The following is a 57,671-nucleotide window of genomic DNA, read 5'->3' as shown; positions in this document are numbered from 1 at the left end:
TCTTAAAGCTGGCATCAATTTCAGGAATTAAGTCATTAATAGTGTACTTTAATGGCTTATTTATGATAAATCCTATTGATCCTTCTTTGTTATGGTCTGCTAATAAAATTACCGATCTGTTAAAAGATAAATCTCCAATTATTGAAGGCTCGGCAATAAGCAGGTGTCCTTTTTTTAATTTTTCTGAAATCATACGGCTACAATTTTTATTAAATTTAATCATAAAATTTTTAAAAACCCAAATAAAATCGTTAAACCGCACAAAAAAACCCTCGATAGGGAGGGTTTTAATTATATTATAAGTTTAGAGAACTTTCTTACTTAGTTCACTGCACCTTCTAATTCAGCACCAGCTTTAAATTTCACTACATTTTTAGCAGCGATTTTTATAGTTTTTCCAGTTTGTGGATTTCTACCGTCTCTAGCAGCTCTAGCAGATACTGACCATGATCCGAAACCTACTAATGAAATTCTTCCTCCTTTTTTCAAAGTTGTCCCTACATTACCTAAAAAAGACTCTAAAGCTAATTTAGCCGCAGCTTTTGTAATTCCTGCATCAGCAGCGATAGCATCGATTAATTCTGATTTGTTCATAATTATTAGTTATTAATTGTTGGTTAAAAAAAAAATTGTTAATACACAAATTTAGTAGGAAATCCGTTCCTTGCAAGTGTTTTCTTTAAATTTAGCAAAAATTGTTAATAACTTGTTTTTTTTGTTCATAAAGCGTGTTATTTATAAGTAAAAACAGGTAAAAACCCCCGTTTTATTGACCTTAATAGACCTTCGCTGTTTCCGAAAAAGTAATCCCGTTTAGCAATTCTGCAACCTGCATTCTTTTTTTTCCGGGTAATTGTAAACTCAAAAGCTGAACAAAGCCATTTGCTACAGCAATTTTGATTTCTTTTTTACTGCTGATCAGGCTTCCTGTTTCATAAGAATGGGCTTCCTCAATCAGTTTTGCCTCGTATATTTTAATGCTTAATTCTTCGTTTTTGTCCTTTAGAAAACACCACGAAGCCGGATATGGACTTAAGCCGCGGATCAGATTGTTTATTTCTTTTCCGGATTTCGTCCAGTCGATTTTGCAGTTTTCTTTGTTGAGTTTGTAAGCAGTTTTAATTTCGGCATTGTCTTGCTGAATTGTTGTCGTCACATTTCCTTTTTCAATAACCTGCAAAGTATCAATCACAGTTTGGCTGCCTAAATGCATTAACCGGTCATGTAATTGTCCGGCGTTTTCTTCCGGTTCAATGGCAATCTCCGAATTTAAGATCATCGCCCCGGTGTCTATTTTGTCATCTATGAAAAAAGTAGTCACGCCGGTTTTGGTTTCGCCATTAATAATAGCCCAGTTAATGGGTGCCGCACCACGATAATTGGGTAACAGAGAAGCATGAAGGTTGAAAGTTCCTAAAGCTGGCATTTCCCATACTACTTTTGGCAGCATTCTGAAGGCAACCACAATTTGTAAATTGGCATTTAAGGATTTCAGTTCTTCCAGGAAACTTTCGTCTTTAAGACTTGTGGGCTGCAATAAAGTCAAATTGTTGGCTAATGCATATTCTTTTACAGCCGAATATTTTATTTTTTGCCCGCGTCCTGCAGGTTTGTCTGCTGCCGTGATAACGCCCACAACATCATAATTGTTTTTGATAATGGTATCCAGTATGCCCACAGCAAATTCAGGGGTTCCCATAAATATAATTCGTAATTTTTCCATTATGATTTTAAAGTGTATGTATTATTGGATTGTATGGTGATGTAATTGTTTTCGAGTAATTCCTGAAGTGCCGGAATAACATCGCTGGTATCGAGTTTAATCTGATTCTGAATTTCTCTTGAGGTCAAAGAAGCTGATTTTAATAAAGAAAGAATCTTATCGGCTATCGAATCGGCTTCGGTTATTTTACCTTTTTTAGTAATACAATAAGAGCAAACCCCGCAATTGGATTCTGTCTTTTCTCCGAAATAATCCAGAATAAGCCGGTTTTTACAGGTTTGATCTTCTTTTATGTAATGCAGAACAGATAGAAGCTGGTCTTTTTTGAGTTGGTTTTGCTTTTCCAGGTATTTAGAAACTCTGTTTATTGTGAGATCGTCTTCGCGAACTTCATTAAATAAAATAGTGGCGTCATTGCTTTTGGATTTATAATCGATAATCTCTTTTTCCTGTAATTTTTTCAAAACAGCAGTAACCTGTTCTTCAGTACGGTTTGATTTTTTTGCAATTAAAGAAAGATTAAACGCAACTTTCATTTCGTAAATTCCGGGATAAGTTCTCAATATCGCCAGTACAATTTCTTCATCGTTCGGATTCAGGCTCATGTATCGAATCACTTCTTTGGATTCGATTAAGAATTGCATGGTAATCTTTTCGGAGAATTCCTGAGACATGGTAATAATTCCCTGTTGATTCAAAAATTGTAAAGCATTATAGGTTTTTAAGGTGGGGAAATCGTATTTCTGGCAAAAATGATTCAGTTTAAACGAAAATGAATCGTCAAGACCTTCTCCGTAAGCGATCTGAAAATAATTGCAGAGTTTTACATAAATGGCATTCAGGAATTTTTTATCGGGCAAAACACTTAAGAACTGCTGCTCCGTCTGATTGATGTCTGAGGAACTGGTTAGTAAAACGGCAAATGATTTTCCGCCATTTCTTCCTGCTCTTCCCGATTCCTGATAGTAGTTTTCGATGTTTTCAGGAAGCTGGGTGTGAATAACTGTTTTTACATTATCCTTGTCAATTCCCATTCCGAAGGCATTAGTGGCTACAATTACCTGCGCCTGTTCGGACATCCACAATTGCATGTTCTTGTCTTTTTCCTTGGAAGAAAGTCCGCCATGATAATAAGTGGCCTTAAAACCAAGTGATTGTAACTGAGTCGAGATATTCAGGCAGGATTTTCTGTTTCTGACATATATGATAGAAGGCTGTGGGTTTTTTTTCAGAATTTGCTCCACACGGTAGAGTTTGTCTTCTACATTAAAAACCATGTAGGCTATATTTTCTCTCGCAAAAGACTGTTGGAAAAATTTAGTGTCTTTTAGTGCGAGTTCTTTCTTGATGTCTTCAATAACTCTTGGTGTGGCCGTAGCGGTCAGGGCCAGAAAAGGAATTTTAGGAAAGAATTTTTTAAGTTCCGAAATTTTCAGATAAGCGGGACGAAAATCATGTCCCCATTGCGAAACACAATGGGCTTCGTCAATGGCAATTAAGTTGATGGGTAAATTTTTAATGCGTTCCAGAATCCAGTCCGATTGTAATCTTTCCGGCGACAGATATAAAAATTTATAATTTCCGTACAGGCAATTGTCCAGAAGATCAATAATTTCTTCGGTGTGAATTCCTCCTGTAAGTGCAATGGCTTTAATTTCCCTTTTCTGCAAATTGGCCACCTGATCTTTCATCAGTGCGATCAAAGGGGAGACTACGAGGCAAATTCCTTCCTGCATCATGGCCGGAACCTGAAAACAAATCGATTTCCCGCCACCGGTTGGCAGCAATGCAAAAGTATCCTGACCCTCCAGAACCGAATCAATAATTTCTTTTTGAAGTGGTCTGAAACTGTCGTGTTTCCAGTATTTTAAAAGAATTTCCTGTGCTTCGGGCATGGGTCTTGTTTTAAAGTTAAAAAATTTAGAAAGCAGTTTTCTAGTTTTACAACTTTAAAACAAGCCTAAATTTTATCTAAGATATAAAGAATTCTATTGTCTACGGTATCTTTTGGTACTTCTATTAAGTCGTAGCCGTATTTTTTATAGGTTTCAACAAGGTGATTCTGAATCGTGACTGCCTGTTCAAAATTCTCGTAACGCTCCGTGTCGCTTTCGTAAATTTCTTCCCAGGGCGGTAAAATAAAAATTTTAGAATATTTGATGTCTTCGCAGGCTTTTGTAAAATGTGCCGGATATTCATCGCCAATATAATCCATATAAGCTACAACATCAGGAATGCCGCGATCTATAAAAACTACATTGTCCGGTTCTTCAAGAGCATCTTTGTATTGTTTGATGCGGCCCTGAAGCAGCATTTCGCTAAACAATAAAGGCTGTTCCAGAAACAACTGATCAATACCTCGCTGCTGTGCTTCGAGTGTAACTTGTCTTGAAATTTCAGGATAACAGCAATAGCCACGAGCCACCAATTCGTTAATAAGAGTAGATTTTCCCGTTCCCGGGCCACCAATGAGAACTATGATTTGTTTTTGCACTTTCTTAAAATAAAGCGCAAATTTACCTAAACTTATTCGTAATTAAAAAGAATATTTATCAGAAACGAATGATTTCGTAATTTTATAGTTGAACAGCATGAATTTATTCATGTATAAAAGTGCTTGTAAGGATTACTTTCTATTCTTGATTTTGATTTTTCTTACTCGCAAAACAAATATTTCCCGGAGCCTGCAATTTTTTTCTCCGAAGGAACAATGATGTGTGATTCGAATTTTTTGTCTTTCAGAATATCATTCACAAAATTCAAAACAGATTGTTGTCCCTGATGAAAAAGATAACCCGAAAATTCATGTCCGCCGCCGCAAAAAGTAATCAGTTCAATGTCTTTATGCAGGTCTTTCATATGATTGTAAACGGCATAAGAACCAAAAAGAATCAGCCAGCCCGAAGCATTTGTCGGGCAGGAACGATGTGAACCAGCAGCATACGGAACAGTGGTATCATTGCTTCCGTGAGCGAGTAACATTGGTATCGCTTTTTCTTTTGTAATCAGATTAATATCCATAATAGCGCCCGAACCTCCGATAAAACCTTTGTAGCTGAAGTTTTCCGGCAGATTGCTTTTGTACAAATTCATCAGTTTGTAATCCCAGTAGACCGCGTGAAAACCGATTTCGGCACCGGCGCTGATTCCGGAAATAAAGAATTTAGAAGTATCGAGATTGTATTTAGTAGCGTTTTCAAGTAAAAAAGAAGTTGCCTGCCACATGTCGCTAACGCCAATCTGAATCGCTTTTATCTTTTCGGTCAAAGTGCCTTTACAGCCAAAATCTTTTCCTTTCATATATAAACTGTACGAAATGCTCGCCACGGCATAACCGTTTTTGGCCATAAACAGCCCGAATTCTTTTTCGCTTGTGCGCTCCCCGCCGGAGAATCCGCCTCCAAAAGCAAAAAGAATTAAGGGAATTTTTTCGCTGGTCTTTTTCTGAGGTAAATACAAATCTAAATCGAGTTTCAGGGTATCATTCTGAAAATAGGTTATTGTTTTGATTTCCTGTGCCTGAATGTTATTGAAATTGAGAAGGGTAAAAAGTAAGATGGCGTATTTCTTCATGGGAATATATTTTAATTGCAAAGTTGTCAGGTTACATTAGAAAGGCTAAAAAAAACGTTGTGACTTCGCGCCTTTGTGTCCAAATTTTTAAAGAATGTTTTTCTCAAATATAAGATGAAATTTTACAAAGAAATAAAGTTAGAAAGTTTTTTTCTTTGCACCTTTGCGCCTTTGTAACTCTGAACCTTTTTCGAAAGAAAAAAATCTAAAAATCTAAAGTCAAAACCGTATATTTGCCTTTATTTTTAATTACGAATGGAGAACGATAAAGAAAAAAGTACCGCCGAATTTTACGAAAGATTAAAGGTTGAGTTAGATAATTCAAATACCTGGCCAGCAGAATATTTGTATAAATTTATAATGCCTTCAGTAGGCGATAATGTTGAGCGCGTTGAAAAAGCTTTTGACAGTATGGGGGCGGTTATTAAAACAACAAAATCTAAAACCGGTAAATTTACCAGCGTTTCTGTAGATGTTACGATGAACAGTGCCGATGAGGTGATTGCTAAATACAAAGAAGTGTCTACAATAGAAGGGATAGTTTCATTATAACTTATGGTCGAAAAATATAAAAAAGAAGTCGCGAATGACGTTGTTTTTAATTTAGAATACAATTCTGAAAGACAGCGCTTACTTATTCCGGAATATGGTCGTCATTTACAAAAACTGATTGATCAGGCAACCGTTATCGAAGATGCTGAAACACGCAATAAAGCTGCGAAATACATCATCCAGGTTATGGGAAGCCTGAATCCGCATTTACGTGACGTACCCGATTTTCAGCATAAATTATGGGATCAGCTTTTTATTATGTCTGATTTTAAATTAAATGTAGAATCTCCGTATCCAATTCCGTCCCGTGATGTATTACAGCTAAAACCCGATGTTTTGCAATATCCGCAGAACTTTCCAAAATACAGGTTTTATGGTAATAATATCAAGTATATGATTGATGTTGCCAATAAATGGGACGATGGAGAAATGAAAAATGCATTGATACTGGTGATTGCCAACCATATGAAAAAATCATATCTGAGCTGGAACAAAGACACGGTAAAAGATGATGTGATTTTTGAGCATTTATTCGAATTGTCAGGTGGAACGATCAACTTGTTGCAAAGTACGGAAGAACTTCTGAATACAACGGATTTATTGCGCACGAATAAACGCATGTCGAATAAAATTACGCCAGCCGGACCGCCAAAAATTCAAAGCAACAAAAACAATAATAAAGGCGGAAAACCAAAACCTTTTCAGAAAAACAATAATCAGAAATAAAAAAGGTGCTAAGGTACTAAGGTTCTGAGGTTCTAAGTTTTTTTGACTCAGAATCTTAGAATTTCAGAAACCTTAGCGACTTAAAAAGAAGAACCTTAAAATAAAAAAGTTACTAAGCAGCTAAGTTGATAAGGTACTGAGCTTTTAATCTCAGAAAGCCTTTGAACCTAAGAGCCTTAGTAGCTTAGAACCTTAAAATAAAAAAAAGTTGCTAAGCAGCTAAGATACTAAGTTACAATAGAAACTTAGAACCTCAGAACCTTAGTAACTCAGAACCTTAAAAAAAGAATATGGGAATTTTTAAAATCGAAGGAGGAATACCTTTAAAAGGAGAAATCACTCCGCAAGGAGCAAAAAATGAGGCATTACAAATTTTATGTGCCGTGCTTTTAACGGGAGATAAAGTGAAAATTAATAATATTCCCGATATTATTGACATCAATAAATTAATCACTTTGCTGGGTAATTTAGGGGTGAAAATTCAAAGAAATGAACCAGGTTCCATTACATTTCAGGCTGATGAGGTTAATGTTGGTTATTTAGAAACAGAAGCTTTCAAAAAAGAAGGTGGAGCACTTAGGGGGTCCATTATGATTGTCGGACCACTTTTGGCCCGTTTCGGAAAAGGATATATTCCGAAACCGGGAGGAGATAAAATTGGCCGTCGCAGATTAGATACTCACTTTGAAGGTTTTATTAACCTTGGGGCAAAATTCAGATATAACAGAGAAGATCACTTTTACGGAGTAGAATCACCGGAAGAAGGGCTTAAAGGAACAGACATGCTGCTTGACGAAGCTTCTGTTACCGGAACTGCAAATATTGTAATGGCTGCTGTTTTGGCAAAAGGTCAAACAACCGTTTACAATGCTGCCTGTGAGCCTTACTTACAACAGTTATGTAAAATGCTGAACTCCATGGGAGCTAAAATCACGGGAGTCGGTTCGAACTTACTAACTATCGAAGGTGTTGAAAGCCTTGGAGGCTGCGAGCACAGAATTCTTCCTGATATGATTGAAATCGGTTCCTGGATTGGTCTTGCGGCTATGACAAAAAGCGAAATCACAATTAAAAATGTAAGCTGGGATAATTTAGGTTTGATTCCGAATACATTCAGGAAACTGGGTATTACGATAGAAAGACGCGGAGATGATATTTACATTCCTGCTCACACAGACGGATATGAAGTAAAAACTGATATTGACGGTTCTATTCTGACTATTGCAGATGCACCATGGCCAGGATTTACCCCTGATTTATTGAGTATTGTCCTGGTAGTGGCAACACAGGCAAAAGGCGATGTTTTAATTCACCAGAAAATGTTCGAAAGCCGTTTGTTTTTCGTAGATAAATTAATCGATATGGGAGCAAAAATCATGTTATGCGATCCGCACAGAGCGGTGGTGATGGGACATAATTTTGAATCTCAGTTAAAAGCAACAACAATGTCTTCTCCGGATATTCGTGCGGGGATTTCATTATTAATTGCAGCGCTTTCAGCGAAAGGAACCAGTACCATTCAAAATATTGAACAAATCGACCGTGGATACGAGCGTATCGACGAACGTTTAAGAGCAATTGGAGCAAAAATCGTGAGAGCGTAGATAAAAAACTCAAATGACGAATGAACAAAAAGCTATAAAAGCTACTTATTTTAGTATAGCTGGAAATACCTGCCTGGCCCTTGTAAAAGGTTTGGCAGGTTTTTTTGGCAATTCTTACGCCCTGATTGCAGACGCGATCGAATCAACAACGGATATATTTTCGTCCTGTCTGGTTTTATTTGGAATTAAATATTCTAATAAACCGGCTGATGAAAATCACCCTTACGGTCATGGCCGTGCGGAGCCGTTAATTACTTTTTTGGTGGTTGGGTTTCTTATTACCTCGGCAACCGTTATTGGGTACGAAAGTATTGCCAACATTCAGTCTTCACATGATCTGCCCAAATCCTGGACCCTTTATGTTTTAGGGGCAATTATTATATGGAAAGAGTATTCTTTCCGGGTGGTAATGAAACGGAGTAAACAAACCAATAGTTCGGCTCTGGCAGCAGATGCCTGGCACCACCGCAGCGACGCCATAACTTCGGTTGCGGCATTTATCGGAATTACAATTGCCCTCGTGATGGGAAAAGGATATGAATCTGCTGATGACTGGGCGGCTCTTTTTGCTGCTTTCTTTATTTTGTATAACAGCTATAAGATCTTCAGGCCTGCACTTGGTGAAATTATGGACGAACATTTAAATGATGATTTAGTCGAAGAAATTCGTATCAAATCCTTAACAGTGGAAGGGATTCTGGGGACTGAGAAATGTTTTATACGAAAAGCAGGAATGAAATATCATGTCGATCTTCATGCTATTGTTTCGGCTAAAATTTCTGTAAAAGAAGGACATGATTTGTCCCATAAACTACAGGACACCTTAAAAGAAAAAATTCCCCAGCTCGGAAATGTATTGATTCATATTGAGCCGGATGATTATCATTGAGGTAAAGGTGCTGAGTGGCTAAGGTTCTGAGGAACAAAGGTGCAAAGGGACAGAGGTTAAATGCTTATGCATTTTTTTAAATAAAACAAAACCGATTACTCTTAAAAAGAATAATCGGTTTTTTTGTGCATTTCTTCTTCACCCAAACGAAACTTTAATCTGCTCAATCTGCCAAATCTGCGTGAAAAAATATATATGACAGACAAAGTTACAAATAATCGAAAATCCGTCAGGATTTAAGCTCAGTAACTCAGAACCTTAGCAACTTAGTATCTTAGCCCCTTTTAAAAAAAAAACTAATCCAAAACATTCAAAATCTTCAGTCCGAAAACAACTCCGTTTTGCTGTATTCCGCCCTGATAAGAATGCACATAATCTACTCTGAAAAGTTTAAATTTTCCAAAACCCAGATTGTCTAAACCAACCGTAAATTCAGAATAAGGTTTTCTGTCCGGAATTGCCAGTGAATGAAAACCTAAGTTCAGGGTTGATTTTAGCAGATTCAGTACCGGGATTTTATTCATCAGAAATCCCGTGTCGTTGTATTCGAAATGTGCTTCGAAATAACTGTCATTTGTGCTGTTAGCGTAATAGGGCATTAAATTGAAAACATTCAGGTAGCGATCGCTTGTTCCGATATGGGTCTGGTTTCCGTTAAAATGTTTGTAATCTATAAAAGATATGTTTTCGGCATTAAAGAACTTTCCTGCTTTGAAACTGGTTCCCAGTAAACCTTTGTTTCCTAACGATAAATCATATTGTACTGCGGCTGCAAGTCGCTCGAATTCATAGTTTTTTGTGCTGGCGGCGAAGGCCTTTTCATAAGAGAAAAACAAGGTAGGGTACTTGTCGTTCTTAATATTATATCTTCCGTCGGGTCTTGAAATGTATTTATTCCCAAAATTAATGCGTGCCGTAATATTGGCCTTGAAAACATGATGCTGATGGAAAGCAGGAGTTTCGAAATCGTTTGGTGCCAGCGGATTATTAGACGAATAAATATCATCCCTTTTAAAGAAAGAATAATCGGTTGTATTAAAAAGAGGCTTTCGCTGTTCGTATGCAATTTTACCATTCAGGTTTATTCCGTTGGCAACATATTGGTTGTAATTGATTTGGGCAAATTCCAGGTTGTACAATTTCATATAGTTGTCTTTAAAAAACAACGAGCTTATAGAATTGACAAACTTTGTTATAGGCTCAGCACTGTTGAATTGTGCTACTTTTGTTCCTCCTGAAACGGCAATAGAGGCGTAATTTATGGTGTTAAAACGATGGCTGAATTCTCCAGTTGCCCTAAAACGTTCCTCCGAAAAACCATAATTAAAGGTCGTGCTTAGAGAAGTGCTTTTCCCTTTTTCCTCATTCCAGTTTTTAAAGGAAAAACCCGAATTAAAATTAAATCCCTGAACGGTATTAAAACTTAAAGAAGTAATGTTTAGCAGACCGTCATATTCAAAAGAATATTTCTTAAAAGTATTTTTGTACTCATACCCTTTTAAAATATCCCAGACTTTAAATTTATTGTTTTTGGCATCAATTGAATCGGTGTATTTCTGGGATTTACGAATGGTCTGCAGGCTGTCTTTTTTATTATAATCACTGCTTTCCTCGATTGTTAAAGGAATCGGACGGATCTGATTCCAGAAGGCATCGTCTTTTTTATTGGAATTGGCTTCAAAAGCAACAATTTCGTTTCCGAAAGTTTTCTTTGCAAACGAAGCCGGAAACTCATAATTCGAATAAACATAATTGAATTGCCCAGAAAATTTAATACCGAAAGCACCTGCTTTAAAGGATAAAGTCTGTGCATTTTTAGACCATATTTTGTTTTCTGTATTATAATTAAAGCTTTGTTTTAATGTCATTATCTCCGTAAGTTCATTCTTCATTCGATAGCCTTTTATGTCTAATTCTATCGCATAAATCGCAAAGCTGTCGTCAACAATATAAATATATCCTTCAAAAACAGGCTCTTTGTCCCGTTTTGGGATTACTTTTATTTTGTTTATTTCGTGATTATTCGCATCAAAAAAGGTACCTTCCAGTTTGTATTTGTAATAACTGAAGGCATTATCGGCAATTGGAGAAATGAGTTTAATGTCAAAATCCAAAGTATTATCGTAAAAATCGTAGGTCGATAAGGCAGCGGTATTGTAGCTGTATCCTCTGTTGTTCCCTGAAATTTTTGAGGCTATAATTTTTTCTTTGAGTTTGTCTGGTTTTTCATAACTCACCTTCGAAATGGTTTCCGACAGGTAAAGAATTCCTGTTCCGGTAGAATCTAAATTGGAGGACATGTCTTCTCCCAGATCTACCTTCTGTCCTAATATTTTTTTGGGAAGGTCCTTTACTTTAAACATCCCTTTCGAATAAAAATCTGCGGTGAAGCGGGAAGTTTTTTCGGAATTTTCTTTTTTGTTGGCAATTGCACTTCTGATGATGGCATTTGCAGGATTGTTTTTAGGATCAATCACTACTTCATTTAAGGCAAAACTTTCTTCCTGCATTTTAACATCCAGAAGGATTACTTTGGAATCGGGAGAAATGGTTATTTTTTGCGTTTTAAAACCCAAATACTGAAACGTAATTTTGTTTTTTCCGGGTTCTTTTACATTGAGTTGGTATTGTCCCTGCTCGTTTGCTGTGGTTCCTGTATACGTGTTTTCTTCAAAAACAGAAACAAAAGGCAATGGGTTTCCTTTTTCATCGGTTATGGTTCCTTTGATCTGGGCAAAGTTAGAAAGCGAAAAAAGTAAAAAGGCAAATAAAGTATAGTTTCTCATGAAAGTTATTTCTTTCACAAAAATAGAATAACTTAAAATCGGTGTTATTAAAAATTTGTTAAATAAAGCATTACAAAAAAGACTGAATCGCCAAATCGTAACTTTTTAGTCCAAAACCTAAGATGACACCTTTGGCATTTCCGGACAAATACGATTGGTGCCTGAAGCTTTCACGTGCATAGGTATTCGAAATATGAACTTCAATAACCGGAGTAGTCACTGCTTTGATGGCATCACCCAAACCAATAGAAGTATGTGTGTAAGCACCGGCATTTAAAATTATTCCGTCAAAGGTAAAACCGCACTCCTGTATTTTGCCAATCAGTTCGCCTTCAATATTACTTTGGTAATAGGAAAGTTCTATGTTTTGATATTTTTGCTGCAAGGTTTCAAAATAGTCTTCAAAAGTCTGGCTTCCGTAAACTTCGGGTTCTCTTTTTCCTAAAAGATTCAAATTGGGTCCGTTGATAATGCAGATTTTCATAGTGTAATTTTATTTAATAATGGGCAATGATTCCTGTTCATATTTTGTGGAATACATTTAACAAAGCATGTAAAAATAAAAAAACCGCTCCAATTAACAGAGCGGTTTTTATAAAAGTATGTGATATTATTTTAGAACATGAATCCTGCTGATAATTGTACGTTTGAGTTTTTAACATCTGCATTTTTTGAAGCTTCTGTCAATCCAAGACCGTAACGAGCCTGAACGAAAATATTTTTAGTAATTTTTAATCCTAAACCTGCATTAACACCAAATTCAAAAGTTTCGGCATCTTTTACATCAAAATCATTTTTTTCACTCAATAAGAAGGAAGCTTGTGGTCCTACTTCTAAACTCAATGATTTTGTCATATAGATTTTAGCCATCACAGGAATAGATAAATAACCTAATTCATTTTTAAATTCATCCACGGCATTTTTGTATGTTGCTCCTTGTGTAGAGTACAAAAGCTCTGGCTGAATAGAGAATTTTTCCAATAATTTGATTTCAGCGACTACACCTACATGATAGCTGGTAATTCCGTCTTTATCGAATGCTACACCGTTTAAAGATGCATCTCCTGTCTGACTGGCAAAGTTAACCCCCGCTTTAGCTCCGATTTGTAATAATTGAGCCTGAATTGTTGCTGATGTTGCGATGAACAATGCAGCTGCTAAAAGTATCTTTTTCATAAAAATGTTTTTAAAGTTTGGTATTTGTTTTTAAATGTTATTAACAGTTCAAAACTACTTATTATGATTTTTATTGTTTTATGTTTTAGTTAAAATTTTTATTAAAATTCACACTTCTTTGCTTTTTTATTTAATAAAATACTTTTTATATGTTTTTAATATATTGATAATAAGTATATTATGAGTTGTGTGTAGTCTTTATTATATTTATAAAGATCTTATTGTTTTTATCTAAAAGTTATCTGTCGTTTTTTAATTTGAGAGATTTTAATTGTTAATTTTTAGATGTCCGTAACTCTTATTTGATTATTGATTTAGTGAGAATAATAATACTAATATATTTTAAATCAGGCTTCTAGAAAATTGAATGATTCATTTCTTTTACTTTTTGATAATTGTTTTTTAATTTAATTTATTAGGAATTTTAACATGTGTTTTATACGTTTGTTTTCTAAACTTTAACAAAATAAAAAAATGAAAAAAATTGTTTTATCAATTATGGCGATTTTAGTATTTGGATTTGCAAATGCTCAGAAAACAAGATTTGGGGTAAAAGGAGGTTTAAACCTTTCAAATTGGGCAGGCGGAGATGTTGAAGATACCAAATCTTTAGTAGGTTTCCACGTTGGAGGTTTTGCCGAAATTAAAATTATTGAAAAATTAGCGATTCAGCCAGAACTTTTGTTTTCTACTCAGGGAACTACGATTGAAGGTGGATTTGGAGGAGATTTTGATGTTAAAACAAATTATTTAAATATTCCTGTTTTAGCAAAATATTACATAGTAGAAAAATTTAGTGTTGAAGCAGGTCCTCAACTTGGAGTTTTACTATCTGCAAAATTAGATGGTGAAGATGTTAAAGATTCTTTCAAGAGTGTAGATTTAGGTTTTAACTTAGGTGCTGGATATAATTTTACTGATAATCTTTCTATTAATCTTCGTTATACAATTGGTTTATCACCTCTTGCTGATGATGCAGATATTGAAGATGAAGGTGATTATTACGACAGTGCAAAAAATAGTAACCTTGCGCTTTCTTTAGCTTATAAATTCTAATCTGAATTGAAATATTTTTAAAACCTTCTTATTTCTAAGAAGGTTTTTTTATGCCTAAAAATGTTTTACTTTGCGCGTATGAAATGGAATACCTACATAAAAGATTATCAATCCTATTTGCGAATCGAGAGAGGTTTGTCTAAAAATACTATTGAGAATTATGGTTTTGATATTGAACGGTTGTGTCTTTTTTTAGAAACGAATCAGATTGAAGTTTCACCTTTAAAGATTACTGATGAAACCGTTCAGCAGTTCATTTATGCCGTTTCAAAAGAAGTTAATCCGCGTTCTCAGGCGCGCATTATTTCGGGATTGAAAAGCTTTTTTAATTATTTGGTTTTTGAGGATTATCGAAAAGACAACCCACTGGAATTGATAGAAACCCCAAAAACCGGACGTAAACTGCCGGATACCCTATCGGTTCAGGAAATCGACTCCCTGATTGCCGCTATTGATCTGAGTTCGAATGAAGGAGAACGAAACCGTGCGATTTTAGAAACGCTTTACGGTTGCGGACTTCGTGTTTCGGAACTGGTTTCCCTTAAGATTTCTGACTTGTATTTTGAGGAAGGCTTCGTTAAAATCACCGGTAAAGGAAACAAAGAACGGTTTGTCCCGATTGGCAAGCTGACGGAAAAATACATTCGGATTTATCAGAATGCAGTAAGAAGCGAACTTAACATTAAAAAAGGCTTTGAGGATACGCTGTTTTTAAACCGAAGAGGAAGCCAGCTTACAAGATCCATGATTTTTGCCATTATAAAAGACCTGGCTGTTAAAGTCGGTTTAAATAAAAAAATTAGTCCCCATACTTTGCGCCATTCGTTTGCCACGCACTTACTCGAGAATGGTGCAGATTTAAGATCTATTCAGTTAATGCTTGGACATGAGTCTATTACAACCACGGAAATTTATGTTCACTTAGACAGAAGTTTCCTCAAAGAAGTGATACATTCTTTTCATCCGAGGAAATAATTTCGGGCAATAATTTTAACAAACAGCCGTTTTTCTTTTTAAATTTTAATATCTTGTATCCTATTTTAGTAAGAAGGAAGAGTCATAACCTTATTTTTCTTTCTTTGGATTGAATAAGGCGGAATAATTCAAATTAAAAAATAAGTGATGTATGGTTTTTGATTTATATGAAAATGAAGATTGCTTAGAAGTAAATAATTTTTACAGGAAATTATTCGCCGAAATTCCGGATTTAATCTTTCAGTTTGTTATTGACTGCGATAATAAGTATTCTTTTCCACTTATCAGTAAAGCAGCTGATGATATTTTTGAGCTTTCCGTAAGTGATTTTACGACCGATATTATATTTGTTATTTACGACCGGATATTTTCTCCCGACAGGGAAATGTTCTTTCAGTCTCTGGTAAAAGCCAGAAAAGAAGTAAAGCCCTGGGATATCGAGTTTAGGGCGGTCCTTCCTAAAAAAGGATTGCGCTGGTTTAAAATTTCCTCTAAAACTGAATTGGCTCCGGATGGCTGTGTTAGTTTTTTTGGACATGTTTCTGATATTACAGATTTAAAAGACAAGGAAGAAAAACTCCGCATTTCAGAAGAACGTTTTCAATTTGCACTCGAAGCCGCAACAGCGGGTATTTGGGATTGGGATATGGTCACCAACAGTGTTTTTTATTCTTCCTTATCCCTTAAAATTTTAGAATTAGAGTCAGCAGATATTTTTGATGATCCGGAACGCTGGGATAAAATTGTGCATCCCGATGATTTGCCGAAATACTATTCAGACATTCAGGAGCACTTTGATAATAAGATCCCGTATTATGAAAACTACCATCGGGTAATGACTTCAAGCGGTAATTACAAATGGATATTAGACAGGGGAAAAGTAATCAAAAGAGATGAAAAGGGAAAGCCTTTGCGTGTTATCGGAACGCACACCGATGTCTCTTTACAGAAAGAAAAAGAGCTGGAACTTCTTAAAACAATGAAGCTTTACAGCGACCAGAACAGTCGCTTACTGAATTTTTCCCATATTGTTTCGCATAATCTGAATACACAAGCCGGTAATATAAAATCGATTCTGGACTTTATAGATGCCGACGTGGATAAACTGACGGTCAATGAAATGCTGCAGCATTTGCGAACGGTTTCCAATGATCTGAATGAAACCATTTCGAATCTGACGCAGATTGTAAAAACACAAAGCAATATCAATATTGTAGTGGTTCCTTTGAAACTTAGTGAATATATTGAGAAAACCAGTTTTACGATAAAAGGATATGACAAACAAAAAAATGTAACTATTGTAAACAATGTTCCGCAATACCTGACCATAAATTTTAACCCGGCATATCTGGAAAGTGTTTTATTGAATTTTACCACAAATGCCATAAAATATGCGCATCCGGACAGGGATCCTGTCATTGTTTTTGATTTTGGAATCGAACCCGAGGGATACAAATCACTGAAGATTACAGATAACGGCCTGGGAATTGATCTCGCGGTGTACGGCGATTTATTATTCGGGATGTATAAGACATTCCATAAGCATCAGGAAGCCCGCGGTATTGGATTGTACATTACCCGAAATCAAATCGAAGCGATGAAAGGAACTGTTTTTGTTGAAAGTGAAGTAGGAGTAGGGACGAGCTTTAAAATTGTATTTAATGATATGTAAAAGAATAATTTTAATACTATAAACAACAAAGGCTGTCTTTAAAAAGGCAGCCTTTGTTGTTTATATGAATTCTTAGATTACTTCGCAATGTTAACTGCCCTTGTTTCCCTGATTACGGTTACTTTTACCTGACCCGGATAAGTCATTTCGGTTTGGATTTTTTGTGAAATCTCAAAAGATAAGTTGGCTGCATTGTCATCAGAAACTTTTTCGCTTTCAACGATTACACGAAGTTCTCTACCTGCCTGGATCGCATAAGCATTTTTGACACCGCTGAATCCGTAAGCTACTTCCTCAAGATCTTTCAAACGCTGAATGTAAGAATCTAAAACCTGACGTCTTGCACCTGGTCTTGCACCTGAGATAGCATCACAAACCTGAACAATCGGAGATAATAATGATTTCATTTCAATCTCGTCGTGGTGGGCTCCAATCGCGTTGCAAACTTCTTCTTTTTCCCCATATTTCTCAGCCCATTGCATTCCTAATAATGCGTGAGGTAAATCACTTTCAGTGTCCGGAACTTTACCAATATCGTGAAGTAAACCGGCTCTTTTGGCCAGTTTTACATTTAAGCCTAATTCAGCTGCCATGATACCACAAAGTTTAGAAACTTCTCTGGAGTGTTGTAATAGATTTTGTCCGTAAGAAGAACGGTATTTCATTCGGCCAACGACTTTTATCAGTTCAGGATGTAATCCGTGAATTCCTAAGTCGATCACCGTACGTTTACCCACTTCAATGATTTCGTCATCAATTTGTTTGGCTGTTTTAGCAACCACTTCTTCAATTCTTGCCGGGTGAATACGTCCGTCAGTTACCAGTTTGTGTAATGACAAACGTGCAATTTCTCTACGAACAGGGTCAAAACAGGAAAGGATAATTGCTTCCGGTGTATCGTCAACAATGATTTCCACTCCGGTTGCAGCTTCAAGCGCTCTGATGTTACGACCTTCACGGCCAATAATTCTACCTTTTACATCATCCGATTCAATGTTGAAAACAGAAACGCAATTCTCTACTGCTTCTTCAGTTCCAACTCTCTGAATGGTATTGATGATGATTTTTTTAGCTTCCTGCTGTGCAGTAAGTTTTGCCTCTTCAATCGTATCCTGAATATGAGACATCGCTTTGCTCTTGGCTTCCGCTTTTAAGCCTTCTACCAATTGTTCTTTTGCTTCTTCTGCAGAAAGTCCTGAAATTACTTCAAGCTGTTGCAATTGACTTTTATGTAATTTGTCAACTTCAGTTTGTTTTTTGTCTAAAAGTTCAATTTTGCTGTTGTATTCCTGAGTTTTAGCTTCAAAATCATCATTTACTTTTTTGGCTTTTGAAAGCTCATTTGAGATTTGTGATTCTTTGTCTCTGACTCTTTTTTCTACTTCGGCTACTTTTTTATCGCGTGCTAAAATCACTTGTTCGTGCTCGGATTTTAATTCGATAAAACGTTCTTTTGCCTGAAGAATTTTGTCTTTTTTAATATTTTCAGCTTCTAAATTAGCGTCTTTTAAAATTGAAGCCGCTTCCTTTTTGGCGTTTTTGATTAGATTAGAAATATTGCTTTTTTCGATAACTTTAGCAATTGCAAACCCCGCTGCAATTCCGACGATACCTGAAATAATGATCGTTATGATGTCCATGTTTGTTAAAATTTATATATAAAAAAAGCCTACATTAATTGCTTGAATAAACTCGTAAAGACAAGTTTTGAGCTAACTCACTGTTCAAGTTTCCTCGCAAAAAGCGTGGCATGCTTTAGTAGTGATGATTCGCTCATTCTAAATTGTTAGTGTTGAGTTTACCAAAAATGAACTAATGTAGGCAGTATCTTAGTTTCTGTAAAGAACGTTTAATTTTCGAGATATTGATCTAAAAGCAAATTTAATCTTTTAATTCTTTCGATATCCTCGCTATCGATAGTGTAGTCAATTTGTTTTTGTTCTACTTGTGAAGCAAACTGCAAGGCACACATGGCCAGTACATCCTGCTTGTCGCGGACCGCATAACTTTCTTCAAATTGCTTGATCATCACATCAATTTTCTTAGAAGCGCTTCTTAGCCCTTCTTCCTGATTCGGTTCTACTGTTAATGGGTATACCCGATCTGCAATTGATATTTTAATTCTAAGCTTTTCGTCCATGTTTCTAGTCTGATAATTGTGCTATACAGTAATCAATTTCGCGAATTAATGAATTTATTTTAAGCTTTGTCTCTCTCTTGTTATTGTCGCTGCCAAGCAACGAATTGGCTATTTTAAGTGTCTCATATTGCTTTCTCAAAGCTTCCATTTCTTCAGATTGTTTCTGGATAATTTGCGCAGCTTTGGCTAGTTGTAATCTAAGTTCCTGATTGTTTTTCTCTAATCCTTTTGACTTTTCAAAAAGCTTTTCGATTTTATATTCAAGAGTATCAATTATTTCGGCAATTACACTCATTATAAATCCTATTCATTACTTAATCATACAAAGTTAGTATTCCTTTTTATTAATGCAATTTTTTATCGCTTTTTTTGCATTAAAAATAGACAAATATATGAAATTCAATGAATTGTATTTTTGTAGCGTTTTACTCGGTTTTGGCTTCGTAATTTTTTATCTTAGCAAAAATGTTGCTTATGAGATTTTCACTACTTACACTGTTTTTCTGTAATTTTATTTTTGCTCAGACACAATATCCTAAAGATTATTTTCGTCCGCCTCTTGATATTCCAATGCAGCTTTCCGGTAATTTCGGGGAGTTGAGACCGAATCATTTCCATGCGGGTTTCGATTTGAAAACCAATCAGCGAGAAGGTTTAAATGTTTACGCAGTTGCCGATGGATATGTTTCCAGAATAAAAATGTCGACTTTCGGTAATGGCAAATGTATCTATATCACACATCCAAATGGATATACTTCTGTTTACGGGCATTTGCAAATTGCTATTGGCCCAATTCAGGATTATGTTCAGAAGGCGCAGTATGCCGGACAGTCTTTTGAAATCGAATTGTTCCCAAAACCAGAAGAGTTACCTGTTACAAAGGGACAACTGATTGCGCTTTCCGGAAATACCGGATCTTCTGAAGGCCCTCACCTGCATTTTGAAATCCGTGATTCTAAAACGGAATTTGTGATTAATCCGATGTTTTTTGGTTTTGATCAGAATATAAAAGACAGTAAAAAACCAACCATCTCGAGTTTATATGTTTATCCTGTTGCAGAAAATACAGTTGTAAACCAGTCAAAACAGCCGCTATTACTGAGTCTTGCACTTCAGAAAGACGGAACCTACCTGGCTGGTAAAGTAAAAGCAAATGGCAAAATCGGTTTCGGGATCTCTGCTGTAGATTTTGACGATGTTTCCAATAATAAAAACGGAGTCTTTAATGTGAGTACTTTTTTAAACGGAAACCAAAACTACAACTATCAGTTTAATACCTATTCGTTTGATGAAATGCGTTATGTAAATGCTTTGATCGATTATCCGAAATATAAAAAATCCGGTCAGCGCGTGCAGAAACTGTTTATGAAAACGCCTTTTCCTTTGAGTATTATCAAAACAGATTCACTTCGTGGTATTATCGCTGTCGATCCAAATCTGGCTTCAACATACCGTATAGAAGTGTCGGATTATTTTGGAAATTTTAACTCTGTTACTGTACCGATAGAATACGATCCGGCCGCACCAATTGTTAGTGCCGAAACGAATACCTCAAAATATTTTGTTCGCTATAATAAAGACTCCAATTTCGAAAAAGATAATATGTCGGTGTTTTTTCCTGCCGGTACTTTTTACGATGATTTTAATATGAATTTTGATGTGAAAAACAACCGGATTTATATTCACGAGGATGTTGTTCCGGTACATTCCAATTTCACGATAACCATAAAAGATTCTGTTTATTCAGAAGATTTACGAGATAAATTATTTATTGGAAGAATTAGCGGTAACAGCAGAAGCTACAATGCAACAACCCGAAAAGGGGATGTTTTTACAGCTAAATCGAAAATATTAGGACAATACGGATTGGTTCTGGATACTATTGCTCCGGTAATAAAAATTAATAAGCCCATTCAGGACAAATGGATCAGTGATGTAAAAACACTTGAGTTTACGATAGGAGATAGCTTGTCCGGGATAAAATCGTACAACGGGTATCTGAACGGAAACTGGATTTTGTTGGAATATGATAACAAAACCAGAAAAATTACGCACAAGTTTGAGGATGGGATTGTCGCAGAAGGTGCAAATGATTTAAAAATTGAAGTAGTTGATAATGTAGGTAATTCTGCTATCTTTGAAACTCACTTTTTTAGAAGTCAACCAAAATAAAATCAAAACGCTTGAATTATAGTAGATTAATATTCGTTTTCCTTTTTTTGTGCACTGGTTATGTTTCATTTGCCCAAAATGCCCGTATTAAAGGAATCATTTTAAATAATGAAAAGCAGCCTGTCTCTGATGTAAATATTTCTTCATCGGGAAATGCTACTCAGACCAATGCTGATGGTTTTTTTGAAATTGAAGTCCCTTCCAATAGAAAAGCGGTATTGATTTTTACTCACATTTCCTTAAAAATGATGAGCCTCACGGTAAACTTAAAACCAAATGAAATTTTTGTCTTTAATCCCGTCATGAGTAATGCCCAGGAACAAATGGGGGAAGTTTTTGTGTCTTCTAAAAATAAAAAACGGGTTCAGGGAATTACGGTTATCGATGCGGCAACCATTAAGAAAATCCCGGGGGCAAATGCCGGAATCGAAAACATCCTGAAAACACTACCCGGAGTGAATTCAAATAATGAACTTAGTACCCAATATGCGGTACGAGGCGGTAATTATGATGAGAATCTGGTGTATGTGAATGAGATTGAAGTTTACCGCCCTTTTCTGATTCGTTCGGGGCAGCAGGAAGGTCTGAGCTTTACGAATACCGATTTAGTTCAGAATGTTGATTTTTCTGCCGGAGGATTTCAGGCGAAATTTGGAGATAAACTTTCTTCTGTTTTAGATATTACATACAGAAAACCTACAGAATTCGGAGCTTCACTGGAAGCCAGTTTGCTGGGCGGAAGTGCGTCTGTCGATGCGGTTTCCAAAAATAAAAAATGGTCGGCTGTGACAGGAGTCCGGTACCGAAATAATAGTTTGCTGGTAAACAGTCAGGATACTCAAACCAATTATACTCCTACTTTTGTAGATGTTCAGACCAATGTAAATTATGATATTTCTGAAAAATGGCAAATGAGCTTTCTAGGAAATATTTCGCAAAACAAATATTTATACCAGCCTTTAACACGTGAAACTAAATTTGGCACTATAGACCAGCCTATGGCACTTGCGGTTTATTATGAAGGCAGGGAAAAAGATCAGTACGATACTTATTTTGGTGCTCTGAAAACGACTTACAAAGTTTCGCCCACCTTAACTTTTAAATTTATCGGTTCTTTGTTTCATACCAAAGAAGAGGAACATTTTGATATTCTCGCGCAATACCGACTGGGAAATGTGAATCCCGACGGGACAACCAATCCTGAGGATGTTGATTTTACCCGCGGAATCGGTTCGCAGCTCAATCATGCCCGTAATGATCTGGATGCCCTAATTGCCAATGCAGAAATAAAAGGGGCTAAAGAGTGGAGAGACAGCCAGCTGGAATTTGGCTTGAAGTATACCAGAGAATCAATCCGTGACAGAGTAATAGAATGGGAAGTGATAGATTCGGCCGGATTTTCTGTAAATCCGCCACTTGTAATTCTTCCGGAAAACAATCAGCCTTACGAGCCTTACACCGGGCCTTTATTGCCTTATCAGGATGTTCGTGCCACTAATTTCAATACAATAAACCGATTTTCCAGTTACGCGCAATGGAATCAGAAAACAGAATTGGGCTCCAGCCAGGTTTGGTGTAATCTGGGAGCGCGTTTTCAAAGCTGGACAGTTTCGGGCGCTTCGGAAGAAGGAAAAAACCAGATCGTTTTTAGTCCGAGAGCGCAGTTTGCGCTGAAACCGGATTGGGACATGGATATGGTTTTCAGGCTTTCAGGAGGATTGTATCATCAGCCCCCTTTTTACAGGGAACTTCGGGATCTGAACGGTGTGGTGAATCCGAACGTGAAAGCGCAGCAATCCGTACATATTGTTTTCAGTAATGATTATAGCTTCAAAATGTGGGACCGCCCTTTCAAATGGGTGACGGAGCTGTATTATAAATCGCTGACCGATGTCAATACCTACTCCATAGATAATGTTCGTATTCGATATGTGGCCAATAATAATGCAAAAGCGTATGCACAAGGCCTTGATTTCAGGCTGAACGGAGAATTCGTTCCCGGGACCGAATCCTGGATAAGTTTCGGTTATCTGAAAACGGAGGAAAACTACGAGGATAAAGGATATATTGCACGGCCAACAGATCAGCGTTTGAAATTTGCCATGTTGTTTCAGGATTATATGCCGAATATCCCAAGCGTTAAAATGTACCTGAATTTGGTATATAATACAGGCCTGCCCGGAGGAGCTCCGTCGTATTCAGATCCTTATTTATATCAGAACCGACTGAACGATTATCGTAGGGCAGATATTGGCTTTGCTAAAGTTTTTGTGGACAGCAGTACCAAAAGTGCGAAGACAAACTGGCTGAAAAACTTTAAAGAACTGTCTGTGGGTGTGGAGATTTTTAATGTATTCAATAATCAAAATGCCATAACCAATACATGGGTAAGGGATGTTTATTCTAAAAACCAATATGCAATTCCGAATTATATGACGTCGAGAGTTTTTAATATTAAGCTGAATGCGAGATTATAATTAAATTGCTTAAAATAAATACTTGTTTTGAGAAATTCCCGTTTAAGTAAAATGAAACGGATAATACAATCAAAAATACTATATTTGATATCCCATATAATTAGACCAGATGAAAAATTCATTAAAATATATAGCCTTAGCAATCATCGGAAGCTTAGTAAGTTGCAAAGATGAAGCGCAGAAACCAAAAGTAATTTATGATGCGTCTAATAAGGCAAGTGTCGTAAATAAAACGGATTCCACCCAGATTGAAGTGGCAGATTTGCCGATTCAGATGGAAGGAACGGATTATTTAATTCATCCGGTTGGTGATTTGAGAGTATTTGAAAAAGGAACAAAAGCACGTTACGGATCTTCAAGCGTAAACGATGTGAGTTTTACCATTTCAAATTTAGGCGAATATGAAATTACAGGGTATCTGCAAAATCTGAAATTTCAAAAAACAGATTCTGATTCTATTAGGTCTCTCACGGATAAACCTGCTTTGATCTTAACGGCTACTTACCTGAAAACAGTGGCAGATAAAACTAAAAACCAAATCATGGTCTATACTCTGGCGGATTCTGATACCAATAAAGATGGTAAAATTGATGGCGGAGATATTAAAACATTGTACCTGAGTGATATTAGTGGAGAGAATTTCACTAAAGTTTCTGAAGACTTTCAGGAATTGGTAGATTGGAGTTTAATTGATTCCAAAAGCCGTTTGTATTTCAGGACTATTGAGGATACCAATCAAAACGGTCAGTTCGACAAAAATGATGTTTTGCATTATAACTATATTGATCTGGCTTCCAAAAAATGGGAAGTGAAGAATTATAAACCTATATAAAGGTTCTAAGGTGCTGAGATTCTAAGATTTGTAAATCTTTGTACATAAAAAGCCAGTTAAAAATTATTTTTAACTGGCTTTTTTTATTGTAGAATTGAAAAATAATCTAGGTTTAAAAAAAAAACTCAGCACCTTAGCAACTCAGCACCTTAGAACCTTTAAAAAAAACTAAATCAAAATATCACTTTCCAAATCTGATTTTTCTATTTCAATTCCAAAGCCCAAGCGTTCTACCAGTTCAATTACGAGTTTTTTATACCAGTTTTCTGATTTGGGATGAATGTATATTTTTTCAATCAGCTGATTGATGTCAACATGGATTTTTAAACCGTCATTCAGTTTTAGATTGCTTTTTGAGGTGTCTGTGATAATACGGACTTCGCGTTCGTACTGAAAACTTTTTCGTTTAAACAAAAACGGAAAGAACAAATCGTCAAACGGAATGTATTCTTTTTTGTAGTCGATATAATTTACTTCGCCAATATACTGGTCGAAATTATTTTCCGGTTTTAAGGCGCTTTGTATTCTCCCAATGGTAGACTGAATCGCTAATCCTTCACTGTTTTGAGTAAAGATCTGCCACATGGCAAAGGATTCGTATTCGTTGATATGCCAGCTGCTTATCGCAACCTTTTCACGATGTGTTTTGTAATAATTTAAAAAGTCGGGATTGTCTACGGCCAGTTTTTTAATTTCTTCAAAAGTTGGTTCGCTAAAGGTGCCTTCGTACTGATCTTCGAATTTGTCAGAACGTGACATGAACAACTTTTTGGAAAGCAATAAATCCAGGAATTTAGACAAGTCGAGGTATTTCCAAACAATAGTATCCGGATCTTCAGGCAGCTTTATGTTTGGATTGTTGAGATACATGATTGTAGATTTATAGATTTACTAAAAAAAATATGCTACAGATTATACAGCTTAGAATGATTTGAATCAATGTAAGTTATAAGCTGAAGCAAAAATATTTTAAGATTCAAAAGACTGCATTGTTACCAGTTTATTGTAAGTTCCGTTATGGGCAATTAATTCATCATGCGTTCCCTGTTCCACAATTCGTCCTTTTTGCATCACGACGATCACGTCTGCTTTTTGAATCGTCGAAAGACGGTGCGCAATAACGATTGAAGTTCTGTTCTGCATCATATTTTCTAATGCAATCTGAACAAATTTTTCGCTTTCGGTATCCAATGCTGATGTGGCTTCATCCAAAATCATAATCGGAGGATTTTTCAATACCGCGCGGGCAATCGACAAACGTTGTTTTTGTCCTCCTGAAAGCTTGTTTCCGCTGTCTCCGATATTGGTGTAGATTCCTAAAGGAAGATCTTTTACAAACTCATACGCATTGGCAATTTTAAGGGCATCGATGATTTCGTCATCAGTGGCATCTAATTTTCCCAATGAAATATTCGCTTTTATAGTGTCATTAAACAAGATGCTGTCTTGTGTTACCAATCCCATTAAGCTTCTAAGGGATTGTAAATTCATGTCTTTGATGTTGATTCCGTCAATAGAAATCGATCCGTCATTTACATCATAAAAACGCGTTAGCAAATTGGCAATGGTACTTTTACCACTTCCGGATTGTCCCACAAGAGCAACAGTTTGTCCTTTTTTAATTTGAAGGGAAAAATCTTTTAATACGGTTTCGTCTTCATATTTAAAATTAATATTCTGAACCGTTATGTTGTTGTCAAAAGTTGTTTTTTCGACAGCATCGACCTTGCTTGTAATTGGGTTGTCCTGGTCTAAAATTTCCAATACGCGTTCTGCAGCCGCGTTTCCTCTTTTTACACCGTATGAGGCTTTAGAAATAGCTTTTGCGGGGGTAAGGATATTATAGGCCAGTCCCATGTATGCTATAAAAGAAGCGCCATCAAGCGTTTTGTCAATTAAAACCATTTGACCGCCGTACCAAAGCAATATGGCAATTACGGTGATTCCCATAAACTCACTGGCAGGTGAAGCCAGGTTTTGGCGGTTTCCGATACTGTTCGATAAACTAAAAAAACGTTCTGTTGAGTTTTGAAAAACCGAGTTGAAATAATTCTCGGAATTATATCCTTTTACTACTTTCAAGCCGCCAATGGTTTCTTCAATAGTCGATAAAAAAGTACCTTGTTCCTGTTGTGCTTTGGTAGATTGTTTTTTAAGTTGTTTTCCAATCAAAGAAATGATGTATCCTGAAACCGGAATGAAAATAAAGACAAATATGGTTAGTTTTGCACTGATGATAAGCATAGTGGCGATGGTGAAAACTATGGTCAAAGGCTCTTTTACGATTAGCTCGAGAATGGCCAGGAATGAATTCTGAACTTCATTTACATCACCGGAAATTCTGGAAATGACATCTCCTTTTCTTTTTTCAGAGTAAAAAGCCAAAGGCAGTTCAAGTGTTTTTTTATACAAAGCATTTCTCATGTCTCTTAAAACTCCATTTCTTAAAAAAGTAATGAAAAACATAGCCATATAATCCGCTAAGTTTTTTAATAAAAAGATAGAAATAATAATGGCCACCATGATAGACAAAACGTAACCGGATTCATGTGTGCCTTTTGTTGTGGTAATGTAATAGCTTAAATAGTCCTGACCATAGTCCTGAATTTTCAGAATCCCCTGATACACCGGTTTTACCGTAATTTGCTTGCTTTTATCAAATAATACCTGAAGCATGGGGATTAAGGCAACAAACGAAAGTGTGCTGAAAAGTGCATACAAAACATTGAAAAAAACGTTTAGCAATGCGTATTTTTTATACGGATATATAAAAGGAACTATTTTTTTGAAATTACTCATTAGGTGATTTTTACCATTAAAACCCGGCAGTTCTTAAAACATGCCGGGTTTATGAAAATGTATTTGTATGCTGTTATTGCAATTGCATTCCTGCAATGATATTCTGTATTTTTTCGTCTAAGAAACGTTCCGCTGCGTCAAAATCCTGAACTGATTCTAATTCAGCATTGACACTGATGTAGAATTTGATTTTTGGTTCTGTTCCGCTTGGTCTTGCACAGATTTTAGATCCGTCTTCGGTATAATAAATCAATACATTCGACTTCGGAATATCCATGACAGTTTCCTCGCCTGACAAAAGATTAAGGGCAATCGATGACTGATAATCTTCTACCATAATGACACGCTGGCCATTAATTTCTTTTAAAGGATTTTGGCGTAAATTCACCATCATCTGATTGATTTCCTCTAAACCTTCCATTCCTTTTTTGGTTAAGGACACCAAAAATTCCTTGTAGAATCCATTTTCAACATACAGCTGTAAAAGTTCTTTATACACCGAGCTTCCGGCCGCTTTTGCCTGAGCAGCAACTTCACAGATCAATAGGGTAGCCGCAACAGCATCTTTGTCCCTTACAGCATCTCCCACCATAAAGCCAAAGCTTTCTTCGCCACCTCCGATAAACTGAAGTTCAGGAAAGTCCTTGATCATTTTGGCAATCCATTTAAAACCGGTAAGGCCAACTTTGCATTCTACGCCATAGCTTGTGGCTAATTCCATCATCATCGGAGTAGAAACAATCGTAGACCCAACGAATTGTTTTCCATTAATTTTTCCGGCTTTTTTCCATTGTTTCAATAAAAAAGAAGTCATCAAAACCATGGTTTGGTTTCCGTTAAGCAAAATCATTTTGCCATCATTGTTTCGTACTGCAACGCCTAAACGGTCACAGTCAGGATCAGTTCCGACAACAATATCGGAATTGGTTTTTTCTGCCAAAGCCAAAGCCATTGTCAATGCTTCCGGTTCTTCCGGGTTTGGGGATTTTACCGTTGGGAAATTTCCGTCCGGAACCGCTTGTTCAGGAACAATGTGTACATTGTTATAACCGGCCTGTGATAAAGTATCCGGAATAGATTTTATAGAGGTACCGTGCAAAGAAGTAAAAACAATTTGAAGGTTGTCTTTTGCTTCAGCAGGAGTATTAAAACTTGCATTTTCAATAGATGACTTTATGAACGCCTTGTCAATTTCGGTATCAATGTACTGAATCAGTTTTTCGTTGGCCTGAAATTTAATTTTATCGTAATCCAGGTTTTCGATTACAGCAATGATTTCACCATCTTGTGGCGGAACAATTTGTCCACCGTCTTCCCAGTATACTTTATATCCGTTGTATTCCGGTGGGTTATGGGAAGCTGTAAGTACGATTCCGCATTGACAGCCTAAGTGTTTAAGGGCAAAGGATAATTCAGGAGTTGGTCGTAAATCTGAAAATAAATAGACCTGAATCCCGTTTGCAGAGAAAACATCGGCAACCACCTTAGCCAGTGTGTTGCTGTTATGACGGCAATCATAAGCAATAGCCACTTTTAAAGGCTGATTTGGAAAAACCTGATGCAGGTAATCTGAAAGCCCCTGTGTATTTTTTCCAAGTGTATATTTGTTTATTCTATTGTTTCCAACGCCCATAACACCGCGCATTCCGCCGGTACCAAATTCGAGGTTTTTATAAAAACTTTCTTCAAGTTCCTTTGGTGACGTAGTCATTAATTCCTTAACAGCTGCTTGTGTTTCGTTATCAAATGTAGGCGTCAGCCATTCGTTTACAGCATTCAAAATAGTAGGTGCTATATTCATCATTCGTATATTTTTATATTTAATACTAATTTTCGGGAGCCGTTTATTTCAGTTCGCTTTCGCTATTTTGCTGGCTGTCCGTTATATCTTTCCCTGGCAAAAAAAACCGGAAAAAGAATGCCAATCCTGTCAGGGTTGGAATTTTACGTTAAAAATTAACCTCGCGGGCTACTTTATAACGCGCTTCATTGCTTTTGGTTCTCAAAATGATTTCACCAAGAAAACCTGCCAAAAACAACTGAGTTCCCAGAATCATACTTGTCAAAGCAATAAAAAACCAGGGATTGTTGGTGATTAAGCTATATTTCATTCCGTTGTACATATGATACAATTTTGAAATGCCAACATAACCTGCCAACAGAAACCCGATAATAAACATCAGGGAACCCATGGCGCCAAATAAGTGCATCGGTCTCTTTCCGAATCGGGATAAAAACCAGATGGTAATCAAATCAAGGAAACCGTTGATAAAACGCTCCATTCCAAATTTGGTTTCGCCATATTTACGGGCCTGGTGAATGACCACTTTTTCGCCAATTTTATTAAAACCGGCATTTTTTGCCAAAACCGGAATGTAACGGTGCATTTCGCCCGAAACTTCTATGTTTTTTACGACGGTATTTTTATAAGCCTTTAATCCGCAGTTAAAATCATTCAGTTCAACACCGGAAGTTTTTCTTGCCGCCCAGTTGAATAATTTTGACGGAAGATTTTTCGCTACAACAGAGTCATAACGTTTCTTTTTCCAGCCGGAAACCAGATCAAACTTTTCAGCGGTAATCATTTCATACAGTCCGGGGATTTCGTCAGGACTGTCCTGTAAATCCGCATCCATCGTAATGATCACATCTCCTTTTGCTTTTGCAAAACCAGCATGTAAAGCTTGTGATTTTCCAAAATTTTTCATGAAACGAATTCCCTTTACATTGGGGTTTTCGTTTGAAAAGCTTTCAATAATATTCCAAGAATTATCTGTACTTCCATCATCCACAAAAATGATTTCATAAGAGTAATTGTTAGATTGCATCACTTTAATAATCCACGAATAGAGTTCCTGCAGTGATTCCTCTTCATTAAGAAGCGGTATAAGTATAGATAAATTCATTTATTTTTTATTCTTGTGTAGTTTTGCTTTTAAAAAATGCTGCGAAAATCAATCCGAAAATAGAGCTCACCACTATCGCGAAAACAGATCCTTTTAGTAATTCTATAGTAGAATACGGATTGCTTAGTTTCATTTTAGCAACAGCTTCGTTAATAGCGGATGCCGGTGTTCCGAATTTCTGCATCATTCCTATTGTGTATTTAATGATTAATTCACTTAAAGTATCTTTTGCACCAGGATCGATAACATTAAAAAGGATGATGTTAAAAAAAGTAGAAATCAGGATTCCGATTACGGCGGCGATAAAATAAGTCGTGAAGGCTTCTTTAAAAGGGAAAACACCATTTAGTTCTCTCTTTGTTTTAGAAAGTAAAATGATTGACAGCGTCAGGCTAATGGCAATACTGATAAGGCCCATCCACCATGAAGTGAATAAATTTAAATCAATAGCATATATAGTAGCAGTAACTAATGCCGATGCAATTCCGATCATTACACCATAAGTAATCCCATTTTTTTTTATAACTTCATTGATCATATTTTTATATGTTTTAAAATTAATCCACAAATATAGCAATTCCCAATATAATGAAGGACAAAAAAGCTTTTTGAATTTTATTAAAAAAAATGAGCTAAATGTTTGTTTATTAAAAAAGAATTGTAAATTTGCACACTCAAAAATAATTAAATTTTTAAACAAAAAAGAGTATTATTGGTTTACACCTTTTTCTAACCATGAAAAAGCTTCAAAACGAAAATTCTCTGAACAATAAATAAAAGAAAAGATGAAAAAAGGAATCCACCCGGAAAATTACAGATTAGTTGCATTTAAAGACATGTCAAATGAAGATGTTTTTATCACTAAATCTACTGCAGATACAAAAGAAACAATTGAAGTTGACGGAGTTGAGTATCCAGTTGTAAAAATGGAGATTTCAAGAACATCTCACCCTTTTTATACTGGTAAATCTAAACTTATCGATACTGCAGGACGTATTGATAAATTCAAAACTAAATATGCAAAACACGCTAAATAATAAAAGCTGTTTTATTCATACAAAAGCCTTCCACACGGAAGGCTTTTTTTATGCCGTAATATTTTTTAACGCAAAGAGTGATTGGTTTTTTATCTAAGAATACCTTACAAAGTACAAAGTTTGAAAAGCTACATCAATACAATCGCGATAGCTAGTAGGATTGCGCACCTTGCCTTTTGTTAAAGCTGAGAGTACAAAACGTAGCATTCTTTGCGGTAATTTTTTTTAATGGTTTTGGGATTGATCCGGTAGATTTTGACTCAGTAATAATCTTTATCTTTGAATAGAATTTTCTAATCAAAAAGCAATGGAGGCTCTAAAAGATATTTTTATTGATAAGCTGGGAATGGAAATGAATCAGTTTGAGAGGTTTAGTAGTTTGCTGAAGACTAAAACTTTTAAGAAAAAAGAGTATTTGATTCAGGAAGGTTCCGTTTGTGAATTTATAGGATTTGTTACTTCAGGTAAACTCAGGTCTTATATTCAGAATGACGGGGTGGAATTTAACAATGATTTTTATCTTCAGAACAGCATCGTAACCGCCTACACCAGTTACCTCACCCAAAATCCGACGAATTGCAATATTGAAGCTTTGGCTGATACGGAAATAGCTTTCATTACTTATAAACAGTTTAACGCATTGATTGAAGAAGATGTTCATTTTTTGAAATTGGCAAAATACATTTCAGATATTTTCTTTATCAGAAAGTGCAAGCGGGAAACTTCATTTCTGAAAAATTCTGCCGCGGAAAGGCTTGAAATGCTTTGTAAAACCTATCCCGGGATCGAACAGCAAATTTCGCAATATCATATTGCTTCTTACTTAGGTATAAAACCGGAATCCTTAAGCCGTATCAAACTCTTAACATACATCAATAAATAAGTGATATATTAGATTGAATTTTGTACTTCAATAATCAATAAATATTTGAAGTATGCCAGCAATTCATCTTAAAGTCAGCGGTAAAGAAAACCCCGCTTTAGCACAACAACTCGCAAAAACAGTTAGTGACCTCACCAGTCAAATCTTAAATAAAAAGCCCGAAGTTACAGTAGTGACGGTGTCCTTTATCCCGGATTATTTATGGTTTGTAAATTCAGAATCCTTAGCTGAATTAAAAAAGAATAGTTTCTTCCTGACTATTAAAATTTCAGACTCGACAAATCTCAAAGACGATAAGGCAAAATATATAGAAGCCTTGCATGGCTTGCTGTCAGATGTGCTGGGTAATGTTCATCCGGTAAGTTATAGCGCAATTGAAGAAATGAAAGCCGACGCTTACGGTTATGAAGGGCTTACCATAGAATACAAAATCATCAATAATAAAATTTTGAATCTTAAAACAGAAAACAATGGCAGACAGTAGAGAAATCAGGAAGTTTAAAATGATTTTGATTTTACTTTTGATGGCCTTTCCGTTTTACGGACAGCAAAAAGACGACAATAAGAAAGCAATACGGGCTATTATCGATGCCTATTCAGAAAGTGTTATAACAAAGGATTCTATTGCGTTTTATAGTTTGTTTAATGAAGGCAATGTGGTTTGGTGCGCAGCTTACAAAGACAGGACTCAGGCCAGGGAAATTGAGGCGAAAGGAGAGAAAAAAGCAGGAAGTAATTATTTTTCGGGTTCCTACAAGGGATTCATGAGAGGTTTGTATGGGGATAAGTCTACGGAAGATAAGTTTGATACTATTAAAATCGTCGAAGACGGAACGGTTGCTTCAGTAACAATGGATTATAGTTTTTGGGCAGATCATAAAATGACAAATTGGGGCAGCAAGTATTTGAATCTTATCAAAAGAGATGGGAAATGGAAAATTACAAGTGTGATTTATTCATTGGAATTAATTAAATATTTTAAACAGCCAGAGCTCAAAGAAAGACAAAGCAGGTGAATTTGTTGCGGAATATAGGGTAGAAAGTGCTGTATTTTCTTTCGTGAGAAAAACATGTTTAAGGAGACAAATAAAATATTTGTAACTTTGAGCCAGGTAACCAACTCAAAATTTTAACAAATATTAATTAATTTTATGAATTACATTCTATTTGACGGTCCCGTCCGGAATGCTTTGCTCCCTTTTACTTTTACAAGACCTGTAGCTGATATTCTAATCGGGATTATGACGATTCGCCAAAAATGGGAAACCCGTTTAGGCTCTACTATAACCACGATTACCGAAGATTATTTATCTGCTAAATTTCCAATGGTGGAAATGGAAGAAAATGTGATGATAAATGCGGCGTATTTGCCAAATGATACGCTGGCTGAAATGGTTTCCGATTTAAAAGAAAATCAGGCCATTTTTAAAGGAGAAGATGTAATCGCCTTTTTTACAACAGAAAATCAGGAAGAAGTAGATTTTGATTCCTACGAAATTATTCAATACAATGGTGATTGCTTAACGGTAGAGCATACGTGGGATATTTTTTCTAAAAACGATGCGGCGATCCGTGAAGATTTTATGTACCTGACAGAAGACAGAAAATCACAGCCAATACCGAAAAGTGTCAATACCATTGCACCCGAAAATATATTTATAGAAGAAGGTGCGAAACTAGAGTTTGTGACTTTAAACGCTTCAGCCGGTCCTATATATATAGGTAAGAATTCGGAGATTATGGAAGGTACGGTAATTCGCGGCCCTTTTGCTTTATGCGAAAATGCACAGGTAAAACTGAATGCGAAAGTATACGGTGCCACAACAGTTGGAGTGGGGTCAAGAATAGGGGGAGAGGTTAAAAATTCGGTTCTTTTTGCCAATTCAAACAAAGGACACGACGGATTTTTAGGAGACTCTGTTTTGGGCGAATGGTGCAACATTGGTGCAGATTCGAACAATTCAAACCTGAAAAACAACTATGAAGAAGTGAAATTATGGAGTTACGAAACAGAAGGTTTTGCCAAAACCGGACTTCAGTTTTGTGGTTTGATGATGGGAGACCATAGTAAATGCGGAATCAATACCATGTTTAATACCGGAACCGTTGTGGGTGTAAGTGCTAATATTTTTGGCAGTGGATTCCCCCGCAATTTTGTACCGAGTTTTTCATGGGGAGGCGCAGCAGGTTTTACAACTTATGTCACCAAAAAAGCGTTTGAAACAGCGAAACTGGTCATGGGCAGAAGAAACATCGAATTTGATGAAACAGAATCAGCGATCTTAGAACACGTTTTTGAGGAAACCAAAAAGTGGAGGAAGGATTAAAAGGAATTAGATAATTAGTCAATTAGATAATTTTTTGTAACCCGACAGGTTTTTTAAACCTGTCGGGTTTTGTTTGTTATGATAGTATTAAAGTATCTGCTTAGTACACTTTCAAAATTATCTAATTTTCAAATTGTCAGATTATCTAATTTGCAATAAACCCGACAGGTTTTTAAAACCTGTCGGGTTTTGCGTTGTAAAAAGTATCTGCTTAGTACACTTTCAAAATTATCTAATTAACACACCTTCAAAATTATCTAATTTTCAAATTGCCTAATTATCTAATTAATCTATCTTTGCGCTTTCAAAAAATACGTGCTGAAAGATCTAAAAATCTAAGCAGTCTAAAAATCTAAAAATCTAAATGATTACAGTTAACGATATTTCAGTTCAGTTTGGTGGAACTACTCTTTTTAGCGATGTTTCTTTTGCTATAAACGAAAATGATAAAATTGCCCTTATGGGTAAGAATGGTGCGGGGAAATCAACACTTTTAAAAATAATTGCAGGACAGAGCAAGCCTTCTACCGGAAATATCTCAGCTCCGAAAGAAGCTGTTATTGCTTATCTGCCACAGCATTTGCTGACGACAGACGGAGCCACTGTAATGGAAGAAGCATCCAAAGCTTTTGGTGAAATTTTCAGTATGAAAGCCGAAATCGATGAAATCAACGAACAGTTAACGGTCCGTACTGATTATGAAAGTGACGAATATATGAAGCTTATTGAAAGAGTTTCGGATCTAAGTGAGAAATTTTACGCTATCGAAGAAGTCAATTATGAAGCTGAAGTAGAGAAAATATTAGTAGGTTTAGGATTTGAACGTGAGGATTTTACACGTCAGACGTCTGAGTTTTCAGGAGGATGGAGAATGCGTATTGAACTGGCCAAAATCCTTTTGAAAAAACCGGATTTAATTTTGCTGGATGAGCCGACCAACCACATGGATATCGAAAGTATCCAATGGCTGGAAGATTTTCTTCTGAATGCTGCTAAGGCCGTTGTCGTAATTTCGCACGACAGGGCATTCGTAGATAATATTACCAATCGTACCATTGAAGTGACAATGGGAAGAATCTACGATTACAAAGCAAAATATTCCCATTATTTAGAGTTGAGAAAAGACCGTCGTATTCACCAGCAAAAAGCATATGATGAGCAGCAAAGAATGATTGCTGATAACAGGGCTTTTATCGACCGTTTTAAAGGAACATTCTCTAAAACAGATGCCGTTCAGTCCCGTGTGAAGATGCTGGAGAAACTGGTAATTGTTCAGGTGGATGAAGTAGATACTTCTGCCCTGAAATTGAAATTTCCGCCGGCAGCACGTTCCGGACAATATCCGGTTGTGGTAAAAGATTTATCAAAATCATATGGGGATCATGTAGTTTTTAAAGATGCCAATATTGTGATCGAAAGAGGGCAAAAAGTGGCTTTCGTTGGTAAAAACGGGGAAGGAAAATCGACGATGATCAAAGCCATTATGAAAGAAATTGGTATCGATGAAGGAAGTGTTGATATTGGACATAATTCACAAATCGGATATTTTGCGCAGAATCAGGCCGCCTTATTAGATGAAAATGCTACTATTTTTGAAACGATTGATGGTATTGCGGTTGGGGATGTAAGAACACAGATTAAAAATATTTTAGGGGCCTTTATGTTTCATGGTGATGATATTACCAAAAAAGTAAAAGTGCTTTCAGGTGGTGAAAAAACGCGTCTGGCCATGATTAAATTGTTGTTGGAGCCTGTAAACCTGCTGATTCTGGATGAGCCTTCCAATCACCTGGATATGAAAACGAAAGATATCATTAAGGATGCTTTACGTGATTTTGACGGGACTTTGATTTTAGTTTCCCACGATCGTGATTTCCTTGACGGATTAGCAACTAAAGTTTTCGAATTTGGAAATAAAAGAGTGAAAGAACATTTTGAAGATGTTGCCGGTTTCTTAGCGCACAAAAAAATGGATTCTATGAGAGAGATCGAAAAATAGCTTTTGATAACTTATAAATAGAAAGCACAGGGTAATTCCTGTGCTTTTTTTATGCTGTTAAGATCACTTTGCCGAACTTTTGTGCAATACAATCACTGCCCGGCTTCGGTATTTTTAAGAAGCGGGTATGCCGATATGAAGATCGGTTGAGATTAGGGTAGTGAAGGATTTTTTAAATTAAATCCTGATTCCGGGAGGAAGCAATTCTTTGTATTTTGGATTTTTTTTGATGAATAAGGCGATTTTCGGAGAAATCGGCATTAGTCTGAATTTCTTTTCGATAATGACTTCCATGATGTTTTTAAGTAGTGCATCAATTACTGCCTGATTTTCGTAACCTTCCGGGGTATTGATTTTGGTTAAAAAAATCTTTTTTTCCTGAAATGAATATTCAACAGTAAGCATTCCTTGCGGTACTATGGTTTCAAATTGTCTTGCGAAAGTGTTGTCTTTGATTTCCATAGATTCAATTGTGTGTTCCATAACAAATTTGTGTTTTAGGTACTGTTCAAAAAAATAGGGTTGAGGCTTGAAATAAGTATGAAAGAAAATTCTGTATAAGATTTTTAATCGTATTTTATTTCAAATACAAAGGTAATCATTTGATTTTCAATATTGAATTATTTTTCATCACAGAGGTTACATTGACCATTACTTTGCCTGTTTGTTTTTTATTTTTCTGTAATATTACGGTCTGAAATTTGCTAGTCATATAGTAAAAAAAGTAAATTTAAACTTTCTAACAAGATTTATAATTGTAATTTCTTTTGATCCAATGAGTAAAATTCCGGTTTATTTTATGCCAGGGCTGGCTGCAAGTTCATCAATTTTTGAAAGGATTCACCTGGATGAATCAATTTTTGAAATGTGTTTACTGGAATGGGAAATTCCGCTTCCAAAAGAACCATTGTCCGATTATGCACTCCGAATCACCAAAAACATCAAACATCCGAATCCGGTTTTAATCGGCGTTTCTTTCGGAGGTATTCTGGTTCAGGAAATGACCAAACATATTGAGGTCCGGAAAGTGATTATTATCTCAAGTGTCAGAAGTAATCTTGAATTTCCGAGAAGAATGAAAATTGGTAAAACTACCAAAGCCTATAAACTCATCCCTATGCAGCTGCTCCTAAATGTAGAAAAGCTGGCCAAGTTTTCGTTTGGGGAAAAAATAAACAAACGGATTAAGTTATATGAAAAGTTTCTTTCGGTTCGTGACCTTTATTATTTGCAATGGGCTGTAGAGTCGGTTATTTTGTGGGAGAGGAATCAGGTGGATCAAAATGTAATTCATATTCACGGAGATCAGGATGATGTTTTTCCGATTAAGTACATCAAGAGCTGTATTGTAGTAAAGGGAGGAACTCATGTTATGATTATCAACAAGTACAAATGGCTTAATGAAAATCTGCCTTCGATTATACTGGAGGAATAAGAGGGTTGTAAAATTCCAATAGTTGAAATCTAAATTCCAAATATTTTAAATTCCAAATTCCAATTAATCTAAAATCTAAAATAAAAAAATCCCAAATTCGCAATTGGAATTTAGGATTTTTTTTATTGAAATTTAAAAAATCGTTAGATTTTCTTCATTTGTTCTTTCATCATTGTGATTTGCTCTTTCAGCATACCTTGTTTGTCTAATTTCTTAGCTTCATTTAGCAAATTGGTAGCTTCCAGTTTTCTTCTGCGTGACATCGCAACTCCGGCAAGGTTTAATTTAGCTACTGCCAAATCCATGTCCATAGATAATCCAAGTTCGATTGCTTTCTTGAAATGTTTCTCTGCCTGGTTGATATTCATTTGCGATAACATGATTCCGTGTAGGTAATTAAAATATCCTTGTTGTTTTCTTACTAATGCAGCTTCAGGATTTTTAATGTATGCCAGCCACTTTTTAGCTCCTTCAAAGTCTTGTTTTCTTAATTTAAGGAAGGCTAAAAGGATAAATTCGTTTTTAAAGTAAAGAAAAATAGGAATTGCAGTTAGTAAAATAAGGAAAATTCCGTTCCCAATATTACTTTCTGTAAATTGCCAAACGCCAGCGACTACTAGAAGTCCGGCCAAAATAAGTTTAATATTTTTATGAAACATAATAGATGTATATTTGTGCTTGCAAATATAGTAAAATGAATTAAAAATATTTTTATTAAAGTACTTGCCAGAAAAAAAAGTCTTTGTATATTTGCACTCGGTTTTGGAATAACGATATTCGAAAACAGAAAAGAGATATTAGATACCATTTTAAAGATACAAAGCAATGAGCAAAAGAACGTTTCAACCATCGAAAAGAAAAAGAAGAAATAAGCACGGATTTATGGACAGAATGGCTTCTGCGAATGGAAGAAAAGTTCTAGCGCGCAGAAGAGCTAAAGGAAGACATAAATTGACTGTTTCTAGCGAACCTAGACACAAAAAATAATGTTTCTATAAACATAAATAAGGCGTTACTTTTTTTAGTATCGCCTTTTTTTATACCTTGTCAGTAATAAAAAGCGGTAATGTTTTGGTTTTTAACAAACTATAGCAGCTTTTCAGTAAAATATAACTACACAATACAAATAAAATGCCTAAAGACACATCAATAAAATCAGTTTTAATAATAGGTTCAGGACCTATTGTTATTGGTCAAGCTTGCGAATTTGATTATGCAGGTTCTCAATCTGCACGTTCTATTCGTGAAGAAGGAATTGAAGTTATCTTGATAAACTCAAATCCAGCGACTATTATGACCGACCCAACCATGGCCGATCATATATATTTGAAACCATTAACTACAAAATCGATTATTGAAATTCTAAAGGAACATCCACAAATTGATGCAGTTTTGCCAACAATGGGTGGACAAACGGCTTTAAATTTATGTCTGGAAGCGGAAGAAAAAGGAATTTGGCAGGACTTCGGTGTAAGATTAATAGGAGTTGATGTAAACGCGATTAATATTACTGAAGACAGAGAGCAGTTTAAACAGCTTTTGGAAAAAATAAATGTTCCGACTGCACCTGCAAAAACAGCTACTTCTTATTTGGAAGGAAAGGAAATTGCGCAGGAATTTGGTTTCCCATTAGTAATTCGTCCTTCGTTTACACTGGGAGGAACCGGAGCTGCAATTGTTTACAAAAAAGAAGATTTTGATGAGCTTTTAACCCGTGGTTTAGAAGCATCCCCAATACATGAAGTCTTGATTGACAAAGCTTTAATGGGATGGAAAGAATACGAACTGGAGCTTTTGAGAGATAAAAATGATAACGTAGTAATCATTTGTTCTATCGAAAATATGGATCCAATGGGAATTCATACCGGAGATTCAATCACAGTTGCACCGGCAATGACCTTATCAGATACGACATTCCAGAAATTACGTGACTATGCGATCTTAATGATGCGCAGTATTGGTAATTTCGCAGGAGGCTGTAACGTACAATTTGCAGTTTCACCGGATGAAAAAGAAGACATCGTTGCGATTGAAATCAATCCTCGTGTATCCCGTTCTTCTGCACTGGCCTCTAAAGCAACAGGTTATCCGATTGCTAAAATTGCTTCTAAACTGGCTTTGGGATATAATTTAGATGAATTGCAAAACCAGATTACAAAATCGACTTCGGCTCTTTTCGAACCAACTTTGGATTATGTAATCGTAAAAATTCCGCGCTGGAACTTTGATAAATTCGAAGGAGCAGACAGAACGCTTGGACTTCAGATGAAATCTGTGGGTGAGGTTATGGGAATCGGACGTTCGTTCCAGGAAGCTTTGCATAAAGCAACCCAATCATTAGAAATTAAACGTAACGGTTTAGGTGCCGACGGAAAAGGATATAAAAACTACGAACAGATTATCGAGAAACTGACTTTTGCAAGTTGGGATCGTGTTTTTGTAATTTATGATGCCATTGCAATGGGAATTCCGTTGAGCCGTATTCATGAAATCACAAAAATCGATATGTGGTTCCTGAAACAATATGAAGAGCTTTATACTTTAGAAAAAGAAATTTCTACCTATAAAGTTTCTAATCTGCCAAAAGAACTGTTGCTGGAAGCGAAACAAAAAGGTTTTGCCGACAGACAAATTGCCCACATGGTCAATTGTCTGGAAAGTGAAGTTCATACTTTGCGTATGGAGATGAATGTAAACCGTGTGTTTAAACTGGTAGATACCTGCGCAGCCGAATTTAAGGCAAAAACACCTTATTACTATTCGACTTTTGAGGCTGAAATCGAAAAAGCAAACGGAGAGCGTTATGTGGATAACGAAAGTGTGGTAACAGACAAAAAGAAAATCATCGTCTTAGGTTCGGGACCAAACAGGATCGGACAGGGAATTGAGTTCGATTATTCTTGTGTGCATGGTGTTTTGGCCGCAAAAGAGTGCGGATACGAAACTATCATGATCAACTGTAATCCTGAAACGGTTTCTACTGATTTTGATACAGCGGATAAGTTGTATTTTGAACCTGTTTTCTGGGAACATATCTACGATATTATCCAGCATGAAAAACCGGAAGGTGTAATTGTGCAGCTGGGTGGGCAAACAGCATTAAAACTGGCTGAAAAATTATCCAAATACGGCGTAAAGATCATCGGAACCAGTTTTGATGCATTGGATTTAGCCGAAGACAGAGGTCGTTTCTCCGATTTACTGACAGAATTGAATATTCCTTTTCCACAATTCGGAATTGCTGAAACGGCTGACGAAGCTTCAGCTTTAGCAGACACTTTAGATTTTCCATTACTGATCCGTCCTTCTTATGTTTTGGGAGGTCAGGGAATGAAAATTGTAATCAACAAAAAAGAACTGGAAGAGCACGTAATCAACTTGTTGAAAACGATTCCCGGAAATAAATTACTTTTAGACCACTATTTAGCAGGTGCCATCGAAGCGGAAGCAGATGCCATTTGTGATGCTGATGGAAATGTTTACATCATCGGAATAATGGAGCACATTGAGCCTTGCGGAGTGCACTCGGGAGACAGTAATGCTACCTTGCCTCCTTTTAACTTAGGGGAATTCGTAATGCAGCAAATAAAAGACCATACTACAAAAATTGCCAGAGCGCTAAAAACAGTTGGTCTGATCAATATTCAGTTTGCGATAAAAGATGATACGGTTTACATTATCGAAGCGAATCCAAGAGCTTCAAGAACGGTTCCGTTTATTGCAAAAGCCTACGGAGAGCCTTATGTGAACTACGCTACTAAGGTAATGTTAGGACACAATAAAGTAACTGATTTCGACTTTAATCCACAATTAAAAGGATATGCGATCAAACAGCCGGTTTTCTCTTTCAGTAAATTCCATAATGTAAACAAAGCATTAGGGCCGGAAATGAAATCAACAGGAGAAAGTATCCTGTTTATTGATGACTTAAAAGACGACCAATTCTACGAATTGTACTCCAGAAGAAAAATGTATTTGAGTAAATAAGCTCAAATCCTCATATAAAAAAAGCTCCATGAAAATGGAGCTTTTTTTGTGGTTAATTTTTGAAGTTGGTTTAATTAATAGTGCTTTAAATGTTATTCATTAGATATTGACATATTGTCTCTTGTGTTTTTTTGTACCGATATAGCACCAAAAAGGGCTAATAAAAACGCAAAAGCATAGAAACCTTTTTCACTTGGTAAAATAGTTGCATTCCAAAGTCCAACTACTAATAATACAATTGATAAAAGTGTTCCAAACCAGCAGATACCGTAATAAATGTCTGTTACAGGTAAATTTTCCAGTCGGTCCCTAACGCTTTTTTGCAGGGAAACTACAGCGAAAAGACCAAACATTAGGACTGTAAAATAATATCCTTTTTCGTTTAATAACATTTCGGCTCTGGCAAGTCCTACTATAAATCCTACTGTTCCGGCTCCAAGAGCTACCCAGGATGCCGCTATAAAGGCATTTGATGTTTTTTGTTGTGTCATGTTTATATTGATTTTATTTGTATTTCGAAAAAATTCCGGAATCCGTTGCTGTCCAGAAGCAGCATTTCTGGCCGCATGCTTTTAAGCCGCTATTGGCCCAGGTATTACAGGTGTGCAGCATACTGTAACTTCCGTTGGCTTCGTAAAACGCATCGGTTTTGCTGTAATTGGCATTGGTTTTTATGGGCATATAATTGCCGGATGCGTCTTTTTGAAAACTATTGTGAATATAGTTGATCAGGCGATCGTATTGTTCTTTGCTAATCATCATTGATTTGCAGTCTTCTCCCAGTCTCATCTGTTTGTAATAAGTAGCGTGAATGGCAGTGGTGCTTAATCCTGTCGCTGCTTTGAAAGCAACGGAAGCTTTTAAATCGGACCATTCAGGAGTTTCCAGGTAAAATCCTTTGTCGCCCCAGCCCATGGCTATATATTTATAAGTAGAGTCTGCGGCTTTGGTGTTTTTAAACTGAATTTGTTTGCTCCAGTCGGTTTGGTCATTTTTGACCGGCATCACAATATCGGTATGGACGCCATTGGTGAGAATGAAAATTTCAACTTCAGGTTTTGTGTTTTCTTCTTTGTCAATTGTAATTTTTGAAAGTGCATATGCTACTAGTACGTAGAGCAAAAGAAATCCTGTAAAGGCAAAAAGCAGGGTTAAAAGAATTTTAAATATTTTTTTCAATTTATTTATTTTTTTCAAATGTAACTAAATTTAGTTCACTTCAAAATTAAATCGAAAAGAATTCTGACGAATAATCTGTTTAATTTTCAGAAATAAAAAAAGCCTCATAAGAGAGGCTTTTTTGTTAAAAGTAAGATTGTTATTTAACCAGTTGCTGCAAGGGTTTCAGCTGCTCCATGTCGATTTTGGATTGTTTTAAAACACTCATCAAAGTCATGATGTTATTCGGATTCATGTCTTTTCCTAAAACGCGTACAACTGCGAATCCGTTTTCTTTTCTGTTGACAAAAACTACAAATTCTTCAATGTTTTCATCAGTACCCACATAACTTATCGATGCGCCTTCTTTGCCCGAACCAAACTTCATTAATTCCTGATATTTTGGATCTTTTAAGATTACTTTCACTTTAGCCCTTTCTGTTTCAAACGCGGTCTGGTTTGTTGCATTTGCTTTAAAGGCAAGAATGTTCATCTTGTCAAAAGAGTTTAAAGCTTCGGTTTGAGCGGCAGATAATTTTGCTTTATCTAAGTTCAAAATAGAAGGGGAAACGTCAAGGGCAATAAAATTTTTGTTGTCTGTGTTTTCTACAAAATATTTTTGCAATGAAGGTTTAGATTCACAACTTATCAAAGTTAGTAAAGCTAAAATGGCTGAGGTAAAAAGGCTTATTTTCATCTTATTTTTTGCCTTTAGAGGCTTTTTTTAAGTCAGAACCGCCTGGGAGCTGCATCTTGTCTGTTAATACTGAGATTTCGTTTAAGTCAAAATTACCTGTAAGCGATAGTAAAACCGATTCTTCGTTTTTGGCTCCGTCAATAAACATCAGCAATTCTTTTACCTGAGTGTCGCTGGCACCGGATTTTACTAGTATTTTGATGTTTTTACCACTATCGTTTACGCGCATTAATTCTTCTAAACCTGCCGTTTTAATGTATTTGTCTGCAGAAGCTTTCATTTCTGCCTCAACCTTTGGGTTTTTAGTGGTAAACACTTTTAAATAATCTAATTTTTTAATCAGCTTAATGTATTGCTGTGTTTCCTTATCGGTTGCATCAACTTTTACTTTGCTCATTAAATCAAACATTTTTTTGTTTACAATTACGGATGTTACATCGTCCTGACCGTCAAATTTGTCAAAAGCGCCCTGTCCGTAAAAAATAGTGGTAACAAAGGTGAAAACTACTGTTATGATGAAATTTTTCATTGTATTATATTTTAATTATTGTTTAAAAATTTTGTTTTTTGATTGTTCGTATTCCTTAATGTATTGTACACTTCCGATACCTACATTTACATTGCTTGACAGTAATGATAAAGCTTTTTGCGTTGCCGCCAAGGCTTCTTCAGGATTGTCGTAGGTTCCTAATTCTGATTGCGCTACAACCGGAGCTGCATCTTTTTCGCTCACATAAAAAAAGGTTCCTATTCCCAGTAAAACAACAAAGGATGCTGCAATCGATAACCACGCCACATTTCGTTTTTTAGTTTGTAGTGGAATTTCCTGCGTCGATTTTTGTTCTTTTACCTGAGAGAAATAACCAAACATAGGTTTGTATTGTTCCAGATGCTGCGCAACATCCGGTGAAGAGAAATATTCTTTTAATTCGTTCTCTTCGGCAATAGTTGTTTCTCCCTGAAAGTATTTTTCTATTATATTTTCTATTCTATTTAATTCCATAACGGTGTGTGTTAAGCATTGATTCTCTAATTTTTTTTCTCGCTCTCGAAAGGGCTACCCGGATAGCCGTTTCATTCATGTTGACAATTTTCGCAATTTCATCAAATTCATATTGTTCAACATCGCGTAGCTGAATTAATATTTGTAATTGTTCGGGCAGCTGGCTTATAATTTTTTCTACCCATTCTAAACTGTCCGCATCTTCCAGCTTTTTATCTAACTGAGGCTGACGGTCTGTAAAATTGTTATGCACAATTTGGAGATTTCCGGCTCTTTTAGATTTTAACTGGTCCAGGCAATAATTTTTGGTCATCGTCATAGCCAGTGCTTCAACACTATTATAAGTGCCCAGATTCTCTTTTTTATTCCATAATTTAACGATTACTTCCTGAGTGGCATCTTCGGCTTCTTCAGTACTGGTAAGCAATCTTTTTGCCAGACGAAAAACTTTGTCTTTGAAAGGATTTATTAATTCTATAAAAACAATCTGATTCATAAATCAAGGTTATTCGGTTAGCTTATATAGTCAAGACGAGGCACAATTATTTTTGTTACAGCCAACCTGAAAAAAAAATAATAAAAAAAGAAGCATAAACTTCATATTGTTAAAACTAAAGATAGTATTTTTACGTTAATACTTTTATAAATACCACTTTATGAAAACAATAGTAAGAAGTTTATTGTTATTACTTTTACTTGCTTTTTCTTTGCAATCTTGTGAAGATCAGGATGATGTTGATTCTCCGGCAGATTTACAGATCAATGATTTTATCTGGAAAGGCCTGAATCAGTTTTATTTATGGCAAGCTGATGTTCCCAATTTAGCTGATGATCGCTTTAGTAATCAGGACGCTTTGAATTCCTTTTTAGCGGGATATTCTGAACCTGAAAATTTATTTCAAAGTTTACTGAATAAACCAAGTAGTAAATTTCCAAAAGGAGAGGCTATCGATCGTTTTAGCTGGATTGTTTCCGATTATACTGTTTTAGAGCAGGAACTTCAGGGAACTACCAAAAACGACGGAATTGATTTTAGACTGAGTTATAAGCCCGGAAGTTCAACAGATCTTGTAGGTTACGTACGCTATATTATTCCAAATTCAGATGCTTCAACGAAAAATATAAAACGAGGCGATCTTTTTACAGGAGTGAATGGAACCCAGCTGACCGTTTCCAATTACAAACAGCTTCTTTTAGATGCAGAAAGTTATACCCTGAATTTAGCACAGTTTAACGGAAATACAGTTGAAACCAATGGCAAAACTGTTTCACTGGTTAAAACGACTTTGGATGAAAACCCAATTCTGATTAATAAAGTGATTGTTTCCGGAAGCCATAAAATTGGTTATCTGATGTACAATGGTTTCTATGCCAATTATGATACACAGCTAAATAGTGCTTTTGGACAATTAGCAGGACAGGGAATTACAGACTTTATTCTTGATTTAAGATATAACGGCGGAGGATCGGTTCAGACTGCAACACGTCTGGCCAGTATGATTACAGGACAATTTAAAGACCAGATTTTCGCTAAAGAAAAATGGAACGCTAAGGTTAATGCTTATTATGAAACGGAGGATGCCGAGTCCTTAAACAATAGGTTCGTAGATAATATTAACGGAACACCGTTAAACAGCCTGCGTTTAAGCAAAATCTATATTCTGACAACAAGCGGTACTGCATCTGCAAGTGAATTAATTATTAACGGACTGGCTCCTTATATTACCGTAGTACAGATTGGGGATTATACGATTGGAAAAAATGTGGGATCGGTTACCTTATACGATTCGGAAACCTTTACAAAAACCAAAGTAAATCCAAATCACAAATATGCCATGCAGCCTTTGGTGCTTAAAATTGTGAATGCTGCAGGTTTCGGAGAATATACTGATGGCCTTAAGCCAACAATTACCCAATTGGAGTATGTTTCTAATTTAGGGGTTTTAGGAGATCCTTCTGAGCCTTTACTAAATACAGCAATCTCAAATATTACCGGTGCTGCTGCTAAAAAAGTACAACAGGACAGAGGAAAGGCATTAAAAGCTTTTATAGACGCAAAAGCTATGAATGGAATCCGAAATCAAATGTATGTTGATAAAGCTCCGGAAGGACTTTTAAGAGCATTAAAATAAAGAGTAAAAACTAAAAAGGCTTTCAGAAATGAAAGCCTTTTTTACATATAAAATTATCCAAAAAACTAATTCTATAAAAATTATTTTATAACGATTCTTTTCGTTGTTTTTTTATCATCAATGGTTACTTCGAAGAAGTAAATCCCAGGAGTCAGATCAGCAACCTTAACTTCATTGTATTGCGCCGTGGGAAGTTTTTTTCTAAGATTACCGCCCATGTCATAAATCAAAATACTGCTTTGCTGATCGGTATCTAAATAAACCATGTCAGAAGTTGGATTTGGATATAGTGTTACAGAAGCCAGATCGAAATTTTTAGCGCTCAATAAGGTTTTCTGATTGATTACCCCAACTGCATTCAGATCAAAGCCTCCCGTTGGATAAGGAGTAGAGTAGGGATCATTTACAATATTTCCAAAACTGTCATGAGAAGCATATAATGGATTGATTGTTCCGATAACGTCAATTACCCTTACATGAGTGATGTTGTTTTTATCTAACAAAGCATTATTGGGAACGTCAGACAAATCGAATGGAGTTCCGAAATTTACACGATATTTTCCGGCTAAGTTGTTGATATACCTGCAGTCAACAGCCCCGAAACCACCAATTTGAGTCGTAGTCTGAGTTTCACTGTGCGATGGAAACCTGAAAAAGTTAACCCCGTTGGAGCTTACTTCCACAAAAGCCAGTTCCAGGAACGTATCTGAGAATCCGTTTTCAAAAACGGCAAAATCAAATCCGGGACCATTCGCAATTGGCACCCCAAAAGTTAAAGTTGCGCTTCCACCATCCCCTAAGCAGACAACGCCGGTACTTGTTCCGCCTAATGCGCCACTCGGATCACCGCTTGAAGCCAAAGGACCCGTTGGATTTGCAATATCCTGAGGGCCTCTTACCACATTAATTCCGGTTGCCCAGCCTTTAAAAACCGTGCTGGTTTTTGCTATGGCAGTACTTCCCGCCTGTCCCGCTGCCGGAGCATACGATTGTGCTTCGACTAACGAAGTGGTTAATAATAAAGTAAAAAGTAATTTTCGTATCATAATGCTTTAGTTTAAAAAAATACCCTTATAGCAATTATAAGGGTATCCTGATTAGTAGTATTATTAGTTATTGGAGTAAAAACCGTTTGGCCCAATACCAACAGTCAAGGTTTTTAGTACTGTTCCGGTTGGAGAATATACAGTAACAATTCCGTCTTTTGTAAATCCGTTTGCATTCCCCGAATAAATTTTCCCGTCAATAACTCCAAATCCGTAAAAGGTAGAATATTGAACATAAGTAGTTGTAAAGATAGGAGTTGTGCTAAAGGCTGTAGCGGTCAGGTCCATTGCATATACGCCTCCATCCTGAGTATAATAAATTTTACTTCCGTCAATATCCATATTTGCTGCACCTTTTAAAGTGGTAGATTCTATAGAAGTTGCAGTATCAGTAGTGGTATTAATTTTAAATAATTTGCTTTTAGCAGTATTTCCACATAATACATATACACTTCCATTTTTTTCTTCGATAGAATTAATACCTTCTTCAACTGTTATAGTTGTCAAAACGGTATTGGTTGCAGGATTAATTACGGTTACCTGATTTCCAGAACCATAAGCACCATTCATAACGTAAAGTTTATTATTTGCAACCACAATTCTCTCTGTGGTTTTACCTACAGGAATGGAAGCGATATAAGCATACGTTTTGGCATCATAAATTGTTACAGCATTAGAAATAGCATTTGTTACATATAGTTTGTCATTTAAAACAACACTGTAACGCGGGTTTTCTAATTTTGTAGTAATGGTGGCAATACTTTTAAACGTATAGCGATTTACCACTTCAACTTCATTGGAGTTGTTTACTACAATAAAAGCTTTCTCTCCGCTAAAAGTCATGGACTGCGCTACATCTCCTAAAACAATTGAAGGATTTACAAGCTTGAAAATATCGTTTTGAAACGTAGTCAAATCATTCGAAATATAAGAAACAGAAGCATTTGGAGTTCCAAAATTTCCTTCATTTAAAATGAATACGCCATTTTCATAGGCACCTAACGGAACTTCAACTTCGGGAGCGTCATCGTTACTACTACAAGAAGCAAATAAAAATGCAGAGGCAATAATTCCTAAATAAAGATTTTTTAATTTCATGTTTTAATAATTAAGGTTTAAATAAATAGTTAAATTCCGCCCGGGCATAAAACGGCTCGGCAGCGCTTCATATTTTTCATTCCAGAGATTAGCTACTTTAAGGCCAACTTTGAAAGTATTTTTTTTACTGAAATTATAATCTGCTCCAATATTGGAAACATTATAAGCATCCAGAATATATTTTGGGTTGTTATCAGAGGTGGTAAATATTTCTCCGGTATACATGATCTGATAATAAGCGGAGAACTTTTTGTAATAGTAAGACAGCGATCCCGTCAGTTTATGATAAGGGACATAAAAAAGCTGTTTGTCTGTTATGTCATCTAATGAAACCGTGTAGCCGTACGTTCCGCTAAAATCAAAAGTATGTTTGCTGAAGTTTTTCTTCCATCCTAAAAGTGCTTCAGCACCATAGATGGTAACCTTATCCGTATTTACAGGTGACCAGTTTCCGGAGTTATTAGGCAGCCATCGAATCATATCCTTGATTTTCATTCCGTAACCCGTTACCGTCAGTCGGAAATCTTTGTAACTAAACTGATTTCCTATTTCTGCCTGATAAGAACTCTCCGGTTTTAAATCCGGATTCCCACTGCCTTCCCAGTACAAATCGTTGAAAGTAGGAACTCTGTAGTTTCTCGATACATTGAATTTTAACTGATAAAAATCCGAGAAATTATAGCGCGAACCAACAGAAAAAAGAACCGGACTTTTATAAACATCCGAAACCTCTTTTCTGGCGCTCATTTCATAATTCCATTTTTCGGTAAGATTGTGTTTCCACAAAAGGCTTGCACCTCCAATTTCGCGGCTGCTGCGGCCAATTCCGGAACCAATCCCGTCATTTTTGGTATAATCTAAAATGGTACTGATCTTGATTTTTGAAGACAACTCGTAATCAATATCGTATTTCCCGATAAAACTCTTAACGCCTCCTGAGGTGAATCCGTCCCTGCTGATATCTTCAAAATAATTATAATGCTCGGTAATGTAAGCCACTCTCAGATTGGAAGCGAATTTGCTGAAAGAGCTGCTCCATGTTAATAAATTACGGGTATTATAATCCTGATATTTTGTTTTGGTGGCATTGGGAGAGGTTAGTGAAAAATGACGTTCGCCGTCGTATATCTCGCTGTAAAATTTAATACTGTTTTTGGCGTTGATTTTAAAACCCAATGCGGCATCAAGTGTATTATTGTAATATTCTCCATTAAGGTTATGGGCATCCTGACCCACAAATTTAAAATCATTGTCAGAACTGTTTCGGGTAAAACTGGCATCAAAACTCCATTTTTTTGTCGCAGCCGTAATGCCGTAAACAGCACTTAAAGTATTGAATTCGCCATAATAAACCTGAAAGTCATTTTTGAACGTATCCGTAAACTTCAGGTCATTGTTTAAGTGAATGGTTCCTCCAATGGCACCGCTTCCGTAAACCACACTTCCGCCTCCGGCTTTCACATCAATGGAATTAAAACCACGCGTCGAAATCGTATTAAAATCAGTCTGTCCTAAAAGTTGGGAATTAATGTTGATACCATTCCACACCACTACAGTCTGCTGTGAGGTGGTTCCTCTGAAAGAAGGCGAAGAAGTCATTCCGAGGCCGTTTTCTTTAAAATAAATAACCGTACTATAATTTAAAAGAGAAGTCAGGGAAGGCTGGTTTCTATTGATGATCGAATCGCTCAGCCTTTGAACGGACTGTGTATTCGAGAAATTTTTAAGATTGGAATCCGATACCACAACTTCTTTCAGTTTGGTAATAGAATCGTTTTGCGCCAAAAGAATCTGGCACAACAAAAGCAGGCAAAAAGCAAAACGTTTTTTTAAAGTCATAATTTCTACACTCTTTTTCCCGAGAGTTCGATATTTGTTATAAAGGCAGGTCTCCTGGCTTGCGTCTTGTTGTTTACCTTCCCACCCGCCGGAGCGAGCAGTGGTTTTGTAGTTAACAACAAGCGTTCTTTACGAACTTAGCTTACAGTTGCGGGTACAGCTCAGGATTTTACCTGATTCCCTTTTAATGTGTCTGGTATATTCCAGCACAACCTTAAATTTCGTGCAAAGATAGCGTTAAAATTATTGAATATTCAAATTTGTTTTACTTTTTGAATTAAATTCTAAACAAATCAAAGTTTACAGTTCTATTTTGATGACTTGTCCAAAATCGACTTTGTTCTGAAAAGCCTCTTGTAAGGGCAGTGCAGTCTGATGACAAAGGAAACTTCTGATGACACCGGCATGTGCAACGATAATTAGTGGTGTGTCTGTTTTTTTTGAAAGCTGCTCCGCTAAAAAAATACCAACCCGTTCATGCAATTCGACAAAAGATTCTCCATTTGAAACACTGATATTTACAAAATCTTCCATCCACGGATTAAGTTCTTCCGGTGGAATACTATTCCAGTTTTTCATTTCCCAGTCACCAAAATTCATTTCCATTAGTCGATTGTCTTCGTGGTACGAAAGGGTTTTGATCTGGTTTTGAATGTGTTTTGCTAAAATAGTACAGCGCTGCAAGGGACTTGAAAAAAGAATAGCTTCCGAAGGTAATTGGTCTGTTATATTTTTGAAAATAATGTCATAGGGCTCAGCCAGACCAATATCAGACTGTCCGTAACAAATTCCTTTTTCGCAGGTAGTCTCCGTGTGACGAACTAGAAAAATTTCCATACCAAAAGAATGCTTAAATAATAAATGATCTCACAAACCTGCTGGGTGGCGCCGAGACAATCTCCGGTATAACCGTCAATCCATTTTTGGAAATAACGGGCTAAAAAATAACGGGTCAGGAAAACCGGAAGTAGAACCAAAAGGATCTGATACTTAAAATACGAAAGAACAAACAAAGGGATGAGTCCGAAGAAAAAAGCGCCCAGAACTTCTTTCCAGGTATTGCTTTTTGCGATCGGTTTACTCTTGCTGGAAGCATCATCCCTTGAATATTCATGTGTAAAAATAATACTGATAGCAGTCAGTCGACTCAAAGCATGAGCCGAAACAAACAACAGGAAAATGGGTAAAACAGAAAACCGATCGCCAATTGGAAAAAGCAAAACAGCATCTGAAAGCAGTTTGAATTTCAACAAAAAAAGCAAAACCAAACCAATGGCCCCATAAGCGCCAATAGCACTGTCTTTCATGATCATCAGAATTTTTTCTTTGGTCCAGCCTCCGCCAAAACCATCGCAGACATCTGCAAAACCATCTTCATGAAAAGCACCGGTTGTAAGTATAGAAGCAATAATTGCTAAAATCACTGCGATTTCTGCTGACAGAAAAAGAGAAAAAATATAAAAAGCCAGAAAAGAAATACTCCCGACAATCCAACCAATTAGCGGAAAGTATCGCGTAGCTTTATTTAAGTACTCCGGATTGTGATCAATGTTTTTCGGACATGGAATTCTGGTGTAAAACATCAAAGCGGTAAAAAAAATATGTAGTTCTTTTTTCATTGAAAATATAGGTAAGTTTATTTGGCTAAAGCCAGTTTGATTGTCAATAAATTTTCCAACATCTAAAGATGTTGGCTATTGATTTTAGATTGTCTTCAAATTTAATTTTTATTGCTTCGTTGTTTTTGGGTGGCCATGAGATTTATATGTAGTCTAATAATTTACTAAATATTGGTTATCAAATTTCGGATTAACTTCAAATTACATTTTTTATTGATAGGTTATTTTTTAATAGCCCCCAGATTTATCTGGGGGAAAATAATTTATAATTAGAAAGGCTTTAGCCAAATTTTCATGTACATTATTTTTTTCATTTATAACACAGGTAAGTTTATTTGGCTAAAGCCAGTTTGATTGTCAATAAATTTTCCAACATCTAAAGATGTTGGCTATTGATTTTAGATTGTCTTCAAATTTAATTTTTATTGCTTCGCTGTTTTTGGGTGGCCATGAGATTTATATGTAGTCTTATAATTTACTAAATATTGGTTATCAAATTTCGGATTAACTTCAAATTACATTTTTATTGATAGGTTATTTTTTAATAGCCCCCAGATTTATCTGGGGGGAAATAATTTATAATTAGAAAGGCTTTAGCCAAATTTTCATGTACATTATTTTTTTCATTTATAACACAGGTAAGTTTATTTGGCTAAAGCCAGTTTGATTGTCAATAAATTTTCCAACATCTAAAGATGTTGGCTATTGATTTTAGATTGTCTTCAAATTTAATTTTATTGCTTCGTTGTTTTTGGGTGGCTATGAGATTTATATAAGGCTAATAATTTACTCAGTATTGGTTATCAAATTTCGGATTAACTTCAGATTACATTTTTTATTGATAGGTTATTTTTTAATAGCCCTCAGATTTATCTGGGGGAAAATAATTTATAATTAGAAAGGCTTTAGCCAAATTTTCATGTACATTACTTTTTTCATTTATAACACAGGTAAGTTTATTTGGCTAAAGCCAGTTTGATTGTCCATAGTATTCCAACATCTAAAGATGTTGGCTATTGAATTATGGATTGTGTATAGATTTTATTTTATTGATTTGTTGTTTTAATAGCCCCCAGATTTATCTGGGGGGTAGTGATTTACAATGAGACGGCTTTAGCCAAATTTTATTTAGCCTAATCTTTTTGAAACCCAAATTTGCTAATAATTTCATCATATTCTTCCTGAAAAGTTTTTTTCTTGTGATGGGTTTCCTGATTTTTAATATAATCTCTCACTTTGTCAATTAAAGATTCAGAAACGGAAACTGCAAAATATTCATCCTGCCATTCAAATTTGTTTTTAGTCAATTTATTTTTATTAATCCAAAATGAGGATTCCCCTTTGATTAATTGTATTATTTTTTGAATATTTTGATCTGCTCCCAGTGAAATAATACAATGGCAATGATCTGAATAACCATTAATATGATCCATATAGATTCCTTTTTCTTTTGCATTTTCTTTTATATGATTCCAGACTTTTTGACGTAATTCAAAAGAATCTAAATAGGGAAATCTGTTTTTTGTACTCCATACAAAATGGATATAAATTTTTATTAATGGCATATAGATATAAATATAAAAAATGAGACTTAAAACTGCGACTTAAAACTCCCTACTTCCTGCTAACCCCGGCATTTTCAAAAGTAGCCATTTCATTCAAAAAAGCTTCTGCTGATTTCAAGATAGGGAAAGCAATGGCACAGCCCGTTCCTTCGCCGAGACGCAAATCTAAATTTAAAATGGGTTTTGCCCCTAAATAATTTAATAATTTCTGATGTGCATTTTCTGCTGAAACATGACAAAAAATGGCATTCTCCTTAATATTTGGATTCATTTTCGAAGCAATCAGAAAAGCCACGCTGCAAATAAAACCATCCACAAGAATCAGCATGTTATGATCGTAAGCGGCTAACATTCCGCCTGCCATTTGCATAATTTCGAAACCTCCGAAGTAAGCCAGCTGCTGTGTGATTTGGTCCTGACCGGAATAATTGTCAAGAGCTTTTTGTAGTATGTTTTGTTTCTGAAGTAACTTTTCGTCTTCAACTCCTGTTCCTTTTCCGACGCATTCTTCGATGGGGAAACCGGTCAGCAGACTCATTAAAACAGCAGCCGTTGAGGTATTTCCGATTCCCATTTCACCAAAACCAATACAGTTGGATCCTGTTTTGGCAATATCATCAACGATTGATTTCCCTTTTTCAAAACACAGCTGCAGTTCTGTTTCGCTCATAGCGGGAACGTGCAGAAAAGATTGTGTTCCTTTTGCAATTTTGGCAGGAATCAATTTGGCATTGGTCGGAAAGTCATAATTCACACCGGAATCTACAATCGATAACGCAATATTATTCTGATTACAGAAAACATTTATGGCTGCACCGCCTTCCAGAAAATTATGCACCATTTGGCGGGTTACATCCTGCGGATAAGCACTGACACCATGATTTGCAATGCCATGATCTGCAGCAAAAACGACAATATTCGGTTTTTTTATTTTTGGATTTAAAGTTTCAAAAACGCTTCCCAATTGGAAAGCTAAATCTTCTAAAATGCCTAAAGCGCCAACGGGTTTGGTTTTAGAATCGATTTTGTCCTGTAAAAGCTGTCTGAAAGCCGTTTTGTTTTTATTCGTGGACTGAGAATTGAACTGAAAGTTAGGAACTTCCTCTTTCACAACAGTTTTGATTTCCGTACAGTCCGGAGCCTCCGATTTCTGCTTCCAGTTTAATTGTTGCAGCATCGGCTGATTGTCATAATTGGTGGCCGGTTTCCCGATACAGAAATAACCAAGAGGTTCCATGTTTTCCGGTAAATCAATTATTTTCTTAAACTGATAATAATTCAAAATCGATACCCAGCCCATTCCATACCCTTGTTCGGTAAGCGAAAGCCAGATGTTTTGCGCAGCGCAAACCGAACTGAATTTAACGGCTTCGTTACTGCCAACGGTGCCAATCGTAAACTGATTTAAAACCGATCTGTCGTAAGCAATAATCAGTCCGATGGGAGCTTCTTCAATCGCTTCCAGTTTCAGGGATTGGTAGTGTTCTTTTTGTTCCGGATTGTCGGTCAGTCCGGCTGCTTTTGTGTTATAAGCTGAAAACAAATTTTTAACAGCACTTTTTACTTCCGGCGATTTAATAATATAATACTTCGTAGCATCCGTCAGTCCAACCGAAGGGGCCCAATGGCCGGCCTGTAACGCTTTCTGTATCACTTCTTCAGGAACTTCGTCGGCAGTAAAATGTCTGGTATCACGGCGTGATTTTAATATATCATCTAAATAACTCATATATTAATTTTCAATGTTCAATTTTTAAATTCCAAATTTCAAGAAGGAATCACAAGATAAAGTATGACTTGGAATTTGGAATTTAAAAATTTGGAATTTATTTTTTAAGTTTTGGAATTTTTTCCTTTTATAGTAACGGGAATTCCGGAAACCATCAACACCACTTCATCCGCTTTTGCTGCCAGAAACTGATTCATCCAGCCCTGCAGTTCGGTAAATTTTCTACCGATATGAGTTTCAGCATGAACGCCCATTCCAATTTCATTGGTAACGATTATCAGGGCGGTATGGGGTTGTTTCGCTATTTTCTCAAATTCAGCTTTGGCCTCTTCCAAAGATAAGGAAACATCATTTTTAGTATCGACAAAAAAATTCGTCAGCCACAGCGTCACACAATCGATTAAAGCTACTTTTCCGGTGAAATCAATCTCGCTTACATATTTTTCTTTTTCAATATTCGTCCAGCGTTCGTCCCGTTCCTGCTGATGCCTGTCGATTCTGTTCTGGAAATCCGAATCCCATTTTCGGGCCGTTGCCACATACAGCGGGGCTTCCGAAAGTTGTAAAGCCAGGTTCTGGGCATAACTGCTTTTGCCGGATCGTTCACCGCCGGTAATTAGATAGATCATTTTGGAGTATGAATTATAAATTTTACAATGATAATTAGGGCGTTCCCTTCGGTCGGGCTATCCACTTTATCTTTTGTTTTTTAAAGAAAAAAACAAAAGGATGCCGTTCCTATCCCTAACGCAAGGACGAATGTATGAATTTATAAGGCACCAAAAATAATTTAATATGGGCAATGCCTGCAGTGATTGCCGCAACAACTTCCTCTTTTTAAGTGAAACCAGGCTTTAAAAACATATTTTTCGTCTTCAAGGTAATAATCAATTCCTTCGATTAACTGTTCTGTTTTTGGTAAAGATGCGGCTTTATTCCGAAGGGCTTTTTCGGGGGTAAGGGTTTCAATATAGGCATCTATTTTATCTTCACATGCTTCTTTAAAACAAACCGGACAAAGACAGTCACCTCCTTCAGAAAGATTAAAAATAGGAGGGTAGTCATTACACCAGCATTTGTTTTCAACAGAAATATCTCCGCAGCTGAAAGAAGAGTCACAGCTTAAGCAAACTTTTGTTTTTGTGGTATTCATGTGAGTAAAAATAATATTTGTTTAATTTTGTAAGAATAAAAGTAAACAAAAAAAATAGAAATTGGTTTACCTTTGCCATCATTGAAATGTAATTATGAATTTGTAATACTTCGAAATCACATCTGTTCAGAAGGAATTACAAATACCATACCCTAAAAACTTATAACCTAAAGATGAAACATTTATTACCTAAGTTTATTTTTATTTTTTCTTTCTTGCTCCTTACCGGATGTAAAAAAAAGGAAGATACAGTGTCTGTTAAAACGGAAACTTCTAAAAATAGTATCGAGTACGCTTCCGGGCTTTCTATTGTGAAACACGAAGGATATTCGGTAGTAACGGTTTTAAATCCATGGCCAAATGCCAATAAAAAATTCACTTATATCTTAAAAGAAAAAGAAGCTAAAGTTCCGGACAGCTTACAGTCTTACACGACGATAAAAGTGCCTTTGGAATCTGTAGTAGTGACTTCAACAACCAATATTCCGTTTTTGGAAATGCTGGAAGTAGAAGACAAACTGGTTGGTTTTCCCCATACCGATTATGTTTCTTCAGAAAAAACAAGAGCACTGATTGATAAAGGTGCTGTCAAAAATGTGGGGCAGAATGAAAAATTAAATATTGAACAGCTTATAGAATTGTCACCGGACCTTATTGTTACGTTTGGAGTAGACAACAACAATCCGATGCTGGACAATTTGAAGAAAAGCGGTTTGAGGGTGTTTATCCAGGCCGACTGGATGGAGCAGTCCCCACTGGGAAAAGCAGAATGGATTAAGCTTTACGGCGCTTTATTTGGTAAGGAAGATAAAGCAAAAGAATTGTTTGATAAGATTGTTTTAAGCTACAATCAGGCAAAGAAATTAGCAGCAGATCAAAAAGCCACTTCGACGGTTTTGTACGGAT

At 36.1% G+C, this 57,671-nt stretch carries 55 protein-coding genes, 1 other RNA gene and 1 riboswitch (2 of these 57 cut by a window edge); of the genes, 21 read left to right on the top strand and 35 right to left on the bottom strand.

From position 1 onward, the window contains the following. From LPB89_RS14515 to LPB89_RS14490, 6 genes are all read right to left on the bottom strand, one after another. Window positions 1–193, bottom strand: partial view of a YqgE/AlgH family protein gene (locus LPB89_RS14515; protein ID WP_029272278.1) — the 5' portion only. Its footprint begins 368 nt before the window's first position; only the first 193 of its 561 coding nucleotides appear in the window; the start codon lies at window positions 191–193; the stop codon falls past the left edge of the window. Between the two features lie 128 nt (window positions 194–321). Further along, window positions 322–594: an HU family DNA-binding protein gene (locus LPB89_RS14510; RefSeq protein WP_012022249.1), complete on the bottom strand. Its 273-nt coding sequence runs from the start codon at window positions 592–594 to the stop codon at window positions 322–324. Between the two features lie 181 nt (window positions 595–775). Continuing rightward, window positions 776–1,723 carry a methionyl-tRNA formyltransferase gene (gene fmt / locus LPB89_RS14505; RefSeq protein WP_230702464.1) on the bottom strand — a complete coding sequence of 316 codons (948 nt, stop codon included), beginning with the start codon at window positions 1,721–1,723 and terminating at the stop codon, window positions 776–778. Then, window positions 1,723–3,618, bottom strand: a complete 1,896-nt coding sequence (locus tag LPB89_RS14500) for an ATP-dependent DNA helicase RecQ (RefSeq protein WP_230702463.1) — start codon at window positions 3,616–3,618, stop codon at window positions 1,723–1,725. The genes fmt and LPB89_RS14500 overlap by 1 nt, the downstream gene beginning before the upstream one ends. Before the next feature lie 65 nt (window positions 3,619–3,683). Further along, window positions 3,684–4,217 (bottom strand): ATP-binding protein, encoded by a 534-nt coding sequence (locus tag LPB89_RS14495; RefSeq protein ID WP_230702462.1) that lies wholly within the window; start codon window positions 4,215–4,217, stop codon window positions 3,684–3,686. Window positions 4,218–4,378: 161 nt separating this feature from the next. Next, a complete protein-coding gene (locus tag LPB89_RS14490) occupies window positions 4,379–5,296 on the bottom strand; it encodes a S9 family peptidase (RefSeq protein WP_230702461.1) in 918 nt (305 codons plus the stop codon). Window positions 5,297–5,551: 255 nt separating this feature from the next. Between LPB89_RS14490 and LPB89_RS14485 the strand changes: the two genes are divergently transcribed. The 4 genes from LPB89_RS14485 to LPB89_RS14470 all read left to right on the top strand — a co-directional run bounded on the left by LPB89_RS14485 (window position 5,552) and on the right by LPB89_RS14470 (window position 9,067). Then, window positions 5,552–5,848 (top strand): DUF493 family protein, encoded by a 297-nt coding sequence (locus LPB89_RS14485; protein ID WP_127339854.1) that lies wholly within the window; start codon window positions 5,552–5,554, stop codon window positions 5,846–5,848. A gap of 3 nt (window positions 5,849–5,851) precedes the next feature. Continuing rightward, window positions 5,852–6,574, top strand: a complete 723-nt coding sequence (locus LPB89_RS14480) for a DUF4290 domain-containing protein (protein ID WP_230702460.1) — start codon at window positions 5,852–5,854, stop codon at window positions 6,572–6,574. Window positions 6,575–6,864: 290 nt separating this feature from the next. Beyond that, window positions 6,865–8,178: a UDP-N-acetylglucosamine 1-carboxyvinyltransferase gene (gene murA, locus LPB89_RS14475; RefSeq protein WP_127339852.1), complete on the top strand. Its 1,314-nt coding sequence runs from the start codon at window positions 6,865–6,867 to the stop codon at window positions 8,176–8,178. Window positions 8,179–8,191: 13 nt separating this feature from the next. Beyond that, entirely contained in the window at window positions 8,192–9,067 is an 876-nt protein-coding gene (locus LPB89_RS14470; protein ID WP_230702459.1) for a cation diffusion facilitator family transporter, read from the top strand. A gap of 296 nt (window positions 9,068–9,363) precedes the next feature. Here LPB89_RS14470 and LPB89_RS14465 read toward each other — a convergent pair whose 3' ends face one another. From LPB89_RS14465 to LPB89_RS14455, 3 genes are all read right to left on the bottom strand, one after another. After that, complete coding sequence (locus LPB89_RS14465; RefSeq protein WP_230702458.1) at window positions 9,364–11,853, bottom strand: DUF5686 and carboxypeptidase regulatory-like domain-containing protein; 2,490 nt, start codon at window positions 11,851–11,853, stop codon at window positions 9,364–9,366. 70 nt (window positions 11,854–11,923) lie between these two features. Next, window positions 11,924–12,337: a type II 3-dehydroquinate dehydratase gene (aroQ, locus tag LPB89_RS14460; protein WP_230702457.1), complete on the bottom strand. Its 414-nt coding sequence runs from the start codon at window positions 12,335–12,337 to the stop codon at window positions 11,924–11,926. A 131-nt stretch (window positions 12,338–12,468) separates the two neighbouring features. Next, window positions 12,469–13,029, bottom strand: coding sequence for a porin family protein (locus LPB89_RS14455; RefSeq protein WP_127339849.1), 561 nt, complete (start codon window positions 13,027–13,029; stop codon window positions 12,469–12,471). 474 nt (window positions 13,030–13,503) lie between these two features. Here LPB89_RS14455 and LPB89_RS14450 point away from each other — a divergent pair, with 474 nt between their 5' ends. From LPB89_RS14450 to LPB89_RS14440, 3 genes are all read left to right on the top strand, one after another. After that, window positions 13,504–14,085: a porin family protein gene (locus LPB89_RS14450; protein ID WP_230702456.1), complete on the top strand. Its 582-nt coding sequence runs from the start codon at window positions 13,504–13,506 to the stop codon at window positions 14,083–14,085. A 78-nt stretch (window positions 14,086–14,163) separates the two neighbouring features. After that, complete coding sequence (xerD, locus tag LPB89_RS14445) at window positions 14,164–15,060, top strand: site-specific tyrosine recombinase XerD (RefSeq protein WP_230702455.1); 897 nt, start codon at window positions 14,164–14,166, stop codon at window positions 15,058–15,060. Between the two features lie 151 nt (window positions 15,061–15,211). Beyond that, window positions 15,212–16,732: a PAS domain-containing protein gene (locus LPB89_RS14440; protein WP_230702454.1), complete on the top strand. Its 1,521-nt coding sequence runs from the start codon at window positions 15,212–15,214 to the stop codon at window positions 16,730–16,732. A gap of 77 nt (window positions 16,733–16,809) precedes the next feature. On the opposite strand, the gene rny is transcribed toward LPB89_RS14440, so the two are convergent. The 4 genes from rny to LPB89_RS14420 all read right to left on the bottom strand — a co-directional run bounded on the left by rny (window position 16,810) and on the right by LPB89_RS14420 (window position 19,167). Then, a complete protein-coding gene (gene rny / locus LPB89_RS14435) occupies window positions 16,810–18,372 on the bottom strand; it encodes a ribonuclease Y (RefSeq protein ID WP_127339845.1) in 1,563 nt (520 codons plus the stop codon). A gap of 48 nt (window positions 18,373–18,420) precedes the next feature. Next, window positions 18,421–18,530, bottom strand: a non-coding RNA gene (ssrS, locus tag LPB89_RS14430) — 6S RNA. 51 nt (window positions 18,531–18,581) lie between these two features. After that, a complete protein-coding gene (locus tag LPB89_RS14425) occupies window positions 18,582–18,872 on the bottom strand; it encodes a cell division protein ZapA (protein WP_127339844.1) in 291 nt (96 codons plus the stop codon). Between the two features lie 4 nt (window positions 18,873–18,876). Continuing rightward, window positions 18,877–19,167 (bottom strand): hypothetical protein, encoded by a 291-nt coding sequence (locus LPB89_RS14420; protein ID WP_230702453.1) that lies wholly within the window; start codon window positions 19,165–19,167, stop codon window positions 18,877–18,879. Window positions 19,168–19,346: 179 nt separating this feature from the next. Between LPB89_RS14420 and LPB89_RS14415 the strand changes: the two genes are divergently transcribed. The 3 genes from LPB89_RS14415 (at window position 19,347) to LPB89_RS14405 (ending at window position 24,353) form a co-directional block, all read left to right on the top strand. Further along, window positions 19,347–21,044, top strand: a complete 1,698-nt coding sequence (locus LPB89_RS14415; protein WP_230702452.1) for a M23 family metallopeptidase — start codon at window positions 19,347–19,349, stop codon at window positions 21,042–21,044. Between the two features lie 11 nt (window positions 21,045–21,055). Then, window positions 21,056–23,521, top strand: a complete 2,466-nt coding sequence (locus tag LPB89_RS14410) for a carboxypeptidase-like regulatory domain-containing protein (protein WP_230702451.1) — start codon at window positions 21,056–21,058, stop codon at window positions 23,519–23,521. A gap of 109 nt (window positions 23,522–23,630) precedes the next feature. Beyond that, window positions 23,631–24,353, top strand: coding sequence for a hypothetical protein (locus LPB89_RS14405; protein WP_230702450.1), 723 nt, complete (start codon window positions 23,631–23,633; stop codon window positions 24,351–24,353). A 168-nt stretch (window positions 24,354–24,521) separates the two neighbouring features. Here LPB89_RS14405 and LPB89_RS14400 read toward each other — a convergent pair whose 3' ends face one another. The 5 genes from LPB89_RS14400 to LPB89_RS14380 all read right to left on the bottom strand — a co-directional run bounded on the left by LPB89_RS14400 (window position 24,522) and on the right by LPB89_RS14380 (window position 30,596). Further along, on the bottom strand, window positions 24,522–25,223 hold the full coding sequence (locus LPB89_RS14400) for a hypothetical protein (RefSeq protein WP_230702449.1): 702 nt from the start codon (window positions 25,221–25,223) through the stop codon (window positions 24,522–24,524). A gap of 99 nt (window positions 25,224–25,322) precedes the next feature. Further along, the gene (locus LPB89_RS14395) at window positions 25,323–27,152 is read right to left on the bottom strand and encodes an ABC transporter ATP-binding protein (RefSeq protein WP_230702448.1); all 1,830 of its coding nucleotides are present in this window, start codon (window positions 27,150–27,152) and stop codon (window positions 25,323–25,325) included. 73 nt (window positions 27,153–27,225) lie between these two features. After that, window positions 27,226–28,953 carry a phospho-sugar mutase gene (locus LPB89_RS14390; protein ID WP_230702723.1) on the bottom strand — a complete coding sequence of 576 codons (1,728 nt, stop codon included), beginning with the start codon at window positions 28,951–28,953 and terminating at the stop codon, window positions 27,226–27,228. Between the two features lie 148 nt (window positions 28,954–29,101). Next, window positions 29,102–30,058 carry a glycosyltransferase family 2 protein gene (locus LPB89_RS14385; protein WP_230702447.1) on the bottom strand — a complete coding sequence of 319 codons (957 nt, stop codon included), beginning with the start codon at window positions 30,056–30,058 and terminating at the stop codon, window positions 29,102–29,104. Window positions 30,059–30,065: 7 nt separating this feature from the next. Next, complete coding sequence (locus tag LPB89_RS14380) at window positions 30,066–30,596, bottom strand: DUF4199 domain-containing protein (RefSeq protein WP_230702446.1); 531 nt, start codon at window positions 30,594–30,596, stop codon at window positions 30,066–30,068. Window positions 30,597–30,843: 247 nt separating this feature from the next. On the opposite strand from LPB89_RS14380, the gene LPB89_RS14375 reads away from it, so the two are divergent. The 6 genes from LPB89_RS14375 to LPB89_RS14350 all read left to right on the top strand — a co-directional run bounded on the left by LPB89_RS14375 (window position 30,844) and on the right by LPB89_RS14350 (window position 36,304). After that, the gene (locus tag LPB89_RS14375; protein WP_127339835.1) at window positions 30,844–31,095 is read left to right on the top strand and encodes a type B 50S ribosomal protein L31; all 252 of its coding nucleotides are present in this window, start codon (window positions 30,844–30,846) and stop codon (window positions 31,093–31,095) included. 307 nt (window positions 31,096–31,402) lie between these two features. Continuing rightward, window positions 31,403–31,978 carry a Crp/Fnr family transcriptional regulator gene (locus LPB89_RS14370; RefSeq protein ID WP_230702445.1) on the top strand — a complete coding sequence of 192 codons (576 nt, stop codon included), beginning with the start codon at window positions 31,403–31,405 and terminating at the stop codon, window positions 31,976–31,978. A gap of 52 nt (window positions 31,979–32,030) precedes the next feature. Further along, window positions 32,031–32,462 carry a hypothetical protein gene (locus tag LPB89_RS14365; protein ID WP_230702444.1) on the top strand — a complete coding sequence of 144 codons (432 nt, stop codon included), beginning with the start codon at window positions 32,031–32,033 and terminating at the stop codon, window positions 32,460–32,462. Then, a complete protein-coding gene (locus LPB89_RS14360) occupies window positions 32,449–32,994 on the top strand; it encodes a nuclear transport factor 2 family protein (protein ID WP_230702443.1) in 546 nt (181 codons plus the stop codon). The genes LPB89_RS14365 and LPB89_RS14360 overlap by 14 nt, the downstream gene beginning before the upstream one ends. A 135-nt stretch (window positions 32,995–33,129) precedes the next feature. Continuing rightward, window positions 33,130–34,305 (top strand): GlmU family protein, encoded by a 1,176-nt coding sequence (locus LPB89_RS14355; protein WP_230702442.1) that lies wholly within the window; start codon window positions 33,130–33,132, stop codon window positions 34,303–34,305. Window positions 34,306–34,669: 364 nt separating this feature from the next. Continuing rightward, window positions 34,670–36,304, top strand: coding sequence for an ABC-F family ATP-binding cassette domain-containing protein (locus tag LPB89_RS14350; RefSeq protein ID WP_127339830.1), 1,635 nt, complete (start codon window positions 34,670–34,672; stop codon window positions 36,302–36,304). A 177-nt stretch (window positions 36,305–36,481) separates the two neighbouring features. Here the strand turns inward: LPB89_RS14350 and LPB89_RS14345 are convergent, their stop codons facing one another. Beyond that, window positions 36,482–36,766, bottom strand: a complete 285-nt coding sequence (locus LPB89_RS14345) for a GNAT family N-acetyltransferase (RefSeq protein WP_127339893.1) — start codon at window positions 36,764–36,766, stop codon at window positions 36,482–36,484. A 313-nt stretch (window positions 36,767–37,079) separates the two neighbouring features. Here LPB89_RS14345 and LPB89_RS14340 point away from each other — a divergent pair, with 313 nt between their 5' ends. Continuing rightward, entirely contained in the window at window positions 37,080–37,739 is a 660-nt protein-coding gene (locus LPB89_RS14340) for an alpha/beta hydrolase (protein WP_230702441.1), read from the top strand. 143 nt (window positions 37,740–37,882) lie between these two features. Here the strand turns inward: LPB89_RS14340 and LPB89_RS14335 are convergent, their stop codons facing one another. Then, complete coding sequence (locus LPB89_RS14335; protein ID WP_230702440.1) at window positions 37,883–38,398, bottom strand: DUF2892 domain-containing protein; 516 nt, start codon at window positions 38,396–38,398, stop codon at window positions 37,883–37,885. Window positions 38,399–38,564: 166 nt separating this feature from the next. Here LPB89_RS14335 and rpmH point away from each other — a divergent pair, with 166 nt between their 5' ends. Together rpmH and carB are read left to right on the top strand one after the other, a co-directional pair. Next, complete coding sequence (gene rpmH / locus LPB89_RS14330) at window positions 38,565–38,726, top strand: 50S ribosomal protein L34 (protein ID WP_008464848.1); 162 nt, start codon at window positions 38,565–38,567, stop codon at window positions 38,724–38,726. 144 nt (window positions 38,727–38,870) lie between these two features. Further along, the gene (gene carB / locus LPB89_RS14325; protein ID WP_230702439.1) at window positions 38,871–41,726 is read left to right on the top strand and encodes a carbamoyl-phosphate synthase large subunit; all 2,856 of its coding nucleotides are present in this window, start codon (window positions 38,871–38,873) and stop codon (window positions 41,724–41,726) included. A gap of 92 nt (window positions 41,727–41,818) precedes the next feature. Here carB and yiaA read toward each other — a convergent pair whose 3' ends face one another. The 6 genes from yiaA to LPB89_RS14295 all read right to left on the bottom strand — a co-directional run bounded on the left by yiaA (window position 41,819) and on the right by LPB89_RS14295 (window position 45,080). Next, window positions 41,819–42,217: an inner membrane protein YiaA gene (gene yiaA, locus LPB89_RS14320; RefSeq protein WP_127339826.1), complete on the bottom strand. Its 399-nt coding sequence runs from the start codon at window positions 42,215–42,217 to the stop codon at window positions 41,819–41,821. Window positions 42,218–42,230: 13 nt separating this feature from the next. Next, the gene (locus tag LPB89_RS14315) at window positions 42,231–42,905 is read right to left on the bottom strand and encodes a TIGR02117 family protein (protein ID WP_230702438.1); all 675 of its coding nucleotides are present in this window, start codon (window positions 42,903–42,905) and stop codon (window positions 42,231–42,233) included. A 139-nt stretch (window positions 42,906–43,044) separates the two neighbouring features. Further along, window positions 43,045–43,581, bottom strand: coding sequence for a DUF4252 domain-containing protein (locus LPB89_RS14310; RefSeq protein ID WP_230702437.1), 537 nt, complete (start codon window positions 43,579–43,581; stop codon window positions 43,045–43,047). Window position 43,582: 1 nt separating this feature from the next. Beyond that, entirely contained in the window at window positions 43,583–44,110 is a 528-nt protein-coding gene (locus LPB89_RS14305; protein ID WP_127339823.1) for a DUF4252 domain-containing protein, read from the bottom strand. A 15-nt stretch (window positions 44,111–44,125) separates the two neighbouring features. Then, the gene (locus LPB89_RS14300) at window positions 44,126–44,584 is read right to left on the bottom strand and encodes a hypothetical protein (protein ID WP_230702436.1); all 459 of its coding nucleotides are present in this window, start codon (window positions 44,582–44,584) and stop codon (window positions 44,126–44,128) included. Next, window positions 44,571–45,080 carry an RNA polymerase sigma factor gene (locus LPB89_RS14295; protein ID WP_230702435.1) on the bottom strand — a complete coding sequence of 170 codons (510 nt, stop codon included), beginning with the start codon at window positions 45,078–45,080 and terminating at the stop codon, window positions 44,571–44,573. The genes LPB89_RS14300 and LPB89_RS14295 overlap by 14 nt, the downstream gene beginning before the upstream one ends. Before the next feature lie 160 nt (window positions 45,081–45,240). On the opposite strand from LPB89_RS14295, the gene LPB89_RS14290 reads away from it, so the two are divergent. Next, a complete protein-coding gene (locus tag LPB89_RS14290; protein WP_230702434.1) occupies window positions 45,241–46,716 on the top strand; it encodes a S41 family peptidase in 1,476 nt (491 codons plus the stop codon). An 80-nt stretch (window positions 46,717–46,796) separates the two neighbouring features. Here the strand turns inward: LPB89_RS14290 and LPB89_RS14285 are convergent, their stop codons facing one another. The 9 genes from LPB89_RS14285 to LPB89_RS14245 all read right to left on the bottom strand — a co-directional run bounded on the left by LPB89_RS14285 (window position 46,797) and on the right by LPB89_RS14245 (window position 56,765). Beyond that, window positions 46,797–47,762, bottom strand: coding sequence for a T9SS type A sorting domain-containing protein (locus LPB89_RS14285; RefSeq protein ID WP_230702433.1), 966 nt, complete (start codon window positions 47,760–47,762; stop codon window positions 46,797–46,799). Window positions 47,763–47,825: 63 nt separating this feature from the next. Then, on the bottom strand, window positions 47,826–48,860 hold the full coding sequence (locus LPB89_RS14280; protein ID WP_230702432.1) for a YncE family protein: 1,035 nt from the start codon (window positions 48,858–48,860) through the stop codon (window positions 47,826–47,828). A 3-nt stretch (window positions 48,861–48,863) separates the two neighbouring features. Continuing rightward, on the bottom strand, window positions 48,864–50,699 hold the full coding sequence (locus LPB89_RS14275) for a TonB-dependent siderophore receptor (RefSeq protein WP_230702431.1): 1,836 nt from the start codon (window positions 50,697–50,699) through the stop codon (window positions 48,864–48,866). Window positions 50,700–50,725: 26 nt separating this feature from the next. Further along, a riboswitch (cobalamin riboswitch) is annotated at window positions 50,726–50,931 on the bottom strand. Between the two features lie 68 nt (window positions 50,932–50,999). Continuing rightward, window positions 51,000–51,536: an alpha-ribazole phosphatase gene (gene cobC, locus LPB89_RS14270; protein ID WP_230702430.1), complete on the bottom strand. Its 537-nt coding sequence runs from the start codon at window positions 51,534–51,536 to the stop codon at window positions 51,000–51,002. Beyond that, the gene (locus LPB89_RS14265; protein ID WP_230702429.1) at window positions 51,521–52,318 is read right to left on the bottom strand and encodes an adenosylcobinamide-GDP ribazoletransferase; all 798 of its coding nucleotides are present in this window, start codon (window positions 52,316–52,318) and stop codon (window positions 51,521–51,523) included. Before LPB89_RS14265 ends, cobC begins: the two co-directional genes overlap by 16 nt. Before the next feature lie 1,133 nt (window positions 52,319–53,451). Then, window positions 53,452–53,883: an IS200/IS605 family transposase gene (gene tnpA, locus LPB89_RS14260; RefSeq protein ID WP_230702428.1), complete on the bottom strand. Its 432-nt coding sequence runs from the start codon at window positions 53,881–53,883 to the stop codon at window positions 53,452–53,454. Between the two features lie 49 nt (window positions 53,884–53,932). Next, complete coding sequence (cobT, locus tag LPB89_RS14255; protein WP_230702427.1) at window positions 53,933–55,612, bottom strand: nicotinate-nucleotide--dimethylbenzimidazole phosphoribosyltransferase; 1,680 nt, start codon at window positions 55,610–55,612, stop codon at window positions 53,933–53,935. 104 nt (window positions 55,613–55,716) lie between these two features. Further along, on the bottom strand, window positions 55,717–56,241 hold the full coding sequence (gene cobU / locus LPB89_RS14250) for a bifunctional adenosylcobinamide kinase/adenosylcobinamide-phosphate guanylyltransferase (RefSeq protein ID WP_230702426.1): 525 nt from the start codon (window positions 56,239–56,241) through the stop codon (window positions 55,717–55,719). Window positions 56,242–56,402: 161 nt separating this feature from the next. Continuing rightward, window positions 56,403–56,765, bottom strand: a complete 363-nt coding sequence (locus LPB89_RS14245) for a DUF5522 domain-containing protein (protein ID WP_230702425.1) — start codon at window positions 56,763–56,765, stop codon at window positions 56,403–56,405. Window positions 56,766–56,938: 173 nt separating this feature from the next. On the opposite strand from LPB89_RS14245, the gene LPB89_RS14240 reads away from it, so the two are divergent. Then, a protein-coding gene (locus LPB89_RS14240) for an ABC transporter substrate-binding protein (protein ID WP_230702424.1) crosses the window boundary here: on the top strand, window positions 56,939–57,671 show its 5' portion. The gene runs 410 nt beyond the window's last position; only the first 733 of its 1,143 coding nucleotides appear in the window; it begins with the start codon at window positions 56,939–56,941; its stop codon lies off the right edge, out of view.

The organism is Flavobacterium sp. ENC (assembly GCF_020991415.1).
In the GTDB taxonomy this organism is placed as follows: Bacteria; Bacteroidota; Bacteroidia; order Flavobacteriales; family Flavobacteriaceae; genus Flavobacterium.
The sequence above is the reverse complement of the archived record's forward strand: the minus strand, read 5'-3'. Positions and strand labels throughout refer to the sequence as shown.

Excerpts from the sequence above, each read along its gene's own strand:
- LPB89_RS14510 (WP_012022249.1), bottom strand. The coding sequence starts at position 594 with ATGAACAAATCAGAATTAATCGATGCTATCGCTGCTGATGCAGGAATT.
- fmt (WP_230702464.1), bottom strand. The coding sequence starts at position 1,723 with ATGGAAAAATTACGAATTATATTTATGGGAACCCCTGAATTTGCTGTG.
- LPB89_RS14500 (WP_230702463.1), bottom strand. The coding sequence starts at position 3,618 with ATGCCCGAAGCACAGGAAATTCTTTTAAAATACTGGAAACACGACAGT.
- LPB89_RS14490 (WP_230702461.1), bottom strand. The coding sequence starts at position 5,296 with ATGAAGAAATACGCCATCTTACTTTTTACCCTTCTCAATTTCAATAAC.
- LPB89_RS14485 (WP_127339854.1), top strand. The coding sequence starts at position 5,552 with ATGGAGAACGATAAAGAAAAAAGTACCGCCGAATTTTACGAAAGATTA.
- LPB89_RS14480 (WP_230702460.1), top strand. The coding sequence starts at position 5,852 with ATGGTCGAAAAATATAAAAAAGAAGTCGCGAATGACGTTGTTTTTAAT.
- murA (WP_127339852.1), top strand. The coding sequence starts at position 6,865 with ATGGGAATTTTTAAAATCGAAGGAGGAATACCTTTAAAAGGAGAAATC.
- LPB89_RS14470 (WP_230702459.1), top strand. The coding sequence starts at position 8,192 with ATGACGAATGAACAAAAAGCTATAAAAGCTACTTATTTTAGTATAGCT.
- LPB89_RS14465 (WP_230702458.1), bottom strand. The coding sequence starts at position 11,853 with ATGAGAAACTATACTTTATTTGCCTTTTTACTTTTTTCGCTTTCTAAC.
- aroQ (WP_230702457.1), bottom strand. The coding sequence starts at position 12,337 with ATGAAAATCTGCATTATCAACGGACCCAATTTGAATCTTTTAGGAAAA.
- LPB89_RS14455 (WP_127339849.1), bottom strand. The coding sequence starts at position 13,029 with ATGAAAAAGATACTTTTAGCAGCTGCATTGTTCATCGCAACATCAGCA.
- LPB89_RS14450 (WP_230702456.1), top strand. The coding sequence starts at position 13,504 with ATGAAAAAAATTGTTTTATCAATTATGGCGATTTTAGTATTTGGATTT.
- xerD (WP_230702455.1), top strand. The coding sequence starts at position 14,164 with ATGAAATGGAATACCTACATAAAAGATTATCAATCCTATTTGCGAATC.
- LPB89_RS14440 (WP_230702454.1), top strand. The coding sequence starts at position 15,212 with ATGGTTTTTGATTTATATGAAAATGAAGATTGCTTAGAAGTAAATAAT.
- rny (WP_127339845.1), bottom strand. The coding sequence starts at position 18,372 with ATGGACATCATAACGATCATTATTTCAGGTATCGTCGGAATTGCAGCG.
- LPB89_RS14425 (WP_127339844.1), bottom strand. The coding sequence starts at position 18,872 with ATGGACGAAAAGCTTAGAATTAAAATATCAATTGCAGATCGGGTATAC.
- LPB89_RS14420 (WP_230702453.1), bottom strand. The coding sequence starts at position 19,167 with ATGAGTGTAATTGCCGAAATAATTGATACTCTTGAATATAAAATCGAA.
- LPB89_RS14415 (WP_230702452.1), top strand. The coding sequence starts at position 19,347 with ATGAGATTTTCACTACTTACACTGTTTTTCTGTAATTTTATTTTTGCT.
- LPB89_RS14405 (WP_230702450.1), top strand. The coding sequence starts at position 23,631 with ATGAAAAATTCATTAAAATATATAGCCTTAGCAATCATCGGAAGCTTA.
- LPB89_RS14400 (WP_230702449.1), bottom strand. The coding sequence starts at position 25,223 with ATGTATCTCAACAATCCAAACATAAAGCTGCCTGAAGATCCGGATACT.
- LPB89_RS14395 (WP_230702448.1), bottom strand. The coding sequence starts at position 27,152 with ATGAGTAATTTCAAAAAAATAGTTCCTTTTATATATCCGTATAAAAAA.
- LPB89_RS14390 (WP_230702723.1), bottom strand. The coding sequence starts at position 28,953 with ATGAATATAGCACCTACTATTTTGAATGCTGTAAACGAATGGCTGACG.
- LPB89_RS14385 (WP_230702447.1), bottom strand. The coding sequence starts at position 30,058 with ATGAATTTATCTATACTTATACCGCTTCTTAATGAAGAGGAATCACTG.
- LPB89_RS14380 (WP_230702446.1), bottom strand. The coding sequence starts at position 30,596 with ATGATCAATGAAGTTATAAAAAAAAATGGGATTACTTATGGTGTAATG.
- LPB89_RS14375 (WP_127339835.1), top strand. The coding sequence starts at position 30,844 with ATGAAAAAAGGAATCCACCCGGAAAATTACAGATTAGTTGCATTTAAA.
- LPB89_RS14370 (WP_230702445.1), top strand. The coding sequence starts at position 31,403 with ATGGAGGCTCTAAAAGATATTTTTATTGATAAGCTGGGAATGGAAATG.
- LPB89_RS14365 (WP_230702444.1), top strand. The coding sequence starts at position 32,031 with ATGCCAGCAATTCATCTTAAAGTCAGCGGTAAAGAAAACCCCGCTTTA.
- LPB89_RS14360 (WP_230702443.1), top strand. The coding sequence starts at position 32,449 with ATGGCAGACAGTAGAGAAATCAGGAAGTTTAAAATGATTTTGATTTTA.
- LPB89_RS14355 (WP_230702442.1), top strand. The coding sequence starts at position 33,130 with ATGAATTACATTCTATTTGACGGTCCCGTCCGGAATGCTTTGCTCCCT.
- LPB89_RS14350 (WP_127339830.1), top strand. The coding sequence starts at position 34,670 with ATGATTACAGTTAACGATATTTCAGTTCAGTTTGGTGGAACTACTCTT.
- LPB89_RS14345 (WP_127339893.1), bottom strand. The coding sequence starts at position 36,766 with ATGGAAATCAAAGACAACACTTTCGCAAGACAATTTGAAACCATAGTA.
- LPB89_RS14340 (WP_230702441.1), top strand. The coding sequence starts at position 37,080 with ATGAGTAAAATTCCGGTTTATTTTATGCCAGGGCTGGCTGCAAGTTCA.
- LPB89_RS14335 (WP_230702440.1), bottom strand. The coding sequence starts at position 38,398 with ATGTTTCATAAAAATATTAAACTTATTTTGGCCGGACTTCTAGTAGTC.
- rpmH (WP_008464848.1), top strand. The coding sequence starts at position 38,565 with ATGAGCAAAAGAACGTTTCAACCATCGAAAAGAAAAAGAAGAAATAAG.
- carB (WP_230702439.1), top strand. The coding sequence starts at position 38,871 with ATGCCTAAAGACACATCAATAAAATCAGTTTTAATAATAGGTTCAGGA.
- yiaA (WP_127339826.1), bottom strand. The coding sequence starts at position 42,217 with ATGACACAACAAAAAACATCAAATGCCTTTATAGCGGCATCCTGGGTA.
- LPB89_RS14310 (WP_230702437.1), bottom strand. The coding sequence starts at position 43,581 with ATGAAAATAAGCCTTTTTACCTCAGCCATTTTAGCTTTACTAACTTTG.
- LPB89_RS14305 (WP_127339823.1), bottom strand. The coding sequence starts at position 44,110 with ATGAAAAATTTCATCATAACAGTAGTTTTCACCTTTGTTACCACTATT.
- LPB89_RS14300 (WP_230702436.1), bottom strand. The coding sequence starts at position 44,584 with ATGGAATTAAATAGAATAGAAAATATAATAGAAAAATACTTTCAGGGA.
- LPB89_RS14295 (WP_230702435.1), bottom strand. The coding sequence starts at position 45,080 with ATGAATCAGATTGTTTTTATAGAATTAATAAATCCTTTCAAAGACAAA.
- LPB89_RS14290 (WP_230702434.1), top strand. The coding sequence starts at position 45,241 with ATGAAAACAATAGTAAGAAGTTTATTGTTATTACTTTTACTTGCTTTT.
- LPB89_RS14285 (WP_230702433.1), bottom strand. The coding sequence starts at position 47,762 with ATGATACGAAAATTACTTTTTACTTTATTATTAACCACTTCGTTAGTC.
- LPB89_RS14280 (WP_230702432.1), bottom strand. The coding sequence starts at position 48,860 with ATGAAATTAAAAAATCTTTATTTAGGAATTATTGCCTCTGCATTTTTA.
- LPB89_RS14275 (WP_230702431.1), bottom strand. The coding sequence starts at position 50,699 with ATGACTTTAAAAAAACGTTTTGCTTTTTGCCTGCTTTTGTTGTGCCAG.
- cobC (WP_230702430.1), bottom strand. The coding sequence starts at position 51,536 with ATGGAAATTTTTCTAGTTCGTCACACGGAGACTACCTGCGAAAAAGGA.
- LPB89_RS14265 (WP_230702429.1), bottom strand. The coding sequence starts at position 52,318 with ATGAAAAAAGAACTACATATTTTTTTTACCGCTTTGATGTTTTACACC.
- tnpA (WP_230702428.1), bottom strand. The coding sequence starts at position 53,883 with ATGCCATTAATAAAAATTTATATCCATTTTGTATGGAGTACAAAAAAC.
- cobT (WP_230702427.1), bottom strand. The coding sequence starts at position 55,612 with ATGAGTTATTTAGATGATATATTAAAATCACGCCGTGATACCAGACAT.
- cobU (WP_230702426.1), bottom strand. The coding sequence starts at position 56,241 with ATGATCTATCTAATTACCGGCGGTGAACGATCCGGCAAAAGCAGTTAT.
- LPB89_RS14245 (WP_230702425.1), bottom strand. The coding sequence starts at position 56,765 with ATGAATACCACAAAAACAAAAGTTTGCTTAAGCTGTGACTCTTCTTTC.